This is a genomic window from Enterococcus sp. DIV0660C, from assembly GCF_017316125.1.
Lineage (GTDB): Bacteria > Bacillota > Bacilli > Lactobacillales > Enterococcaceae > Enterococcus_B.
Map to the genome: position 1 here is coordinate 57,672 of NZ_JAFLWA010000019.1, position 57,671 is coordinate 115,342.

At 37.0% G+C, this 57,671-nt stretch carries 60 protein-coding genes, 1 tRNA gene and 1 pseudogene (2 of these 62 cut by a window edge); 53 read left to right on the top strand and 9 right to left on the bottom strand.

The window, feature by feature from the left end; translation table 11 throughout:
- From DOK81_RS05350 to DOK81_RS12280, 4 genes and pseudogenes are all read left to right on the top strand, one after another.
- Nucleotides 1–301, top strand: partial view of an HsmA family protein gene (locus DOK81_RS05350; protein WP_206909121.1) — the 3' portion only. 77 nt of this gene lie to the left of the window's left edge; the window shows 301 of its 378 coding nt (coding positions 78–378); its start codon lies off the left edge, out of view; its stop codon occupies nt 299–301.
- Nucleotides 302–473: 172 nt separating this feature from the next.
- Entirely contained in the window at nt 474–1,016 is a 543-nt protein-coding gene (locus DOK81_RS05355; RefSeq protein WP_206909123.1) for a ClbS/DfsB family four-helix bundle protein, read from the top strand.
- Nucleotides 1,017–1,136: 120 nt separating this feature from the next.
- Nucleotides 1,137–1,698 (top strand): annotated as a pseudogene (locus DOK81_RS12435) (AraC family transcriptional regulator); the annotation flags it as partial.
- A 400-nt stretch (nt 1,699–2,098) separates the two neighbouring features.
- A complete protein-coding gene (locus tag DOK81_RS12280) occupies nt 2,099–2,353 on the top strand; it encodes a flagellar motor switch protein (protein WP_242589911.1) in 255 nt (84 codons plus the stop codon).
- Nucleotides 2,354–2,495: 142 nt separating this feature from the next.
- On the opposite strand, the gene DOK81_RS05370 is transcribed toward DOK81_RS12280, so the two are convergent.
- Both DOK81_RS05370 and DOK81_RS05375 read right to left on the bottom strand, forming a co-directional pair.
- Complete coding sequence (locus DOK81_RS05370) at nt 2,496–2,819, bottom strand: DUF1827 family protein (protein ID WP_206909125.1); 324 nt, start codon at nt 2,817–2,819, stop codon at nt 2,496–2,498.
- Nucleotides 2,820–3,032: 213 nt separating this feature from the next.
- Nucleotides 3,033–5,270, bottom strand: coding sequence for an ATP-dependent Clp protease ATP-binding subunit (locus tag DOK81_RS05375; protein ID WP_206909303.1), 2,238 nt, complete (start codon nt 5,268–5,270; stop codon nt 3,033–3,035).
- 579 nt (nt 5,271–5,849) lie between these two features.
- On the opposite strand from DOK81_RS05375, the gene DOK81_RS05380 reads away from it, so the two are divergent.
- The 6 genes from DOK81_RS05380 (at nt 5,850) to DOK81_RS05405 (ending at nt 11,599) form a co-directional block, all read left to right on the top strand.
- Entirely contained in the window at nt 5,850–6,116 is a 267-nt protein-coding gene (locus tag DOK81_RS05380; protein WP_002287602.1) for a phosphocarrier protein HPr, read from the top strand.
- Nucleotides 6,116–7,843 (top strand): phosphoenolpyruvate--protein phosphotransferase, encoded by a 1,728-nt coding sequence (ptsP, locus tag DOK81_RS05385; protein ID WP_206909127.1) that lies wholly within the window; start codon nt 6,116–6,118, stop codon nt 7,841–7,843. Before DOK81_RS05380 ends, ptsP begins: the two co-directional genes overlap by 1 nt.
- Nucleotides 7,844–8,029: 186 nt before the next feature.
- Nucleotides 8,030–9,079, top strand: a complete 1,050-nt coding sequence (locus DOK81_RS05390) for a glycosyltransferase (RefSeq protein ID WP_206909129.1) — start codon at nt 8,030–8,032, stop codon at nt 9,077–9,079.
- Between the two features lie 17 nt (nt 9,080–9,096).
- A complete protein-coding gene (locus DOK81_RS05395) occupies nt 9,097–10,320 on the top strand; it encodes a glycosyltransferase family 4 protein (protein WP_206909132.1) in 1,224 nt (407 codons plus the stop codon).
- A 75-nt stretch (nt 10,321–10,395) separates the two neighbouring features.
- Complete coding sequence (locus DOK81_RS05400; protein WP_206909134.1) at nt 10,396–11,283, top strand: NAD(P)-dependent oxidoreductase; 888 nt, start codon at nt 10,396–10,398, stop codon at nt 11,281–11,283.
- 85 nt (nt 11,284–11,368) lie between these two features.
- Complete coding sequence (locus DOK81_RS05405; protein ID WP_206899131.1) at nt 11,369–11,599, top strand: YkuJ family protein; 231 nt, start codon at nt 11,369–11,371, stop codon at nt 11,597–11,599.
- Between the two features lie 100 nt (nt 11,600–11,699).
- On the opposite strand, the gene DOK81_RS05410 is transcribed toward DOK81_RS05405, so the two are convergent.
- Entirely contained in the window at nt 11,700–12,635 is a 936-nt protein-coding gene (locus DOK81_RS05410) for a GIY-YIG nuclease family protein (protein ID WP_206909136.1), read from the bottom strand.
- Nucleotides 12,636–12,939: 304 nt separating this feature from the next.
- On the opposite strand from DOK81_RS05410, the gene DOK81_RS05415 reads away from it, so the two are divergent.
- The 24 genes from DOK81_RS05415 to DOK81_RS05530 all read left to right on the top strand — a co-directional run bounded on the left by DOK81_RS05415 (nt 12,940) and on the right by DOK81_RS05530 (nt 31,652).
- Nucleotides 12,940–13,380, top strand: a complete 441-nt coding sequence (locus DOK81_RS05415; protein ID WP_067480856.1) for a MarR family transcriptional regulator — start codon at nt 12,940–12,942, stop codon at nt 13,378–13,380.
- 9 nt (nt 13,381–13,389) lie between these two features.
- The gene (locus tag DOK81_RS05420; RefSeq protein ID WP_206909138.1) at nt 13,390–14,352 is read left to right on the top strand and encodes a beta-ketoacyl-ACP synthase III; all 963 of its coding nucleotides are present in this window, start codon (nt 13,390–13,392) and stop codon (nt 14,350–14,352) included.
- A 60-nt stretch (nt 14,353–14,412) separates the two neighbouring features.
- Complete coding sequence (locus tag DOK81_RS05425) at nt 14,413–14,637, top strand: acyl carrier protein (RefSeq protein ID WP_002287614.1); 225 nt, start codon at nt 14,413–14,415, stop codon at nt 14,635–14,637.
- Nucleotides 14,638–14,741: 104 nt separating this feature from the next.
- Nucleotides 14,742–15,668 carry an ACP S-malonyltransferase gene (gene fabD / locus DOK81_RS05430; RefSeq protein WP_206909140.1) on the top strand — a complete coding sequence of 309 codons (927 nt, stop codon included), beginning with the start codon at nt 14,742–14,744 and terminating at the stop codon, nt 15,666–15,668.
- Between the two features lie 2 nt (nt 15,669–15,670).
- Nucleotides 15,671–16,408, top strand: coding sequence for a 3-oxoacyl-[acyl-carrier-protein] reductase (gene fabG, locus DOK81_RS05435; protein WP_206909142.1), 738 nt, complete (start codon nt 15,671–15,673; stop codon nt 16,406–16,408).
- Between the two features lie 18 nt (nt 16,409–16,426).
- Nucleotides 16,427–17,662 carry a beta-ketoacyl-ACP synthase II gene (gene fabF, locus DOK81_RS05440; RefSeq protein WP_206909144.1) on the top strand — a complete coding sequence of 412 codons (1,236 nt, stop codon included), beginning with the start codon at nt 16,427–16,429 and terminating at the stop codon, nt 17,660–17,662.
- Nucleotides 17,663–17,664: 2 nt separating this feature from the next.
- A complete protein-coding gene (gene accB, locus DOK81_RS05445) occupies nt 17,665–18,150 on the top strand; it encodes an acetyl-CoA carboxylase biotin carboxyl carrier protein (RefSeq protein WP_206909147.1) in 486 nt (161 codons plus the stop codon).
- A 14-nt stretch (nt 18,151–18,164) separates the two neighbouring features.
- The gene (gene fabZ, locus DOK81_RS05450; RefSeq protein ID WP_206899138.1) at nt 18,165–18,584 is read left to right on the top strand and encodes a 3-hydroxyacyl-ACP dehydratase FabZ; all 420 of its coding nucleotides are present in this window, start codon (nt 18,165–18,167) and stop codon (nt 18,582–18,584) included.
- A gap of 7 nt (nt 18,585–18,591) precedes the next feature.
- Complete coding sequence (locus DOK81_RS05455) at nt 18,592–19,971, top strand: acetyl-CoA carboxylase biotin carboxylase subunit (RefSeq protein WP_206909149.1); 1,380 nt, start codon at nt 18,592–18,594, stop codon at nt 19,969–19,971.
- Nucleotides 19,972–20,841 (top strand): acetyl-CoA carboxylase, carboxyltransferase subunit beta, encoded by an 870-nt coding sequence (gene accD, locus DOK81_RS05460; RefSeq protein WP_206909151.1) that lies wholly within the window; start codon nt 19,972–19,974, stop codon nt 20,839–20,841.
- The gene (locus tag DOK81_RS05465) at nt 20,834–21,619 is read left to right on the top strand and encodes an acetyl-CoA carboxylase carboxyl transferase subunit alpha (protein ID WP_206909153.1); all 786 of its coding nucleotides are present in this window, start codon (nt 20,834–20,836) and stop codon (nt 21,617–21,619) included. The genes accD and DOK81_RS05465 overlap by 8 nt, the downstream gene beginning before the upstream one ends.
- Nucleotides 21,620–21,909: 290 nt before the next feature.
- Nucleotides 21,910–22,734, top strand: a complete 825-nt coding sequence (locus DOK81_RS05470) for a transporter substrate-binding domain-containing protein (RefSeq protein WP_206909154.1) — start codon at nt 21,910–21,912, stop codon at nt 22,732–22,734.
- Between the two features lie 14 nt (nt 22,735–22,748).
- Nucleotides 22,749–23,435: an amino acid ABC transporter permease gene (locus tag DOK81_RS05475; RefSeq protein ID WP_206909156.1), complete on the top strand. Its 687-nt coding sequence runs from the start codon at nt 22,749–22,751 to the stop codon at nt 23,433–23,435.
- A 14-nt stretch (nt 23,436–23,449) separates the two neighbouring features.
- Complete coding sequence (locus DOK81_RS05480; RefSeq protein WP_206909157.1) at nt 23,450–24,181, top strand: amino acid ABC transporter ATP-binding protein; 732 nt, start codon at nt 23,450–23,452, stop codon at nt 24,179–24,181.
- Nucleotides 24,182–24,389: 208 nt separating this feature from the next.
- The gene (locus DOK81_RS05485) at nt 24,390–24,917 is read left to right on the top strand and encodes a YqeG family HAD IIIA-type phosphatase (RefSeq protein WP_067480898.1); all 528 of its coding nucleotides are present in this window, start codon (nt 24,390–24,392) and stop codon (nt 24,915–24,917) included.
- Nucleotides 24,914–26,023 (top strand): ribosome biogenesis GTPase YqeH, encoded by a 1,110-nt coding sequence (yqeH, locus tag DOK81_RS05490; protein ID WP_206909159.1) that lies wholly within the window; start codon nt 24,914–24,916, stop codon nt 26,021–26,023. The genes DOK81_RS05485 and yqeH overlap by 4 nt, the downstream gene beginning before the upstream one ends.
- A 15-nt stretch (nt 26,024–26,038) precedes the next feature.
- Complete coding sequence (gene yhbY / locus DOK81_RS05495; protein WP_067480904.1) at nt 26,039–26,350, top strand: ribosome assembly RNA-binding protein YhbY; 312 nt, start codon at nt 26,039–26,041, stop codon at nt 26,348–26,350.
- 13 nt (nt 26,351–26,363) lie between these two features.
- Complete coding sequence (locus DOK81_RS05500; protein ID WP_206909161.1) at nt 26,364–27,011, top strand: nicotinate-nucleotide adenylyltransferase; 648 nt, start codon at nt 26,364–26,366, stop codon at nt 27,009–27,011.
- Nucleotides 27,001–27,588 carry a bis(5'-nucleosyl)-tetraphosphatase (symmetrical) YqeK gene (gene yqeK / locus DOK81_RS05505; RefSeq protein WP_206909163.1) on the top strand — a complete coding sequence of 196 codons (588 nt, stop codon included), beginning with the start codon at nt 27,001–27,003 and terminating at the stop codon, nt 27,586–27,588. The genes DOK81_RS05500 and yqeK overlap by 11 nt, the downstream gene beginning before the upstream one ends.
- 2 nt (nt 27,589–27,590) lie before the next feature.
- Nucleotides 27,591–27,974: a ribosome silencing factor gene (gene rsfS / locus DOK81_RS05510; protein WP_242589912.1), complete on the top strand. Its 384-nt coding sequence runs from the start codon at nt 27,591–27,593 to the stop codon at nt 27,972–27,974.
- Nucleotide 27,975: 1 nt separating this feature from the next.
- A complete protein-coding gene (locus DOK81_RS05515) occupies nt 27,976–28,716 on the top strand; it encodes a class I SAM-dependent methyltransferase (protein WP_206909165.1) in 741 nt (246 codons plus the stop codon).
- A gap of 75 nt (nt 28,717–28,791) precedes the next feature.
- Nucleotides 28,792–29,961: a nucleotidyltransferase gene (locus tag DOK81_RS05520; protein WP_206909166.1), complete on the top strand. Its 1,170-nt coding sequence runs from the start codon at nt 28,792–28,794 to the stop codon at nt 29,959–29,961.
- A gap of 131 nt (nt 29,962–30,092) precedes the next feature.
- Nucleotides 30,093–30,812 carry a YebC/PmpR family DNA-binding transcriptional regulator gene (locus DOK81_RS05525; protein ID WP_206909168.1) on the top strand — a complete coding sequence of 240 codons (720 nt, stop codon included), beginning with the start codon at nt 30,093–30,095 and terminating at the stop codon, nt 30,810–30,812.
- Nucleotides 30,813–31,007: 195 nt separating this feature from the next.
- Entirely contained in the window at nt 31,008–31,652 is a 645-nt protein-coding gene (locus DOK81_RS05530) for a hypothetical protein (RefSeq protein WP_206909170.1), read from the top strand.
- Nucleotides 31,653–31,785: 133 nt separating this feature from the next.
- Here the strand turns inward: DOK81_RS05530 and helD are convergent, their stop codons facing one another.
- A complete protein-coding gene (helD, locus tag DOK81_RS05535; protein ID WP_206909172.1) occupies nt 31,786–34,065 on the bottom strand; it encodes an RNA polymerase recycling motor HelD in 2,280 nt (759 codons plus the stop codon).
- 227 nt (nt 34,066–34,292) lie between these two features.
- Here helD and DOK81_RS05540 point away from each other — a divergent pair, with 227 nt between their 5' ends.
- The 9 genes from DOK81_RS05540 (at nt 34,293) to DOK81_RS05580 (ending at nt 45,603) form a co-directional block, all read left to right on the top strand.
- Nucleotides 34,293–36,071, top strand: coding sequence for a heavy metal translocating P-type ATPase (locus DOK81_RS05540; RefSeq protein WP_206909174.1), 1,779 nt, complete (start codon nt 34,293–34,295; stop codon nt 36,069–36,071).
- Nucleotides 36,072–37,006: 935 nt separating this feature from the next.
- On the top strand, nt 37,007–37,186 hold the full coding sequence (locus DOK81_RS05545) for a 2-hydroxymuconate tautomerase (protein ID WP_067480942.1): 180 nt from the start codon (nt 37,007–37,009) through the stop codon (nt 37,184–37,186).
- A gap of 319 nt (nt 37,187–37,505) precedes the next feature.
- Nucleotides 37,506–39,446 carry a threonine--tRNA ligase gene (thrS, locus tag DOK81_RS05550; RefSeq protein WP_206909176.1) on the top strand — a complete coding sequence of 647 codons (1,941 nt, stop codon included), beginning with the start codon at nt 37,506–37,508 and terminating at the stop codon, nt 39,444–39,446.
- Between the two features lie 154 nt (nt 39,447–39,600).
- Nucleotides 39,601–40,440, top strand: coding sequence for a MurR/RpiR family transcriptional regulator (locus tag DOK81_RS05555; RefSeq protein WP_206909178.1), 840 nt, complete (start codon nt 39,601–39,603; stop codon nt 40,438–40,440).
- Nucleotides 40,441–40,743: 303 nt separating this feature from the next.
- Complete coding sequence (locus tag DOK81_RS05560; protein WP_206909304.1) at nt 40,744–42,897, top strand: penicillin-binding protein 2; 2,154 nt, start codon at nt 40,744–40,746, stop codon at nt 42,895–42,897.
- A 266-nt stretch (nt 42,898–43,163) separates the two neighbouring features.
- Nucleotides 43,164–43,313, top strand: a complete 150-nt coding sequence (rpmG, locus tag DOK81_RS05565; protein ID WP_002296119.1) for a 50S ribosomal protein L33 — start codon at nt 43,164–43,166, stop codon at nt 43,311–43,313.
- A 175-nt stretch (nt 43,314–43,488) separates the two neighbouring features.
- Nucleotides 43,489–43,761: a metalloregulator ArsR/SmtB family transcription factor gene (locus DOK81_RS05570; protein ID WP_206909180.1), complete on the top strand. Its 273-nt coding sequence runs from the start codon at nt 43,489–43,491 to the stop codon at nt 43,759–43,761.
- Between the two features lie 143 nt (nt 43,762–43,904).
- Complete coding sequence (locus tag DOK81_RS05575) at nt 43,905–44,840, top strand: ABC transporter ATP-binding protein (RefSeq protein WP_206909181.1); 936 nt, start codon at nt 43,905–43,907, stop codon at nt 44,838–44,840.
- On the top strand, nt 44,833–45,603 hold the full coding sequence (locus tag DOK81_RS05580; RefSeq protein WP_206909183.1) for an ABC transporter permease: 771 nt from the start codon (nt 44,833–44,835) through the stop codon (nt 45,601–45,603). The genes DOK81_RS05575 and DOK81_RS05580 overlap by 8 nt, the downstream gene beginning before the upstream one ends.
- Before the next feature lie 119 nt (nt 45,604–45,722).
- Here DOK81_RS05580 and DOK81_RS05585 read toward each other — a convergent pair.
- A tRNA-Leu gene (locus tag DOK81_RS05585) sits at nt 45,723–45,805 on the bottom strand.
- A 69-nt stretch (nt 45,806–45,874) separates the two neighbouring features.
- Here DOK81_RS05585 and DOK81_RS05590 point away from each other — a divergent pair.
- The 4 genes from DOK81_RS05590 to nagA all read left to right on the top strand — a co-directional run bounded on the left by DOK81_RS05590 (nt 45,875) and on the right by nagA (nt 49,697).
- Nucleotides 45,875–46,051, top strand: a complete 177-nt coding sequence (locus tag DOK81_RS05590; RefSeq protein ID WP_206909185.1) for a hypothetical protein — start codon at nt 45,875–45,877, stop codon at nt 46,049–46,051.
- Nucleotides 46,052–46,195: 144 nt separating this feature from the next.
- Nucleotides 46,196–47,413, top strand: coding sequence for a pyridoxal phosphate-dependent aminotransferase (locus DOK81_RS05595; RefSeq protein WP_206909187.1), 1,218 nt, complete (start codon nt 46,196–46,198; stop codon nt 47,411–47,413).
- A gap of 223 nt (nt 47,414–47,636) precedes the next feature.
- Nucleotides 47,637–48,473, top strand: coding sequence for a helix-turn-helix domain-containing protein (locus DOK81_RS05600; protein WP_206909189.1), 837 nt, complete (start codon nt 47,637–47,639; stop codon nt 48,471–48,473).
- A 75-nt stretch (nt 48,474–48,548) separates the two neighbouring features.
- Nucleotides 48,549–49,697, top strand: a complete 1,149-nt coding sequence (gene nagA / locus DOK81_RS05605; RefSeq protein ID WP_206909192.1) for an N-acetylglucosamine-6-phosphate deacetylase — start codon at nt 48,549–48,551, stop codon at nt 49,695–49,697.
- A gap of 87 nt (nt 49,698–49,784) precedes the next feature.
- On the opposite strand, the gene DOK81_RS05610 is transcribed toward nagA, so the two are convergent.
- Complete coding sequence (locus DOK81_RS05610) at nt 49,785–50,147, bottom strand: hypothetical protein (protein ID WP_206909194.1); 363 nt, start codon at nt 50,145–50,147, stop codon at nt 49,785–49,787.
- A gap of 8 nt (nt 50,148–50,155) precedes the next feature.
- A complete protein-coding gene (locus DOK81_RS05615) occupies nt 50,156–50,836 on the bottom strand; it encodes a DNA/RNA non-specific endonuclease (RefSeq protein WP_206909195.1) in 681 nt (226 codons plus the stop codon).
- A 182-nt stretch (nt 50,837–51,018) separates the two neighbouring features.
- On the opposite strand from DOK81_RS05615, the gene DOK81_RS05620 reads away from it, so the two are divergent.
- Both DOK81_RS05620 and DOK81_RS05625 read left to right on the top strand, forming a co-directional pair.
- Complete coding sequence (locus DOK81_RS05620) at nt 51,019–51,543, top strand: NfeD family protein (protein WP_206909197.1); 525 nt, start codon at nt 51,019–51,021, stop codon at nt 51,541–51,543.
- 13 nt (nt 51,544–51,556) lie between these two features.
- A complete protein-coding gene (locus DOK81_RS05625; RefSeq protein WP_206909199.1) occupies nt 51,557–53,050 on the top strand; it encodes a flotillin family protein in 1,494 nt (497 codons plus the stop codon).
- 67 nt (nt 53,051–53,117) lie between these two features.
- Here the strand turns inward: DOK81_RS05625 and DOK81_RS05630 are convergent, their stop codons facing one another.
- Nucleotides 53,118–53,708 (bottom strand): aromatic acid exporter family protein, encoded by a 591-nt coding sequence (locus DOK81_RS05630; protein ID WP_206909201.1) that lies wholly within the window; start codon nt 53,706–53,708, stop codon nt 53,118–53,120.
- 108 nt (nt 53,709–53,816) lie between these two features.
- Between DOK81_RS05630 and DOK81_RS05635 the strand changes: the two genes are divergently transcribed.
- Nucleotides 53,817–54,782 carry an aromatic acid exporter family protein gene (locus tag DOK81_RS05635; protein ID WP_206909203.1) on the top strand — a complete coding sequence of 322 codons (966 nt, stop codon included), beginning with the start codon at nt 53,817–53,819 and terminating at the stop codon, nt 54,780–54,782.
- Between the two features lie 48 nt (nt 54,783–54,830).
- On the opposite strand, the gene DOK81_RS05640 is transcribed toward DOK81_RS05635, so the two are convergent.
- Nucleotides 54,831–55,796, bottom strand: coding sequence for a Gfo/Idh/MocA family oxidoreductase (locus tag DOK81_RS05640; protein ID WP_347401438.1), 966 nt, complete (start codon nt 55,794–55,796; stop codon nt 54,831–54,833).
- Between the two features lie 164 nt (nt 55,797–55,960).
- Between DOK81_RS05640 and DOK81_RS05645 the strand changes: the two genes are divergently transcribed.
- The 3 genes in view from DOK81_RS05645 to DOK81_RS05655 are tightly spaced (at most 22 nt apart) and all read left to right on the top strand, a layout consistent with a single transcriptional unit that may run on beyond the window.
- On the top strand, nt 55,961–56,491 hold the full coding sequence (locus DOK81_RS05645; RefSeq protein ID WP_206909207.1) for a hypothetical protein: 531 nt from the start codon (nt 55,961–55,963) through the stop codon (nt 56,489–56,491).
- Nucleotides 56,492–56,513: 22 nt separating this feature from the next.
- On the top strand, nt 56,514–57,350 hold the full coding sequence (locus tag DOK81_RS05650; RefSeq protein ID WP_206909208.1) for a M15 family metallopeptidase: 837 nt from the start codon (nt 56,514–56,516) through the stop codon (nt 57,348–57,350).
- A gap of 8 nt (nt 57,351–57,358) precedes the next feature.
- Nucleotides 57,359–57,671 carry the 5' portion of a glycoside hydrolase family 73 protein gene (locus DOK81_RS05655; protein WP_206909210.1) on the top strand. Its footprint extends 305 nt past the window's final position, so 313 of the gene's 618 nt are visible here — the first part of the coding sequence; the start codon lies at nt 57,359–57,361; its stop codon lies off the right edge, out of view.

Sequence of the window (57,671 nt, forward strand, 5' to 3'; positions counted from 1 at the left end):
AAGAAAAACAGGTATATTGTTGAACTGGCACGCGTTGATTTTCTGGTTTGGTTTTGTTTTTGATACTGCTGGAACAACGATTATGAGTAAAATTTTTGGTCGTGGTTTTACTTTTAACTTACATAGCGTAACAGGATTAATTGCATTATTATTAATGGCTTTCCATGCAATTTGGGCAACAATTATTTTGATCAAAAAAGACGACAAAGCCAAGCAGACATTTCATCGATTTAGTTTATTTGTTTGGATCGCATGGTTAGTTCCCTTTGTTTTAGGTATTTTTATTGGGATGAATCAATAAGGAGTTTTGTCAAAAAAGTATAAGAAATAAAAAACAGTATTAGAGGGGGAGATAAAAAAATCTCCTTCTCTTTTCTATTCTTTAAAGGTTGAATTCATTAGTTAACAAGCGACAAATAGCGCACTTTTTTGTTATGATTTTATCAAGAATAGACTTCAAGGAGTGATTAAGAATGGCGAGGCCGAAAAAGAAGACAGATCTGATGTTCCTTGCGGAGGAACAATTTGTTGCATTGATGGAGTTGGTAAATACGTTGACCGAAGAGGAACAGAAGGCACCATTTACTTTTGACGAAGCATTTTTGTCCAAGAAAAAAGAACAACATTGGCGTCGAGATAAAAATATCCGAGACGTTCTTATTCATTTATGTGAATGGCATCAATTGCTCGTAAATTGGGTGAAAAAAAATCAAGCTGGTCAAGAAGTTTCATTTCTACCATCACCGTATAACTGGCGAACGTATGGCGAAATGAATGAGGCATTTGTTGAAAAGCACCAAACCACTTCTCTGGAGCAAGCAAAAGATTTGTTGAAGCAGAGTCATCATGAAGTGATGACGGTAATCAATTCTTTTACAAATGAAGAATTATTTGTAAAAAATCAGTTAAGCTGGACAGGAAATTCGACATTAGGTAGTTATTGCGTCTCTTCGACTTCTAGTCACTATGAGTGGGCAATAAAAAAAATCAATCAACATATCAAAAATAAGCAATAAATTTGATATTTAAATGTATTAAACTACTTCATTCATGAAAAATCGACTAAAAATGTCTAGCTAAAATCAAGTATAGTCACTGACAAAAGAGTAACCTGTTAATGAAGTTAGGAGGAAAAGATGTTTCAAAACTTAAACAAACTAATTGATTATATCGAAGAAAACTTAACAGGCGAACTTTTGTTGACTGAAATTGCTCAACAGATGAGGTTTCTGACTCTCATTTAAAACGAACTTTTTCATTTGTTGTTGGCATGACTTTAGCGGAATACATCAAAAATCGAAGACTGGCATTAGTAAATCAAGACTTGATTTCAGGGGGGAGAGTTACTGAAGTTGCATTTTGTTATGGGTATCAGACAGTTGAAGGTTTTTCAAGAGCTTTTCGAAAGTGGAGTGGTTATTTGCCTTCAGAGATTAGAAAAATAGAAATCCAAAAATCTTTTCCTAAACTTTCATTTTATATTGAAGTAAGAGGAGGAATTTCGATGGAATTCAAAATTGAAAAGCAACTGGTAGGTGTGTCTAAGCGTGTATCCATCCAGTTTTGAGGGAGAAAAACCAAAGAATTGTTGAATTGGCACAATCAATCACCAAAAAACAGCGGGAAGAGATGCACCAATTAGGTGACCTATATTCTCACCAAGTAGTAAATGCTTCTTATCATTTTGATGAGGGAAGATTAGCAGAAACAAGAAGGTTGGCCCCTATGATTGGCTGGACAAATGATCAAGAGAATTTGGCTAGTGAAATCTGGTTAGTAGTTACCAAAAAATAAGCAATGATTAATAAGTGTGAGATTGATACCAAGGACATTAAAATTTTGTTACACAAGGTTGGGATGAATTTAAATTCCAACCTTTTTATTTTGGTTTAATCGAATAAACCGACGAGATAGAATCAATTACTATAAAATAAATTGGAACTCACACAATCACAATAGTAAAAAATATTTCTTGATTTTTTACTAGGAATAAGAGTATTGATTTTTTTATACGATTTCTCAAAAAAAATTTAAAAAGAAAAAAATTTTTTCTTTTTTGCGTATATAAACTTAAAAAAGGAAAGTGAGGTGGAAAATAATGGAGACAGAGTGGCAAAAACGAGAACGAAAATTGAAGAAAAAAACGGAGATGTTAAGACTGTGCCGACTATTGGATATTGAAAATTGGGATCAAAATCAGGCAATCAGTAGCGAAATCAAAAAAATAGTTAGCGGAGTAACTCGAAAGCCAGAAGTTAACAATCAAAAGGATATGAAAAGTCAAAAAGAACAAAGCTTCAAAGAAACAAAAAAATCAAGAGATAAGCCGAATGTTGTAAAAGAAAATCAGTGAGAAAAGAATCGACTAGCTACCATTATATGTATACATGAATGGTAATATAGAAAAACATGATTATCTCAAATTAAGAAAAACAGAAAAAATAAGCCTGATCAATAAGAATTGATGAACAATTCAAGTAGATCAGGCTTATTTTTTAATTATATGCTAATTCTTGTCCCAATGGTTGTTTTGGAATAGAAATCTCAACCATACCTTCAAGTTCGATAACTGTGATGTCTTCTTTGCGATAGTCTGCGTCATGGAGTTTATTCAAGAAGTATTTTTGTACTTCTTGAATTTCATTTTGGCGGATATTTCGCTTATGATTCACTAGCAAAATTTCATTGTGTCCAGGTGCTTCAGTATAGACAACTGTGGTATTTCCCATGCTATAAACTTTGACCATATGTGCGTCGGTATTTTCTAATTGATTTAATACAAGGCGTGAATGGCTATTCGTCACGTTTACTAATTTCATGGCGCTCACCTCTCTTCTTTACGCATAAGTACATAAGTAACAGAATTATTTACCTAATTATAATTTTTTTCTCATAAAATGAAAAGTAATTTGCATTGTTATTTGAAAATAAATGAAGAAGAAAAGCCGAACTTTCTAAGAAATTTGTAAAACAAATGGAAGAAAGCTCGACTTCTTTTTCGAGTGAATACTGCAAAAATTTTTAGTTGCTGACTATTCGGCAGTTTCAGAGTTTGATTCTTTTGCCAAACGTTCAGGTTTCGATGTAATAACGATTCGGTTTTCTTTATCTAGTTTGGCTTTCAAGTCATGAATGGTTGGATGATCTAGATAAAATTCCGCGATTCCGTCTTCAATTTGTTCTTGGATTGTGCGACGAAGTGGACGTGCGCCCATGGATGGATCATATCCTAGATCAACTAATTTTTCTTTGACATTTTCTGGTACTTCAATATGAAGTTGTTGTACTGCTAACATATCATTCACATCGTTCAGCATTAAAGTAACGATTGACATCAAATCTTCTTTTGATAAAGCACTGAATTCAATGATACCGTCAAAACGGTTCAAGAATTCTGGTGTGAAATAATTGTTTAATTGATTCAAGACAGAACGAGTAACGCCTTCTCTCGCTGCACCAAAACCAACATTTGCTTCCACTTTACCTGTGCCAGCATTACTTGTCATAATGATGATCGTATCTTTGAAGCTGACTGTCCGACCTTGTGCATCTGTCAAACGACCATCATCCAAAATTTGCAAGAACATGTGTAAGACATCTGGATGTGCCTTTTCAACTTCATCAAGCAAGATTAGGCTATATGGATTGCGGCGGACTTTTTCAGTTAATTGACCTGCTTCTTCATAACCAATATAGCCAGGAGGGGAACCAATCAATTTTGATACGCTGTGTTTTTCCATGTATTCAGACATGTCGAAACGAATCATTGAATCCTCAGAACCAAATAACTCGAAAGCTAACTGTTTAGCAAGTTCTGTTTTTCCAACACCAGTAGGTCCAACAAATAAGAATGAACCAATTGGGCGGTCTTTTTTACTTAAGCCGACACGATTACGTCGAATCGCTTTTGCAACGCGTTCAACCGCATTGTCTTGACCGATAACGTGTGCTTTCAAATCCGTTGCAAGATTTTTAAGCTGTGTTTGTTCTTTTTCTTTTAATTCGCCAACGGGAATGCCTGTGCGTTGTTCAACGATTTTTTCCATATCTTTTTCTGTGATGACGGGTGTTTCTTCATCAGTGATTTGTTTTTCTTTCATTTTTTGCAGTTTATTGATTTGATCACGGTAATAAGCTGCTTTTTCAAAGTCCTCTTCATTAGAAGCCTGTGTTTTTTGTTTTTCAGCTTCTTGTAATTTTTTATCAATCGTTTTTGGATCAACGATTTGAATAGTTAAGTTTTTCTTTGAACCAGTTTCATCTAATAAATCAATTGCTTTATCAGGTAAAAAGCGATCTTGCACGTAACGATTAGATAAAACAGCAGCAGCTTTGATTGCTTCATCAGTATATTTTACATGATGATAGTCTTCATAACGTTTTTGTAGACCTTTTAAAATACTGATTGTTTCATCAACAGTTGGTTCATCGACGCGGACAGGTTGCATCCGACGTTCGAGTGCAGCATCTTTTTCAATAATTCGATATTCATTCAAAGTCGTAGCACCCACCATTTGAAGCTCGCCACGAGCCAAAGCAGGTTTTAAAATATTTCCAGCATCCATGTTTCCATCGCCAGCAGCACCTGCACCGACGATCTCATGAACTTCATCAATAAATAAGATGACATTTTCTGCTTGTGTGATCTCTTCAATCAATTTTTGCATGCGTTCTTCAAATTGACCGCGAATGCCAGTTCCTTGAACTAAAGAAACGACATCCAGACGAATGACTTCTTTGTCCATCAGTTTTTGAGGAACATCACCATCAACGATTTTTTGCGCTAATCCCTCAACAACTGCTGTTTTACCAACACCAGGTTCACCAATTAAAACAGGATTATTTTTTGTTCGGCGGTTGAGGATCTCAACCACGCGTTTAATTTCTTCATCACGACCGATGACTGGATCGATGTCACCTTGGCGAGCTTGCTCGGTAATATTAATGCCATATTCTCCAAGTAAACCTTCAGGATTTCCTTGTGGGGGTTGTCCACCGTTGAAATTATTTCCACCACCGAATTGAGTAGGTGGTGTTTGTTCATAACTATTTCCTTGTTGTTGCATTTGATTAGACATTGAACGGAATAGATCGTCAAGACTACCAAATCCAAATGGATCGTTTTGGGCCATGTTTGTCAGACCTCCATTTTTTTGATTTTTGATTTTTTGATAACAGCTCTGGCAATAATCTAATTGCGCACGATGTCCGTTAACTGTTGCGTATAAATGAATCGTTGCTTCATTTTTGCCACAATTTTGACAAAGCATGTGTTGTTCACGTCCTTTCACAAAATGGGTTGCATCTTTATTTTACAACGCATATTTCAAGAGGTAAAAAGAAAACACTTATCTTTTTTCCAATTATTAGTTAGTTGAGAAGGTAAGGAAAGTCTATTGACCATTTCTGACCTTTGAATTTATTATACTAAAAAAAAGAAGAGAATCAACTATTTTTACTCGAATCAATTCTGTATTTAAATTAGCGTAATAAAGGCATGTCTAGTAGAAAGGATGTTTGAAGCTACATAACAAGTTTTGTTCTTTTTATTAAGAAGGTAGGGAGTAAAAAATTTGTGTGATTTGTCAAAAAAAAAGAAGATAAAATACTTGGTAATTGTTGGAAACGCAATCAATGGACGAATGCGAAAGAGTAAATCCAATAACGAAAAGAAAAGAAGTTTAAATAAAATACTTTTCGCTGAATTTGAATGAAAACTGTTGTATCTGTCGACAAAAAATGGTAATCTTTACAAATGAAAGGGTAAAGCTTTATTAGAAATCTTCTGGATTGCTAAAAAAGAAAACCCTCACATAAAAACAACACTCACTTAAAGGAGACCGATCAATATGGAAAAGAAAGAATTTCACGTAGTAGCAGAAACTGGGATCCACGCACGTCCAGCTACATTATTAGTACAAACAGCAAGCAAATTTAACTCTGATGTAAACTTAGAGTATAAAGGTAAATCAGTAAACTTGAAATCTATCATGGGCGTTATGTCTTTAGGTGTAGGTCAAGGTTCTGACGTTACAATTACAGCTGAAGGTGCTGACGAAGCAGACGCTATGGCAGCTATCGTAGAAACAATGAAGAAAGAAGGCTTATCTGAATAATGGTTGAAATGCTAAAAGGGATTGCCGCTAGTGACGGTGTAGCCGTTGCAAAAGCTTACCTGCTAGTTCAACCGGATTTATCATTCAGTAAGACAACAGTAGAAGATACAGATGCTGAAGAAACTCGTTTAGATGCGGCATTATCAAAATCTACTGAAGAATTGCAACAAATTCGTGAAAAAGCAGCGCAAAGCTTAGGTGAAGCAGAAGCGCAAGTATTTGATGCTCATTTGATGGTTCTAGCAGACCCAGAAATGATTGGTCAAATCAAGCAAAATATTAAAGATAACAGTGTGAATGCTGAATCAGCTCTTAAAGAAGTAACTGATATGTATATTGGCATGTTTGAAGCTATGGATGACAACGCTTATATGCAAGAACGTGCTGCTGATATTCGTGACGTTGCAAAACGTATTTTAGCGCATCTATTAGGTGTGAACTTGCCAAATCCTTCAATGATCAATGAAGAAGTTGTCGTTGTTGCCCATGATTTGACACCAAGTGACACAGCTCAATTAGATCGTACATTCGTTAAAGCTTTTGTGACTGATATTGGTGGACGTACTTCTCACTCTGCGATTATGGCTCGTTCTTTAGAAATTCCAGCAATCGTTGGAACAAAAGAAATCACTGCTAAAGTAAAAGAAGGCCAAATGTTGGCTGTTAATGGTATCGAAGGTGACGTCATCATCGAACCAACAGACGAACAAAAGGCTGAATTTACTAAAGCAGGCGAATCTTATGCTGCACAAAAAGCAGAATGGGAAAAATTAAAAAATGCTGAAACAGTTACAGCTGATGGCAAGCATTTTGAATTGGCTGCAAATATCGGAACGCCAAAAGATTTAGTTGGTGTTCATAACAACGGTGGAGAAGCTGTTGGTCTTTATCGTACAGAATTCTTATACATGGATTCTCCAGACTTCCCTACAGAAGATGACCAATATGAAGCTTATAAAGCTGTCTTAGAAGGTATGGAAGGTAAACCTGTTGTTGTTCGTACAATGGACATCGGTGGGGACAAAGAACTGCCTTACTTACAATTACCACACGAAATGAACCCATTCTTAGGGTATCGTGCACTACGTATCAGCTTGTCTGAACAAGGTGACGATATGTTCCGCACACAAATGCGTGCATTATTACGCGCCTCTGTTCATGGTAACTTGCGTATCATGTTCCCAATGGTAGCTACTTTGAAAGAATTCCGTGCAGCAAAAGGAATCTTTGAAGATGAAAAACAAAAATTAATCAATGAAGGCGTGGAAGTATCTGATACGATCCAAGTCGGAATTATGATTGAAATTCCTGCTGCAGCTGTTATTGCTGACAAGTTTGCTAAGGAAGTTGACTTCTTCTCAGTAGGTACAAATGACTTGATCCAATATACTATGGCTGCTGACCGCATGAACGAACGTGTTTCATATCTATATCAACCTTACAATCCATCAATCTTACGTTTAATTAAAAACGTAATTGACGCAGCACATGCTGAAGGCAAATGGGCTGGAATGTGTGGAGAAATGGCTGGAGATCAAACAGCCGTGCCTCTATTAGTTGGTATGGGCTTAGATGAGTTCTCAATGAGTGCAACATCTATCCTCAAAACACGTAGCTTGATGAAACGTTTAGATACAACGAAAATGGCTGAACTTGCTGATCGCGCGTTGAAAGACTGCGATACAATGGAAGAAGTCGTTGAGCTTGTAAATGAATACGTAAAATAAGTTTGATTGTTAAGTGTTAGAAATTTCGCTAATTTAGTGAGATTTCTAACACTTTTTTGTTTTCTCAAAATCGAATTAGTTTTTTCAATTGAATCGCTTACTTTTAAAGTTGTTGAAAAATAGGGCTTAAGTTTGAGTGACAGTTTCATGGCTATGTTATACTATAGAGGAGAAGGGGGACGTAAGGTGAAAGTATTATTATATTTTGAAAGTGAAAAAATACTTGCAAAATCTGGGATTGGACGTGCGCTTGATCATCAAAAGCGTGCTTTGTCAGATGTAGGGATTCCCTATACCTTAGATACCAATGACGACTATGACATTTTGCACATTAATACTTATGGTATCAATAGTCATAATATGGTTAACAAAGCACGAAGAGATGGCAAAAAGGTTGTTTATCATGCACATTCGACAGAAGAAGACTTTCGCAATTCGTTTATTGGATCTAACCAATTATCTCCTGTCGTCAAAAAATATCTAGTGAGTTTGTACCAAAAGGCAGACTATTTGATTACACCTACGCCATATTCTAAAAGGTTATTGGAAAGCTACGGAATTGAAGTTCCCATTCGTGCGATTTCCAATGGGATTGATTTAGATAAATATCAACCGGATCTTACGAAAGAACAAAAATTTAGAGAATATTTCGATTTATCTCCAAATCAAAAAGTAGTGATTTGTGTTGGCTTATTTTTTGAACGAAAGGGAATCATTGACTTCGTTGAAATTGCTAGAGAAATGCCTGAGTACACATTTATTTGGTTTGGTCATGTACCGATGTACTCGATCCCTAAAAATATTCGAAAAATCGTCAAAGAAGATCATCCAAAAAATGTTATATTTCCTGGTTATATTCGTGGAGATGTCATTGAAGGTGCTTATTCTGGTGCAGATTTGTTTTTCTTTCCTTCCTATGAAGAAACGGAAGGAATCGTTGTTTTAGAGGCGTTAGCAAGTCAACAAAATGTTTTAGTTAGAGATATTCCAGTTTATGAAGGCTGGTTACAAGATGGTAAAAACTGTTATATGGGACGAACGAATCAAGAATTTATTGAGAAAATCAGACAAATAACTGAAAAAGAGATTCCAAGTTTAGTGCAAGCTGGCTATAAAACAGCTGAGGAGCGAAGCATCGGGCGAATTGGCCAAGAACTTCAAAAAGTTTATGAAACGGTGTTGGAGGAACAAGGAACACCTTTAGAGGTTAAAAAAAGTAAATCAATGAAAAGGTAGTTTGGAGGCAAAAAAACATGAAAGTTGGCTTTTTTACCGATACCTATTTTCCGCAAGTTAGCGGAGTTTCTACGTCAATCAAGACATTAAAAGATGAGCTTGAAAAAAATGGTCATGAAGTCTATATTTTCACTACAACAGATCCGAATGCGGATAAATTAGAAAAAGATGTTATTAGAATGCCCAGTGTTCCGTTTGTTTCTTTCAAAGATCGGCGAATCGTTGTGAGAGGCATGTGGTATGCTTATTTAGTTGCCAAGGAGTTGGAACTAGATTTGATCCATACGCATACTGAATTTGGAGCGGGAATTTTGGGGAAAATGGTAGCAAAAAGATTGAAAATTCCAGTTATTCATACATACCATACAATGTATGAAGATTATCTTCATTATATTGCAAATGGTAAAGTGATCAGACAGTCACACGTCAAATATTTTTCGCGTATTTTTGCTAACCATACGACAGGCGTTGTTTGTCCAAGCGAACGAGTGATCGATACATTGCGTGGGTATGGTGTAGTTGCACCTTTACGAGTGATTCCAACAGGGATTGATATCGAAAAATTTAAGCGAGCAGATATTACCGCTCAGGAGGTCAGCGCATTACGGTCGTCATTAGGATTAACTGATGACCAATTGATGGTGCTTTCGCTTAGTCGACTCTCTTATGAGAAAAACATTCAAGCAATTATTCAAGGCTTTCCAGAAGTCATTGCGTCTTATCCAAATGCGCGCTTAGTGATTGTGGGAAAAGGTCCTTATATGGAAGAATTACAGGATTTAATAGAAGAATTAGATTTACAAGAAGTCGTTCAGTTTACCGGTGAAGTCGATAACAATGCAGTGGCTCTTTATTATAAAGCAGCAGATTATTTTGTCAGTGCGTCCACCTCGGAAACACAAGGACTCACGTATACAGAAGCTATGGCTGCTGGTACACCGTGTGTGGTCGAAGGTAACGCTTATTTGAACCGCCTGTTCGATCACGCATCACTAGGGAAGACTTTTGAAACAGACGAAGATTTTGCACAAGCACTTATTCAATATATAATAGATGATATTCCTGGTGATGAAGCGGTTTTAGCTGCAAAACTTTATGAAATTTCATCTACGCATTTTGGTGAAGCCATGATTGAATTTTACCAAGACATGATTATTTATCATGAAGAAGAAATGCGTCGAAAAGAAGAAGAAGCTTCCATCGAGCGAATCAAAATTAAATTAAATTCATTTAAACGATAAATAAAGCAATTTATTCTTAACAAACCTTGATTCTAGCGTATACTAGAGTCAAGGTTTTTTTTAGGAGGTTAGAACATGAAACTCGGATTTATTGGAACAGGTGTGATGGGTAGTTCTATTGTTGAACACTTATTACGAGCGGGATATGAAGTGGTCGTTTATAATCGAACGAAAGCAAAAGCAGATCCTTTAGTGGCTAAGGGAGCTGTTTGGGCAGATACACCACAGTTAGTGGCTGAACAAGGTCAAGTGATTTTTACAATGGTTGGTTATCCAACGGATGTTGAGGAAATTTATTACGGACAAAATGGCATTTTTTCAGCAAATGTTTCAGAAAAAATTGTGGTTGATTTAACAACTAGTACACCAACTTTGGCAGAGAAAATTGCTCAGACAGCTTCTGAAAAGGGAGCAGCTGCATTAGATGCTCCCGTCTCAGGTGGCGATTTGGGGGCAAAAAATGCTACGTTAACAATTATGGTTGGTGGACGAGAAGATATTTATGAAAAAGTTTTGCCGATTTTTAGAGAGTTTGGCTCAACTTTCACGTTACATGGTGATGCAGGAAAAGGTCAGCATACAAAAATGGCTAACCAAATCATGATTGCTGGTACAATGACAGGTATGACCGAAATGTTAGCTTACGCAGAGAAAAATCAACTTGATTTGAAAAAAGTGATTGAAACGCTTTCTGGTGGTAGTGCAGCAAACTGGTCTTTGAGCAATTATGCACCACGTATTTTACGTGAAGACTATTCTCCTGGATTTTTTGTTAAACATTTTATCAAAGATTTAAAAATTGCTTTAGATGAAGCAGAAAATCAATCACTTGAATTACCTGCTACTAAACAAGCACTCATTTTGTACGAACAGTTGGCTGGTAAAGGGTTTGAAAACGATGGGACACAAGCGTTGATTAAACTTTGGTGGCCGAATGGAAATGTCCCAGAAAAAAAATCGTAAAAAACTTGTTTTTTTCGCGAAAATCAATGCAAGACAGCCATGACTTTGTTACAATATAACAGAAATAAGAAAAGGAGGACCTCCTATGACACATTCACAATTAGTCGCAATTATTAAACGACTGGAGGCTATGGTCGAATCAGCAGACAACGAGTTGCAAGTTCGTCGCTTTGAAAAAGAAGGCGTTGAAAAATGTACAGTAACTTATGATAAAGCAACTGCTACATTTGAATTAACTGAAACAGATACACATCAACAATACGAGTTTGATAATATTGATATCGTTGCGATGGAAATCTACGACTTAATCCAATAGTTTTGCTAATTTAGCGTAAGCTTGTACACAACATAAAAAGACCGGGATGATTGTTCATCTCGGTCTTTTTATGTTGTGCTTTTGAGTGGCTGCTAGATACTCATTGATTATTTATTTTCGGCTGTTCTTTGCTAATCTTACGCTGGTAGCTGAGCAAAATTTGAACAGGATCAACTTCCGCCTTTGTCAATTGTTGTTTTTTTGCTAAAGTATCACTTCCAGCGGTGAAACGAAAATCTGGCAGGATGTCACTAGCCAGTTTAGATGTCGTTATTAATTGACCGTAGGAAATCAAATAATATTTTGTTAGCTGTGGATTTGCCGCAACGGGTAAAGCCAAAGTAAGACGAGATGTCTGCAAAAATGTTTTTTGGTTTCTGATTTGTCGGATGAAGGAAGTCATTAGTTCAATCTCATTTTGAATATTACTTGCACGTTCGAAATTGAGAAGTTCAATAAAATGTTCTTGTCGTTGTTTAAGATAAGACAAAATTTTTTTATTTTTACCTTGTAGAAGTCCTTGGATTTCTCTTTTCTTTTGTTGAAAGGATAGTTGACTAATTGTTGGTAGCTGTGTTCGCAAAGCGAGCAAACTAATTTCTTTCAGCCAAGGCATTTGGTAAGTTTCTTCTAAAATACGTAAGATAGTAGGTATTTTTTTATAGGAACGAAAAGGACCAAAACTTTGAGAAGTGGGATCATCCGACAAAACAAAACCAGTGTCAGTTAATTGCAGATAATTATAATTAGTAAAATAGTTCATTTGTCGATTATAGATGGGATGATAGTGTTGAATTAGTTCGCATTCTAAGAGTAACGCATCTAGTTCAGTATCTACGACGACAAAATCAAAATCGACAATGGTATGTATCATTCTTAGTACCTTATTTGAATGTTGCTTGTTTTGTTGAAAGTAACTACTTACACGTTTTTTTAACTGTTTAGCTTTACCTACATAAATCACTGAACCGTGTTTATCTTTCATTAAATAAACGCCAGGAAGAAGAGGTAGATTTTTGACTTTTTCTTTAAGCATAATTACTCCTTTTGTCTTTCAATCAAAAAAACTATAACAAATTTGAAAAAAACAAACAAGAAAACTTCTTTTTTGGAAAATGAACAGAAGAAAAAGCTTTGATAATCAAAATATTTTTTTGAAATGTTTTTTTAATCTATCGTTGTTGAATATCTATTTTATCAATATTTGTAAATGAGTTTTTCCTTAAAATAAACTGAGAATCAAAAAAAATCACTGAATACGGTTGATTTTTGAAAAAAGTTAAGATATAGTTTGAACATCAAAAGATTTGATAATCAAACTAATTAGTGGATGGTGGAACATGGAACCAGATTTGAAAACAGTTAATGATTATCTCGTAAGTGTGTTCAATGATATCTTGACGATCGAAGAGTCTGAGTTGAAAAAATCACAATTCAACGATCTATCGATTACTGAGATGCATACAATCGAGGCAATCGGTATGTATAAGAAAAAAACAACTTCAGAAGTAGCAAAGGAGTTATCGATCACTGTTGGGACCTTGACCACTGCCATCAACAAATTAGTGAAAAAAGGGTATGTTGAGCGTATTCGCAGTGAAGATGATCGGCGTGTGGTGAAACTAGGCTTAACGAAAAAGGGTAAGCTATTATATCGCGTGCACCAACATTTTCATCGAGAGATGGTCAAAAATATTCTGGACGGAATGGGTGACCAAGAACAGCATGCTTTGTTAAATGCACTGAAAAACTTGCATGATTTCTTGCGAGAGTATAAGTGAGGAACGCTAATGGAACAATTTGGAACAATTATGGCAACTGCAAGTGCACTTCCTGAAAGAATCGTGACAAACGATGAACTTTCACAAATGATGGAGACATCAGACAAATGGATCAGTTCACGAACTGGGATTAGAGAAAGACGTTGTGTAACAAATCAAACAACATCAGATCTTTGTTTCCTAGTTGCGCAAAAATTACTAGAAAAGCAAAAAACGCAGCCAGAAGAATTAGATTTCATCGTAGTTGCTACGATTTCTCCCGATTATGCAATGCCTTCAGTGGCTGCACAAGTCCAAGGACGATTGGGAGCAACCAAAGCAATTGCTTTTGATTTGAGTGCTGCTTGTACTGGTTTTGTGTATGCGCTAAGTATTGCTGAAAAAATGATTCGCTGTGGCTCAAAAAAAGGGCTTGTGATTGGTGGAGAAACGTTGTCTAAGTTACTTGACTGGACAGACCGCTCGACAGCTGTATTATTCGGTGATGGAGCAGGTGGTGTGTTATTAGAAGCTGGCGCCACAAAAAAATTATTAGTGGAGCATCTAGCAACAGATGGCACAAGAGGTTCTTCATTAACAGCAGGATATCATAAAAATCAAAGTCCATTTTATTCTGAAAAGTCAGAAGGTTCTTACTACTTACAGATGGTTGGACGTGATATTTTTGACTTTGCAGTTCGTGATGTCGCGAAGAATCTAAAAGAAATAACGCAAGAAAATTCAGTTGATTATCTACTTTTGCATCAAGCAAATCAACGAATCATTGAGAAAATCGCTCGGAAAGTCAAAATTCCACAAGAGCAGTTTCTAGCAAATATGGACAAGTATGGTAATACTTCTGCTGCAAGTATTCCTATTTTATTAGATGAGGCAGTTTCCGCTGGGACGCTTCAATTAGGCAGTAATCAGAAAGTGGTATTTACAGGTTATGGCGGAGGTTTAACATGGGGAAGTATCCTCATGGAGCTATAAACTGATAAATGATAAAAATAAAACTATAAAATTGTAAACAATATCGGAGGAATATATCGTATGGTATTCGAAAAAATTCAAGAAATTATTGCAGAAGAATTAGGGAAAGAAACAGAAGAAATTAAATTAACGACAGATATTCAAGAAGATTTAGAAGCTGATAGCTTGGACTTATTCCAAATCATCAACGAAATCGAAGATGAATTTGATGTGAAAATTGAAACAGAAGATGGCATTAAAACTGTACAAGATTTAGTTACTTACGTTGAAAAACAAACTGCATAATCATGTAATAAGGTTGGGGGCTGGGACATTTCCGATATGAAATGTCTTGGCCTTTTTGAATAAATGGATACTTAATCGTCTATCCTAAATTATTGGAGAATATAATGAAGACAGCATTTTTATTTAGTGGGCAAGGCGCTCAATATCAAGGCATGGGTCAAGATTTATATCATGAACCTGTAGTAAAGCAAACATTTGATGAAGCAAGTCAAATTCTTGGTTATGACATGGCAGATTTGTGTTTTACTGAGAATCAGCAGCTAAATCAAACAACTTACACACAGCCGGCGATTTTAACGGTAAGTGTTGCCTATCATCGTTTATTACAAGAACAAGGAATCACTCCAGATGCGGCATTAGGGCTTAGCTTAGGAGAGTATTCCGCATTGGTTGCGAGTGAAGCGCTATCGTTTGAGGAAGCCGTGGCATTAGTGGCTAAACGCGGTGCTTATATGACGGAGGCGGCGCCAACCGGCAGCGGCAAAATGGTCGCTGTGATGAATACACCGATTGAAGTAATTGAAGATTGTTGCCAAGAAGCAAGTCAGTATGGGATTGTTTCACCTGCAAATTATAATACACCACAACAAATCGTTATTGGTGGAGAAGTAGTGGCTGTTGATGCGGCGACGGATTTGTTACAAGAACAAGGCGCTAAACGAATGATTCCGTTAAATGTTAGTGGACCCTTTCATACAGGCATTCTAGCGCCAGCAGCGCAAAAACTAGCGAAGGAATTAAAAACGATCTCGGTTAACGAACCAAAGATCCCAGTGATTAGTAATACCACCACTGAGATCATGACAAAAGAGACAATTCCAAACTTGTTAGAGCGTCAAGTGATGTCTCCTGTTCGCTTTTATGAAAGTATTGAAAAATTAAAATCATTGGGAATTGACCAAATGATTGAAGTCGGACCAGGGAAAGTCTTGAGTGGTTTTATGAAAAAAATCGATAAAACGATTCCTGTTTACCGTGTTGAGAATCAACAAACATTTGAAGAAACTTATCAACGATTATCAGGGAGGTAATTATGAACGTTAGAGGAAAAAACGTTTTTGTCACAGGAAGTACAAGAGGTATCGGGGAAGCAATCGCAATTGCGTTTGCTAAAGCGGGTGCCAATGTTGTCTTAAATGGTCGCAGCGCGATTTCTTCAGAGAAATTGGCTGAAATTTCAGCTTTAGGTGTTACCTGTATTGGGGTATCTGGTGATATCTCTGATTTTACTAAAGCAGGTGAGATGATCAAGGAAGCACAAGAGAAGCTGGGTTCTGTTGACATTTTGGTCAATAACGCCGGAATCACGAATGACAAATTATTACTTCGTATGGACGCTGAAGATTTCAAAAAATGTTTGGATATCAATTTGACTGGTACATTCAACATGACCCAACATGTTTTAAAACAAATGATGAAGAAACGTGAAGGTGCAATCATCAATTTGGCAAGTGTTTCTGGTTTAATCGGAAATGTCGGACAAGCAAACTATGCAGCTAGTAAAGCTGGAGTTGTTGGCTTAACAAAATCAGTTGCAAGAGAAGTAGCGACGCGTGGAATCACATGCAACGCCATTGCGCCGGGCTTTATTGCAACGGACATGACGGATGTTCTATCAGAAAAGGTGAAAGAACAAGTCACAAAACAAATTCCACTGCAACGCTTTGGTCATGTGGAAGATATTGCCAAAGCTGCAGTTTTCTTAGCAGAAAATGCGTACATCACAGGTCAAGTGATCAATGTTGATGGCGGTTTGGTCATGCACGGATAATAGAAAGGAAGATGATTGATGAATCGAGTAGTAATTACAGGCTATGGTGTTACTTCGCCAATCGGAAACGATGCCGATAGCTTTTTAGATAGTTTAAAAAACGGAACGAATGGAATTGCACCAATTACAAAATTTGATGCAACTGAAACAGGAATTACGTTAGCTGGTGAAGTAAAAGATTTCCCTTATGATAAATACTTTATTAAAAAAGACAGCAAACGTATGGACATGTTTTCGATTTATGGAATCTATGCCGCTCTTGAAGCGATTGAAATGAGTGGATTAGAAAAAGAAAAAATCAATCAAGACCGTTTCGGCGTTATCGTTGGCTCTGGAATTGGTGGTTTACCAACAATTGAAAATCAAGTAATTCGTTTGCATGAAAAAGGTGCTAAGCGCGTATCCCCAATGTTTGTTCCTATGTCGATCGCTAACATGGCTGCTGGAAATATTGCCTTACGAGTAGGCGCTAAGGGAATTTGTACATCAATCGTTACAGCTTGTGCTAGTGGAACAAACTCAATTGGTGAGGCTTACCGTAACATCAAACATGGATACTCAGACGTTATCTTAGCTGGCGGAACAGAAGCGACAATCTGTGAAATGGGAATCGCAGGTTTTGCTGCGTTGACTGCTTTATCAACTGCTACGGATCCAACACGTGGTTCCATTCCATTTGATGAAGAGCGTAATGGTTTTGTTATGGGAGAAGGCGCTGGAATCTTAGTGATCGAGTCCTTGGAACATGCAAAAGCACGTGGTGCAAAAATCTATGGTGAAATCGTTGGTTACGGTTCAAATTGTGATGCCTATCATATGACAGCACCAACACCAGACGGATCAGGCGCTTCAAAAGCAATGAAATTGGCAATGGACGAAGCAGGAATCCAGCCAGAAGAAGTGGGCTATATCAACGCCCACGGAACAAGTACACCCGCAAATGACCAAGCAGAAGCAAAAGCAATTCAGCTAGCACTTGGTGAAAACTTCCGAGAAACCTATGTTAGCAGCACGAAATCAATGACAGGTCATTTACTAGGCGCTGCAGGGGGAATCGAAGCATTAGCAACGTTGTTAGCGTTAGAGCACCAATTTATACCACCAACTATCAACGTAGTGAATCAAGATCCAGAGATTGATTTAACAGTCGTAAAAAATGACAGTAAACCTGCTGAAATTACTTATGCAATGAGTAACTCACTAGGTTTCGGTGGGCATAATGCGGTCCTTTGTATGAAACGCTGGGAGGAATAAGTTTGAATATCAGTGAAATTAAAGAATTAGTAACGCAATTTGATCAATCTTCTTTGACTGAATTTGATTTGCGCGAAGGTCAATTTGAACTTTATATGAATAAAAACAATACGAGTCGTGGAGCAGCAACAGCGCCTCAAACAATGGAAGCACCTGCAGTCCAATCTGTATCAGCTAAACCAGAAATCAAACCAGATGAACCGTTCAAGGAACAGTCTGTCGTAGCGGACACGAAGCAAGAAATTGAAGGTATCGAAGTAAAATCACCCATTGTTGGTGTTGTATATTTACAACCTTCACCGGACAAACCAGCTTACAAAAAAGTTGGTGACCAAGTAGTAAAAGGTGAAATCATCTGTATTATTGAAGCAATGAAACTAATGAATGAGATTACCAGTGAATTTGACGGAGAAATTGTTGAAATTCTGGTTGAAAATGAAGAAGTTGTTGAATTTGGTCAACCACTCGTTAAAATTCAGCCAAAATAAGAAAGAGGTAGAAGATGAATATTCAAGAAATCAAAGAAATCATTCCACATCGTTACCCAATGTTGCTGATTGATCGAGTGGAAGAAATGGTTGCAGGCGAAAGAGTTATCGCTAAGAAAAATGTCACAATCAATGAACCTTTTTTTCAAGGGCATTTTCCGGAAGAACCAGTTATGCCAGGTGTGCTGATTGTTGAAGCAATGGCACAAGCTGGAGCGGTTGCCTTATTGTCTTTAGAACAATTTAAAGGAAAGACAGCTTATTTTGGCGGATTGGATAAAGCAAAATTCCGTCGCAAAGTGACACCAGGAGATACTTTATATTTGGAAGTTGAAATTATCAAAGTAAAATCTTCCGCAGGAATCGGGAAGGGTGTCGCAAAAGTGGATGGCAAAAAAGTTGCCGAAGCTGAATTAACCTTTATGATTGGATAGGTGAAATATGTTTTCAAAAGTTTTGATAGCTAACCGCGGTGAAATTGCCGTGCGGATTATTCGTGCCTGTCGTGAATTAGGTATTCAAACCGTTGCTGTATATTCAGAAGCAGATGCTGACGCATTGCATACCCAATTAGCAGATGAAGCGATTTGCATTGGACCAGCGAAAGCTGTTGATTCTTATTTGAATGTTCAACAGGTTTTGAGTGCGGCAATCGTTACTAAGGCCGAAGCGATTCACCCAGGTTTTGGTTTTTTATCTGAAAATAGTCGTTTTGCATCAATGTGTGAAGAGTGCAATATTGTTTTTATTGGGCCTAAAAGTGAAACAATTGATGCAATGGGGAATAAGATTAATGCCCGTCGCTTGATGCAAGAAGCGAAAGTCCCGGTGATCCCGGGAAGCGAAGGTGTACTTTCTACTGTGGAAGAAGCTTTGTCTGTTGCGGATAAGATTGGTTACCCAGTTATGCTAAAGGCCGCTGCTGGTGGCGGTGGTAAAGGAATTCGGAAGGTAATGACCAAAGAAGACCTACCACAACACTTTGCTTCTGCGCAACAAGAAGCTGCTGCTGCGTTTGGAAATGACGAAATGTATTTGGAAAAAATTATTTATCCAGCAAGACACATTGAAGTTCAAATATTGGGTGATCATTATGGAAATGTCATTCATTTGGGTGAGCGTGATTGTTCGTTACAAAGAAATAATCAAAAAGTTCTTGAAGAATCACCATCTGTTGTGATTTCTGCTGCAAAACGTGCAGATTTAGGCGCTGCGGCTGTTCGTGCAGCGAAAGCTGTAAATTACGAAAATGCTGGAACCATTGAATTTCTGATGGATGAATCTGGTGCCTTTTACTTTATGGAAATGAATACGCGAATTCAAGTAGAACATCCAGTGACAGAAATGGTAACGAATGTTGACTTAGTGAAAAAGCAAATTGAAATCGCAGCAGGCGAACCATTGGGGTTAGAACAAAGCGACATCAAGTTTCAAGGTCATGCGATTGAATGTCGAATCAATGCAGAAAATCCAGCTTTTCATTTTGCCCCTTCACCTGGAACCATTGAAAACTTATTACTTCCTGCTGGAGGAATGGGTTTACGTGTCGATAGTGCAGTTTATTCAGGCTATAAAATACCTCCATACTATGATTCAATGATTGCTAAAGTCATTGTTCATGGCGATACACGCTTTGAGGCGTTGATGAAAATGCAACGTGCGTTAAGTGAAATCGTGACAGATGGTGTTGTGACAAATGCCGAATTTCAAATGGACTTGATTAGTCATCCAGCAGTGATTGCTGGTGATTACACGACGGCATTTTTACAAGAAGAATTTTTACCAAATTGGACACCTGAAACGGAGATTGGAGGCGAGTAGATGGCTCTGTTTAAGAAGAAAAAATATATTCGCATTAACCCAAATCGTGGAGCTCAGCCTACAAGTCCACCAACTGTTCCTGACAACATGTGGGCAAAGTGTCCGAATTGTAAACACATCATTTACACAAAAGATATTGGTGAAGAACGTGTTTGTCCGAACTGTGGTTACACGTTTCGTATCAGTGCTTGGCAACGATTAGCGTTAACGATTGATGAAAAAAGCTTTGAAGAATGGGATACTGAATTAGCAACAGAAGATCCTTTGAATTTTCCTGGGTACCAGGACAAAATCGAAGTGATGCAAGAAAAAACTGGATTGCATGAAGCCATTTTGACTGGTAAAGCAACGATCAATGACATTCCTTTGGCAATTGGCGTGATGGATTCAAACTTTATCATGGGAAGCATGGGAACGATTGTTGGCGAAAAAATAACTAGATTATTTGAACGGGCGTTAACAGCAAATTTACCTGTGGTCTTGTTTACTGCCTCTGGCGGTGCCAGAATGCAAGAAGGTATTTTTTCTTTAATGCAAATGGCAAAAATTTCCGCAGCGGTGAAACGTCACAGTAATGCAGGGCTTTTTTATCTAACGATTTTGACTGATCCAACAACTGGTGGTGTAACCGCTAGTTTTGCGATGGAGGGTGATGTGATTTTAGCTGAGCCGCAAAGCTTGATTGGTTTTGCTGGTCGTCGGGTAATTGAACAAACGATTAAACAGGAATTACCGGAAGATTTTCAAAAGGCAGAATTTTTGTTAGCCCATGGTTTTGTTGATCAGATCGTTCCACGAACAGAATTGAAGCAAACCATTCATCAGTTGCTTGAGTTGCATACACAGAAAGGTTGGTTGGATCATGAATAAAACAGCTCATGAGGTTGTTCAACTAGCTAGAGCAAAAGAACGTTGGACGAGTTTAGATTTTTTTGAAGAAATTTTTGATGGATTTCAGGAGTTTCATGGTGATCGTTTGTTTGGTGATGATGAAGCAATCGTTGGGGGGATTGCTCGTTTAGCTGGCAAACCAATCACAGTGATTGGCATCCAAAAGGGGCGAGATCTACAAGAAAATATCCAACGAAACTTCGGTTCACCACATCCAGAAGGGTACCGCAAAGCGTTGAGATTGATGAAACAGGCAGAAAAATTTAAACGTCCAGTCATCACGCTGATTAATACTGCTGGAGCTTATTGTGGGGTAGGAGCGGAAGAACGTGGCGAAGGTGAAGCAATCGCCAAAAATCTTTTAGAAATGTCTGATTTGAAAGTACCAGTTCTAGCAATCATCATTGGTGAAGGCGGCAGTGGTGGAGCGCTTGCTCTTGGTGTTGCTGATGAAGTTTGGATGCTTGAGCAAACGATTTATGCGATTCTTTCACCAGAAGGATTTGCATCTATTTTGTGGAAAGATGGAAGCCGAGCGGCTGAAGCGGCTGAGCTGATGAAAATCACTGCGCCTGAATTACATGAATTAGGAATTGTGGACAAGGTGATTCCAGAAACTTTTAATGGGGAACCACTTCCTTGGCCTAAAGTAGCACACATAATGAAAAAAGCAATAATTGAAAAGTTAACTGAATTATCGCAAACGGATGTAACTACTTTACTTGAAAACCGTTATGAAAGATTCCGTAAGTACTAAACGACTGATGATAAGAGGTTGGGATTTCTCCCAGCCTCTTTTTGTTGTATTGAAAAAAACAAAGCAATTTGTTTTTCTTTGCTTCGATCTGATTTTGAATTTGCTTGGAATCATTTGGAATGAAGTTAGAGGCGAATGATTTTTAGTCAAAAACAAGGAAAAACTCATGATAAATGAAATTTTCGCATATTTTTTCAAAAATTACTCTTGAAATGAATAAAAAATCTGATATTATGTATAATAACTCATTAACTGAATGTTGTGTGTATAAATATTAGAGGAGAGTATAGATGAAAAAAATAATTTGGTTTGCGATGGTTTCAATGGTGGTCCTTTTAGGTGCATGTAGCTCAGAAGGAAAAGAAACAAGTAATGATTCAAAAAAAGAAGTGATTCAAAGCATCCAAGACTCTGGAAAATTAGTGGTGGGAACTTCTGCAGATTTTGCTCCATTTGAATTTCATACGATGATTGATGGAAAAGATAAAATCGTCGGTGTGGATATTGATTTGGCGAATGAAATCGCGAAAGAATTGGGTGTCAAAGTCGAGGTGATGGATATGGAATTCAATGCGGTATTAGCAGCCTTACAACAAGGAAAAGTCAATTTAGCGATTTCTGGTATTTCGGCAACAGAAGAACGTCAACAAACATTTGACTTCTCAGATAATTATTTTGCTCCACCTCAAAAAATGGTGATTAATAAAGAAAACGTAAATGAATTAACTAGTCTAAAAAGTTTTGCAAAGAAAAAAGTGGGCGCGCAAAAAGGATCAGTTCAAGAAGATGTTGTGAAAGAACAAGTGGCAGACGCACAACTAGTTTCTGTAGCTAAAGTGCCTAATCTAATCATTGAATTAAAACAAGGATCAATTGATGGATTGGTGTTAGAGGAAACCGTTGCAAATTCTTATATTGAAAACAATCCAGAATTGATGTTAGCAGATGTTGATTTAGTTTCGAGCGATGAAGAAGCCTACGCAATTGCATTACCAAAAGGTGAAGAAGAATTACAAAAGAAAGTTAATCAAGTTATCAAAGAATTACAAAGCTCAGGAAAAATGGATGAATTTATTAAAAAAAATACAGAGTTAGCTAAAAAAGCGGAAAAATAAAGGAGTTTGATTACGTGAATTTTTCATTTCTATCGATATACTATCCCTATTTCCTGTCAGGTGCATTAATTACATTAATTATCTCCGTTATTACGATTGTTTTTGGAACAGTAATTGGTGTTGTCATGGCATTATTTAAGCTTTCAAAGATTCGTCCTTTACGATGGTTTGCCAATGCTTATATCGAAGTATTACGTGGGACACCAATGCTGATCCAAATTTTAATTGGTTTCGGATTGTTACAAGGTGTGGTTCATGCACCAACATTGACTCTAGGTGTGCTAGATGTTGACTTTAGTCGGTTAATACCGGGAATGATTGTCTTATCAATGAATTCGGGTGCTTATGTCGCTGAAATTGTTCGTGGTGGAATCATGGCTGTCAATTTTGGGCAAGACGAGGCCGCTAGCTCGTTGGGACTTAGACCAATGCAAACAATGCAATATGTGATTTTACCACAAGCATTAAGAAATATCTTGCCTCCAATGGGTAATGAATTTATCACGTTGATCAAAGATTCTTCCCTACTTTCGACAATTGGAATCTACGAGTTATTAAATAGTGCTCAAATTGTTATCTCGAATTCGTATCTTCCTTTAGAACCTCTCTACGTAGCCGCAATTATTTATTTTGTTCTAACCTTTTTGATGTCGAGATTGCTGCATGTTTGGGAAATCAAATTAGGTAAAGGATACCGATGAAAGGAAGGACGTCAATGGAAGCACTTATTCAAGTGAATCACTTAACCAAAACATTTGGACAAAAAGAAATTTTAAAAGGCATCACATTAGAAATCACTCAAGGAGAGGTCGTGGTAGTGATTGGCCCGTCTGGCTCTGGAAAAAGTACGTTTTTACGCTGCTTAAATCTGTTAGAAGAGCCGACCAGTGGAATAATCTTGTTTGATGGTCAAGAAATCACCAACAAAAAAACAGATATTTACCAAATGAGGGAACAGATGGGAATGGTTTTTCAACAATTCAATTTATTTCCAAATTTAACAGTGTTAGAAAATATTTTGCTGGCACCGACGAAAGTAAAAAAAATCAGTCGCGCAGAGGCAGAAGAAAAAGCGTTAGTCCTTCTTGACAAAGTTGGTTTGGTAGCAAAAGCACATGAATATCCGCAAGCATTATCAGGCGGACAACAACAAAGAATCGCAATCGCCAGAGCTCTTGCGATGGAACCTAAAGTAATGTTGTTTGATGAACCAACGTCTGCATTAGATCCAGAAATGGTTGGAGAAGTTCTATCAGTTATGCAGGAATTAGCAAAGGAAGGTATGACCATGGTAATCGTGACCCATGAAATGGGCTTTGCGCGAGAAGTTGGCGATCGTGTTTTATTCATGGATGATGGAAGGATGATTGAAGAAGGGACGCCAAAAGAACTTTTCGAGGAAACGAAGAAAGAGAGAACACGGCAGTTTCTTGAAAAAGTTTTATAAAAGAAAAACGATTGCCGTGTGGTGATCGTTTTTCTTTTTGCAAAAGAGTAAAACACAAAAGAAAATAAAACAAGCAGTTGAGAACGGATACAAAAATGTGCGGAGTGGATTGGATGGTAAAGGTAGTTTTTTTTTAGATTATGCAGTATAATTAGGGGCTGAGGAGTACCTGGTGTGCTCCTTCATTTTTTGCAAATGAGGAGACAAGATGTTTTCAAACTATAAACCAACATGGATGGTAGAAGCCATCTATCAAATTACCCCTGCACAGTTGAAAAATTTAGGTATCAAAGCCGTGTTAACTGATTTGGATAACACATTGATTGCTTGGAATAATCCAGATGGAACAGAAGAATTGTTAAATTGGATTTTAGAGATGAAGAATGCTGGCATTCCTGTGGTAGTTGTTTCAAATAATAACTCGAAGCGAATTGAACGAGCTATCGAAAAGTTTGATTTGCTTTATATTGCTCGTGCAATGAAACCATTTGCTGTAGGAATCAATCAAGCAAAGAAAAAGTTGAACCTTGCTGATGAAGAACTCGTGATGATTGGCGATCAAATCATGACGGATATCCGTGGTGCAAATCGCGCCGGGATTCGTAGTATTTTGGTCAAACCAATTATCGAGACGGATAGCTGGAAAACACAAATCAATCGTTTTTTTGAAAAAAGAATCATGGCTCATTTATTAGTAAATAATCCTGATATGGGCTGGCGAGGTGGAATTGAATGAGTGAAGAATTACACTGTATCGGGTGCGGCTCGATTATTCAAACAGATAGACCAGGAGAACTAGGATATACACCGCAATCTGCCTTAGAAAAAGGGTTGGAATCAGGCGAAGTTTATTGCCAACGTTGTTTCAGATTACGACACTACAATGAAATCCAAGATGTTTCTTTAACAGATGATGATTTTTTACGTTTGTTAAATGAATTAGGTCAAAAGGATGCATTGATCGTTAACGTTGTCGATATTTTTGATTTCAATGGTTCATTGATTCCGGGATTACATCGTTTTGTTGGTGATAACCCAGTGTTATTAGTAGGTAATAAAGTCGATATCTTACCAAAATCACTGAAGAAACCTAAAATGATTCAATGGATGACGGAACGTGCGCACGAAGTAGGGCTCAGACCTGCCGAAGTACTGCTAACGAGTGCAAAAAAAGCACATGAAATGGAAGATTTACTGGCCAAAATCGAAGAATATCGTGAAGGTAGAGATGTCTATGTCGTTGGTGTAACGAATGTCGGTAAATCAACACTGATCAATCAAATCATCAAGAATACGGTGGGTGTTCAAGACGTGATTACTACTTCACAATTTCCCGGGACGACTTTAGATAAAATTGAAATTCCTTTAGATGACGGTCAAGCGCTAATTGACACGCCGGGAATTATTCATCGTCATCAAATGGCGCATTATTTAGGTAAAAAAGATTTACGCATCATTGCACCAACAAAAGAAATCAAACCGAAAGTTTATCAATTGAATGATGGTCAAACGCTCTTTTTAGGTGGTTTGGCACGTTTTGATTTTGTAAATGGTGATCGTGGCTCATTTATTGCGTATGTTTCAAATGATGTGAATATCCATCGAACAAAACTCGAAAAAGCAGATGAATTTTACGCAAAACATGTGGGTGGACTTTTACAGCCTCCACGTCCTGACGAGGTAGAAGAATTTCCTGAACTCGTTCGTTTTGAATTTTCAGTGAAAGAAAAAACAGATATCGTTTTTGCTGGACTTGGATGGATCACTGTGTCACAGCCAGCTGTTGTTGCTGGATGGGCGCCTAAAGGTGTCGATGTAATCAAGCGTAAAGCTTTAATTTAAGGAAGAAGGAAAAAAATGGAATTAAGAGGAAAACAAAAACGTTTTTTACGTAGTCAAGCACATCACCTACAGCCTATTTTTCAAATTGGAAAAGGTGGAATCAACTCAGCAATGCTTGTTCAAATCAATGAAGCATTAGAAAAACGTGAACTAATCAAAGTTACTTTGTTACAAAACACGGATGAAATCGCTGAAGATGTTGCGCGAATTTTAGAAGAAGAAGTTCAATGTGAGATTGTTCAAATCATTGGACGCGTATTGGTACTGTACAAACCATCAAGTAAAGAAAAATATCAACGCATTTCACGAGAAGTAAAAGCAATCTAAGGAGTGGTCGTTAATGAGTACGCAGGCTAATCTATTTGTTCGTTCACAAGTTTTTCCAAAAGAAATGCCACAAGTCTTTGAGAAAAAACGGCAAGTTGGAATCTTGGGTGGAACATTTAACCCTGTCCATCTGGCACATCTAGTTATGGCTGAACAAGTTGGACAGAATTTAGGACTGGATCGCGTATTTTTAATGCCTTCCTATCAACCACCACATATTGATGAGAAAAAAACGATTTCGGCAACACATCGATTGAACATGCTTGAGCTAGCAATCGAAGACAATCCGTTTTTGGCAATTGAAACCGTTGAATTAAGTCGTGGTGGTAAAAGTTATACTTATGACACAATGAAAGCCTTGACGCAGAATAATCCAGATACAGATTATTATTTCATCATTGGCGGAGACATGGTTGAGTATCTACCAAAATGGTACAAAATCGATGAATTAGTTCAGCTCGTCCACTTTGTGGGGATCAAGCGTGCTGGTTATGGAGTCGAAACGCCGTATCCTGTGATTTGGGTCGACGTGCCTGAAATTGACATTAGTTCGACCAAGATTCGTCAAAAAGTTCGTCAAGGTTGCTCGATTCGCTACTTAGTTCCTGACAAAGTAGTTGATTACATTCAGAAAGAAGGCTTGTATCAATATGGATTATAGTAGTCATTATACTGCGGATACTCGCGAAACATTGATGCAAAAAGTCCAAATGCGAATGAGTGAACGTCGTTTTCAACATGTTTTGGGTGTAGAGAAAATGGCAATAGCATTGGCTGAAAAGTATGGTTGTTCGCCAGAAAAAGCCAGTATTGCAGCATTGACCCATGATTATGCAAAAGAACGTCCAGATGATGAGTTTGTACTAGTTATCAAACGTGATGGATTTGATCCTGATTTGTTAAATTATGGCAATGCGATTTGGCATGGACTTGTGGGTGCTTCATTTGTTGAACGTGAATTGGGCATTACAGATCCCGAGATTCTAAATGCTATTCGAGTGCATACAACTGGGGCAGCAAAAATGACCTTACTGGATAAAATCATTTACGTCGCTGATTACATCGAACCAGGTAGAAAATTCCCTGGGGTAGAAGACGCGCGAGAAATCGCATTAGTTGACTTAGATGAAGCAGTTGCTTTTGAAACCAAGCACACATTAGCTCATTTAATTGAACAAGAACAACAAATTTATCCAAAAACAATCGAAACATACAATCATTGGGTGGCGAAAAAATAAATTTGTCATCAAATGTTAAGGAGGAAATTATCATAGATAGCAAAGAACAATTACAAATTGCGGTAAAAGCAGCAGATTCAAAACGTGCAGAAGATATTCTAGCACTTGATGTGAGAGAAGTTTCTTTATTGGCAGATTATTTCATGATTTGCTCAGCAAATAGTGAACGTCAAATGAACGCAATCACAGAAGAAATTATTGATAAAGAAGAAGAAAATAACTACGAAGTGAAACGCATTGAAGGAAAAGAAGGCGGAAAATGGATTCTGATTGACCTAGGTGATTTGATTGTCCATGTCTTCCACGCACCTGAAAGAGAATTTTATAATTTAGAAAAATTATGGTCAGATGCCCCACTTGTAAACATTTCTGAATGGTTGGATTAATATGGCTTATGAAACATTCGCTTTTATTTATGATGAAGTAATGGATGAAACGCTCTATCAACAATGGCTGGCATTTTCAAAGAGACACTTACCTGAGCAAACAAAGAATATTTTAGAGCTTGCTTGTGGTACGGGTGCATTAGCTGTTGAATTTGCTAAAGCTGGTTACAATGTGACTGGACTGGATCTGTCAGAAGATATGTTGATGATGGCAAGTCAACGCGCTTTTGAGCAAGAAACAGCAATCCAATTTGTTGAAGGAAACATGTTAGATCTTTCAGAAGTAGGACAATACGAAGCGATTACTTGTTATTCAGATTCATTATGTTATATGGAAAATGGGCAAGAAGTTCAACAAGTTTTTGATGAAGTCTATCAAGCTTTGGAAGAAAACGGACGCTTTTTATTTGATGTACATTCTGTTTATCAAGTAGATACGGTTTTTCCAGAATATAGCTACCACTATCAAAGTGAAAAATTTGCTTTTTTATGGGACAGTTATCCAGGAAAAGAACCACATAGTATTGAACATTTCTTAACCTTTTTTGTAGAGGATTTGGATCAGCCTGAAAAATTTATCCGCGAAGACGAGCTTCATCAAGAACGCACGTATTCAATGGAAAGCTATTTACGGATGTTAGAAAATAGTGGTTTTTCAAAAGTTGAGGCCTATGGTGATTTTACAGATGAAACACCAAACGAAGAAACAAAACGCTGGTTCTTTGTAGCCTATAAAGAATGAACTGAAAAGGAGCCGTGACAAATTGTCGCTGCTCTTTTTTCTCATTTTTCTACTAAAAGAAGAAGGAGGAATCTAATGAAAAGTTGTGGCTTGATCGTAGAGTATAATCCATTTCACAACGGTCATCGCTATCATGCAGAAATGGCAAGAAAACAGACAGGTGCAGAGGTCGTCATTGCGGTGATGAGTGGCAATTTTTTGCAGCGAGGCGAACCAGCTATTCTTGACAAATGGCAGCGTGCAAATGAAGCATTACAAAATGGTGTTGATCTAGTTATTGAATTACCTGTTGAATGGGCAGTTCAATCAGCCGATTATTTTGCAAAAGGTGCAGTGAGGTTGTTACAAGATGTAGGCTGTGACTCCTTATGTTTTGGAACAGAAAACACGACGCAGTTTGACTACGAGTCATTTGGAAAATTTGTTTGGAACAACCAACATGAAATTGATCAGGCATTTCAAAATTTAGCCGATCAAAAAATCAGCTATCCGCAAAAAATGACAGAGGTTTTTCGCACCCTACTGCAAGATGCGCAACTTGATTTTTCTTCGCCCAACCATATTTTAGGTTTGAGCTATGCCAAGGAAAATGCAAGGTATGAACGACCGATGGCACTTCATCCAATCAAAAGAAAAAGTGCTGAGTATCACGAAAAAGAAATTTCTGATGAGACGATTGCAAGTGCAACTGCCATTCGGGAAGCTGTTGCTAAGAAAGCTGAAATTCAACATGTTGTCCCAGAAGTAACAGCTCAAGATTTACTAACGAAATCAACGCAAACTTGGGATGAACTTTGGCCGTATCTACGTTATAAATTATTATCGACGAATGCAACAAAACTGAAGGAAATTTATCAAATGACGGAAGGGTTAGAGATTCGATTACAAGAAGTCGCAAAGCAGGCGACGAATTTTCATTCTTTTGTGTCTTTGGTTAAAACAAAGCGTTATACTTGGACAAGAATCCAACGATTGGCTTGCTACGTGTTATTAAACATAACAGAGTCTGAAATTTTAGCGCAGCAAGAAAAAAATTATCTTCACGTATTGGGATTTACTGAAGTGGGAAGACAGTTTCTGAAAGAAACAAAACAAGAAACGACTCCTATATATTCACGAATAGGCAGAAAAGAAGCGACAGAAGCAAAACTATTAATTCGTAGCGATCAAATTTATTGCTTAGCGAACAGTCAGTTGACTGAACAAAATTTTGGGCGAATGCCAATTCAGACGAAGAAGAAGTGAAAACAATTTGTTGATCGTTTGATAAATTGGGAATAATGAAAAAAAGCTTCACAGAACTTGGATTCACAAGTATAATGAAACAGGACGTTTTTGCGTTACGGAACTAGAAAAAGAGAAAGCGAAGTGAAAATATGGGTCGTAAATGGGCTAATATTGTGGCAAAGAAAACTGCTAAAGATGCAAACAACAGTCGAATTTATGCAAAATTCGGGATTGAAATTTATGCGGCAGCGAAATCAGGTGAACCTGACCCACACGCTAACCAAAAGTTACATTTCGTTATTGATCGTGCGAAAACCTATAATGTGCCTAAACATATTATTGACCGCGCCATTGAAAAAGCAAAAGGTTCAGGAGATGAAACATATTCTGAATTGCGCTATGAAGGATTTGGGCCAAATGGCTCAATGGTGATTGTTGATACATTGACAAACAATGTAAACCGAACTGCTGCAGATGTTCGTGCAGCTTTTGGTAAGAACGGTGGAAACATGGGTGTCTCTGGTGCCGTTTCTTATATGTTTGATAACACAGCTATTTTTGGTTTTGCTGGCGAGGATGCGGATGAAATTCTTGAATATTTAATGGAAAAAGATATCGATGTTCGTGATGTCATCGAAGAAGAAGGACAAATTATCGTTTATGGTGAAGTGCCTGATTTCCACGCTATCCAAGAAGCATTGAAAGAAAAAGGCATTACAGAGTTTTCTATTGCAGAAATTCAAATGTTACCACAAACTGAAATTACTTTAACGGGTGATGATTTAGTACAATTTGAAAAAATGATCGATGCGTTAGATGAACTTGAAGATGTTCAAAATATTTTCCATAATGTGGAGTTGGACGACTAGGAGTTTTTCTAGTTTGTTGAAACTTCTTCAAATCAAAGAAGTATGGCGAGTTGATGCCATGCTTCTTTTTTGATAAAAGAAAGATTTTACTAGTTTATTTTTGTTTTTTATTCCATTTCACCTGTGGTATCATAGGGTTACAGGTATTATTTTGGAATGATACAGAGTATATTGGAACTTGGGCGAGGAATAATGATGGAAGCAAAAATAATTTTGGAACCTTTCGATAGAATATTAAGCGGTTACGAAAAAGTAGAAGAATTAGCGGTAAATATTGCTGATTGTTCAGCTATTGCACATAAGTATGCACGATTTGGTGTAGAAGGCTATCGTTTAGGAAACTATACTGGGATAGGTTATTTGAATCGTTATTTGGAATGTTCGATTGATCGAGTACCTATGCTCATTTATCAAAAGAATTATTTGATTCCACTATTGTTTAAAAATACTGAAACATCTTTCCAGCTGTTTAACGATGCGTACCGCATGGAAGCTTTCTTTTTGTTGTTAGAATGGAGTTTGAAACATCAACCAGAAAAAATTTTGATTGAACAAGATCCGACTGTTACTTCATCTAAAAAGAAAATCATCGACAGTGCCTATCTCGTGTTTCGTTTGACCGAAATTTTGGACAGCGGAGGATATCCAATCAGTCATTTTCAAACAATCGAACAATTTATTGACTGGAATCGGATTTATCGTTTGATTGATAATGGTGGAGTGGGGCGTCATAGTAAAGTATTTGATCCTGAATTTCCAGAAAACATTGAAGAATTACGAATGATCGTGTCTTTAGTTAGTTTAAAGTATCCGGAAACAGATTTGCAGATACCTGAATAAATACAAAAATTTTCGTTGCAGAATACTATGTGTAGAGGTAATCTGTACAGCATAAAAGCGGTTATGGTGCAAAACATTTAGTGACAAAAAAAAGGTGTGACCAATTGGTCACACCTCTTTTTTATAAAATAAATTATATCACTTCATTGCTATAAGTCAGCGGCTCAATCGCATTCAATAATGGACTCTTATTGAATGAAGTAACCAGTGTCAATTCATGCATTGCGCGTGTACACATCGTATATAAGATGAGTTTGTCTTGTTCTGTGTGGAATTGTTCTTCGTTGATATTCCATAAGAAGACGCGATCAAATTCAAGTCCTTTTGCCAAGAAGGCAGGTAGCAAAATAATTGAACGTTTCATGAAGTCTTCCTCATCAAGAATCAATTGAACTTGTTGCTTCAAGTTTTCAGGGAATTGCTCATATAACTGTTGGCATTCCTCTTGTGTTTTAGCAATGATTGCCGTCCGCCAATGTTTCGCTTTGACTTGAGTTTGTTCAAGTGTTTCCTCAAACCAATGAAGTTGTTTTTCAGCAGTTGACGCTTCAATGATGACGGGCTTATCACCTTTTCGAGCAGTTGTTTCGACACGGTCTTCTTTTGATAAGAAATGGTTCGCAAAATCAGTGATTTCTTTAGTCGAACGGTAACTAGTTGTTAATTGGAAGCGTGTGACCTCTTGATTTTCAAAAAGTTGTGGGAGAGAACCGACAATAGTCTCGTTACCAAAGACATTTTGATTGAGATCGCCACAAAAAGTTAAGTTTGCTTTTGGATAAAGTGCTTGAAGTAGAGCAACCTGAGATGGTGCAAAATCTTGCATTTCATCAATAAAAACATAGCGTGCTTTTTGAGTGATTGTAACTGGGAATGTGCGACGCATAAGCAAGAAGAATAAAACAGCATCTTCTTGTTTCATTTGTTTTTGACGGAAATTCAGACGAATCCCTGCAATTTGTTGTGTCCATTGTTCGTTAGAAATACCATGAGAAACAAGTGTGTTTTCCGGAACACTTTGTAAAAAATGCAGGTATTGTTTAGGCATATTCACAAATTGATAGTTTGTGATACCGCGATGAACACGACGAAATTTTTTACGTACGATTTGGTTCGCCAGTTTTTTGCGTAAGGATTTCTCTTTTTGTTCTGTGTACTCAAGGTTGGGATCAGTCGCGTATAATTCTTGTAATTGTTCCTCAGCTAAATCTTTGACCCATTGCTGACGTGTTTCGTCCTTTTGCAAACCACCTAATTTTTTAAGTAGTTTTGTTTGAAGTAAAGAAAGACGTTGGTGTAATGGTAACAAATTATTCGTTTCTTGGTACCATTTTCGAATAGCATCTTTTGCAAGAATCGTTCGTCCATTGATTTTCATATCACGGAATAAAGGTCCATAATTTGTGATTGCTTTTACATAGGTGTGGATGTGTTCAACTAGTGTCAAACCGTTCTTTAAGTCATGGATTGGATCGTTCTTTCCATATAAAAATCCATGTTCTTGTTGGTCTTCTTCAACTAGTGAATAGTCTTGTAGCAGTTCTTGCATATAGTTTCTAAATGTTTTGGTTGGAACGCCGCTTTCACCAAGAGAAGGTAAGACAGTTGAAATATAGTCAGAGAATAAATGATTGGGTGAAAATAGCAATACGTGTTCCGCATCTAACCACTTCCGATTATGGTAAAGTAAAAACGCAATTCGTTGAAGTAACGCAGAGGTTTTTCCACTTCCTGCGATTCCTTCAATCAGCATTACCTTGCTAGTAGTATCACGAATGATTGCATTTTGTGCTTTTTGGATTGTTGAAACGATGTTCTTCATATGAGTACTTGATGCTTCATCTAAAATTTCAAGTAAGAAGTCATCATTGATTACTTCAGAAGTGTCTACCATTGAGAGAAGTTCGCCGTCTTGGATTTTAAATTGTCGTTTAAGTAATAACTCAACGGTCATGCGTTCGACATCCGTTTCGTAGTAGGCAGGTCCGATTTCGCCTTCATAATAAAGATTGGCGATTGGTGCACGCCAATCGATGACAATTGTTTCTTCGGTCAAATCACGTAAAGAAGCAATCCCTAAATAAAGAGTTTCTGCTTCATTTTCTTCTTTAAAATCAATACGGGCAAAATAAGGATTTCCTTGCATGACATCTAGCGTTTGCAAACGATGTTGTTGTGCATCGAGAGTATGATATTTTAATAGTAATTCTTGTTCATGTTGGCGGTATTCAACAGCAGACTCGTAAAATGCCTCGTTAGAACCAGCTCGGATGCGATGATTCGCTGTTTCTTTTGTCGAGGTATTCATTTCTTGGGTCAATTCGTGTTGCTTACTGTTTAATAATTTTTGTTCAAGCTGGATCAATTGAACGGTTTCGTCCACATGTGCTTGTTCCATTTGTCTTTCATTCATGGCTTATTTGCTCCTTCCGCCTTAAATAACGAACTAAAAGTATAGCACAATTATGGGAAAAAAGGTATTTTTTAAAAGTTAGTAAAAAGTTTGACGATAGGTTAGTCAAAATAACTTAAAAAAAGTGAAAGGATAAACAAGAATGATAGTTGTTTTCATTTAGCACGTATCAGTTTAAAAAGGAGAAAAGAACGCCTATGCTTGAAAGTGAAAGAAGGTTGGAAAAAATGACACATTTAAAAAAATTTCTTTTCACATTATTGATTGGTGGAGTAGCGTTGATCAGCGAGTTTGTTTTTCATCAGTCTCAACTAGCATTCTTTTTGATCGCAATTACTGGTGGTATTCTAGCCTTTTTGATGTTTCTTGAAATGATCAAAACGTTACGCTCTGGGAAATATGGTGTGGATGTTCTAGCAATTACAGCGATTGTAGCAACACTGATAGTGAGAGAATACTGGGCGAGCTTGATGATTTTAATCATGTTAACTGGTGGGGATAGTCTAGAGGATTACGCCAATCAAAAGGCAAGTAAAGAGCTACAAGCACTGCTTGACAATACACCTCAAATAGCACATAAGTGGATCAATGGAAACTGGCAAGAATTCCCAGTTGATCAAATTGAAATCAACGACAAATTAGTTGTTAAGCCAGGAGAAACAGTCCCTGTGGATGGCCGAGTGATCAAAGGAAGTTCAGAAATAGACGAATCTTCATTAACAGGTGAATCACAACCAATCACTAAAACGATTGGCGATACGTTATTGTCTGGTTCAATCAATGGTGATCGTTCGCTAGAAATGAGAGTCGAAAAACGTGCAGCAGATAGCCAATATCAATTGATCCTTAATCTGGTTCAAGAATCAAAAGAAAAACCAGCAAAATTTGTCCGAATGGCAGATCGCTATGCAGTCCCATTTACATTGGTAGCTTATCTCATTGGCGGAATTGCTTGGTGGCTCTCAGGTGATCCGCATCGATTTGTAGAAGTCTTAGTTGTTGCTTCGCCTTGTCCGTTGATTTTGGCTGCTCCAGTCGCACTTGTTGCCGGAATGAGTCGTTCGAGTAAAAATGGGATCGTTGTTAAAAATGGTACTACGCTTGAAAAGCTAGCAGTGACTAAAACGATTGCTTTTGATAAAACTGGCACGATAACCAAAGGACAACTGGAAGTGACAGCAGTTCGACCAACTGGGAAATGGACAAAAGAAGAACTATTAGTGTATGCAGCTAGTGCAGAACAAGAATCAAGCCACATTTTAGCCCGTTCATTAGTTAGTTACGCAAAAAATCAAAAACTGTTGCCAACTTCAGAATTAAAAGAAATTGTTGGCCAAGGAATTGAAGCAATGATTGATAATCACTTTATCCAAGTGGGCAGAGCAAAATGGTTGGGTGTAACAGAAATTGCTTCTGCAGAAACCATTATTTATGTTGCTTTTGATCGAGAATTTGTTGGTACGATCCACTTTGCAGATGTGATTCGTCCCGAGGCAACGAACGCCATTAATCAATTGAAAGATTTTCATTTGGAACAGGTGATGATGCTAACCGGCGATAACCAAACGGTGGCGCAAACAATTGCCGAAAAAGTCGGAATCACGACAGTCCATGCGCAATGTTTACCTCAAGACAAATGGCAAATTTTAGCGGATGTTCCTGAGAAACAAAGACCAGTGACGATGGTTGGCGACGGTGTTAATGATGCACCTGCGCTAAGTGCAGCAGATGTTGGTATTGCAATGGGGGCACATGGAGCAACTGCAGCTAGTGAAAGTGCAGATGTGGTCATTTTAAAAGATGATTTGACGCGGGTTCCTGAAGCTGTCCTGATTGCCAAAGAAACGATGCGCATTGCACGTCAATCAGTCTTGATTGGTATTTTTATTTGTATTGCACTAATGCTGATTGCAAGCTTTGGCGTAATTCCTGCACTATTAGGAGCTATGTTACAAGAAGTGGTTGATACCGTTTCGATTTTAAGTGCGCTACGTGCTAAAAAGTAGTTGAATACGATAGAAGACAACAAATCGATTTTTGAGAAACCTTTACAAAGGATTCAGAATTTTTTTAGTAAGTAATGGCTTTATTTTATTATTTAATTGTTTCAAAAAATAAAGTGAAACTAGAAATGATCGTAGGATATATCAAACGATAAGAAAATCAAAACTTTTTATTTTAGCAGGGGCTAGTATTCATGCTTTGGAGAAAACAGTTGACCTGATTGAAGAGCAACTGGAATTTCTATCTGAGGATGGTGGAAATGTAGAATAGTTGCTGCAAGTGTTTTGATTGATGAAGAATAAATGAGGATTGGTTAGTTTGTAGCTAACTAATCCTTTTGTTATAATCGAGAAACTATAATCAAGAAACGACAAAACTATGTCAACGAATGGATCAAAACCAATGTTTCTAAACTGAAATACAAAAGGAGGAAAGATATAAAAATTAATGAGAAAAGCGATGTATTCAATAGTAGCTAAAAGTAAGGTAAAGAAAAAGCTTTATCTTAACTCATTTTTGTTTTACTGATGTTGCTTTGTTTGTATACAACTCATTATTTTTTTGCTTTCAATTTTGGTATGATAGCTAGTCTATTTTACTTTTTTCAAAAGATCAGTAAAAATGGATGACCATCAAGTACGGCTGTATTTTTAGTTTTCAACATATGTTTATTCCGAAAAGTGAAACTGAAATTCAATGTACCTTGCTTGTTTTTTTATATTTAGAAAGTTTTATCTGTTACGTAGAAATGTATCGAAACAATTAAAATCTATCTTGTTTTTGTGCTAATATAAAGTACGAAAAGAACAACGTCAGCTAGTTAAAAAATTGATATTTACATTGAAAATCAAATGTAGAAGGTTCATAAGCTGTATGATGTCTATTTTTGTTTTTATCTTAAGAAAGAAATGAACTATTGTGAAGGGGGGTGAAGGAGATGCCGTTTGTTCATGTTGAATTAGTCGAAGGTCGTAGCCCAGAACAACTAGAAAATATGATGAAAGATATTACTGAAGCAGTTCATAAAAATACAGATGCACCAAAAGAGCATATCCATGTCATTATCAATGAAATGAAAAAAGGTACTTATGGTGTAAATGGAGAATGGAAAAAATAAGTCTGATTTCACACTTGCTTTTTCTAAATATTAGTGGTTAAATAAACACATAATTGATTGATGAGAAAGACAACTGAATTTGAGAGTCTTCTATTAGAGAGGAAAAGCTAGGCTGAAACTTTTCCAGAAGAAAACCAAAGGATGACCACTTTCGAAACCTTTGTTGAAACAAAGGCGGTCGAACCGTTAACACGCTCGAGGAACACATTTTTGTGTTCAAAATTAGGTGGAACCACGAAATTTTCGTCCTAGTATCTGTTTAGATACTAGGACTTTTTTTGTCGAATCGAGTCAATCAAAATTCAAAGGAGGAATTTCTATGTTAAAAATTACTTTTCCAGATGGCGCAGTCAAAGAGTTCGAGGCTGGAATTACAACCTTGGCAATTGCTGAAAGCATCTCAAAAAGTTTAGCTAAAAAAGCATTAGCAGGTAAAGTGAACGGTCAATTAGTTGACTTAGACCGTCCAATCGAAGAAGATGCAACAATTGAAATTGTGACCCCTGATCACGAAGACGCACTTGGATTAGTTCGTCATTCTGCTGCTCATTTGATGGCTCAAGCAATGCGCCGTTTATATCCTACTATCCATTTTGGTGTGGGACCAGCGATCGAATCAGGATTTTATTACGATACTGACAATGGTGAAAACCCGGTTACAGCGGAAGATTTACCAGCAATTGAAGCTGAAATGATGAAAATCGTTAAAGAAAACTTGCCAATCGAACGCCGTGTGCTATCCAAACAAGAAGCACTAGAAATTTTTGCAAGTGATCCTTATAAAGTAGAATTGATCACTGAATTGCCAGATGATGAAGTGATTACTGCTTATCAACAAGGAGAATTCATTGATTTATGCCGTGGCCCACACGTTCCGTCAACAGGACGTATCCAAGTATTCAAGTTATTATCAGTAGCAGGTGCTTACTGGCGCGGAAATTCAGATAATCATATGATGCAACGTGTCTATGGAACTGCATTCTTTGACAAAAAAGAATTGAAAGAATTTATTCGCTTGCGTGAAGAAGCAAAAGAAAGAGATCATCGTAAATTAGGGAAAGAACTTGGTTTATTTATGGTTTCACCTGAAGTTGGTTCAGGGTTACCATTCTGGTTACCAAAAGGTGCAACAATCAGACGTACGATTGAACGTTATATTGTAGACAAAGAAATTAGTTTAGGTTACCAACATGTGTACACACCGATTATGGGTGATGTAGAACTTTATAAAACATCTGGACACTGGGATCACTATCAAGAAGACATGTTCCCACCAATGGATATGGGCGATGGCGAAATGCTAGTATTACGTCCGATGAACTGTCCTCACCACATGATGGTTTATAAAAACAATATCCATTCTTATCGCGAATTACCAATTCGTATTGCTGAATTAGGGATGATGCACCGCTATGAAAAATCTGGGGCACTTTCAGGATTACAACGTGTACGTGAAATGACATTGAATGATGGTCATACTTTTGTACGTCCAGATCAAATCAAAGATGAATTCAAACGCACGCTTGAATTGATGGTAGCTGTCTATGCGGACTTTAACATCACGGACTATCGTTTCCGTCTAAGTTATCGCGATCCAAACAATACAGATAAATATTTTGATGACGATGCAATGTGGGAAAAGGCACAAGAAATGTTGAAAGCTGCAATGGATGAATTAGAACTTGAATATTTTGAAGCAGAAGGCGAAGCAGCATTCTACGGACCAAAACTAGATGTTCAAGTAAAAACAGCTTTGGGAACAGAAGAAACATTGTCAACTATTCAATTAGATTTCTTGTTGCCAGAACGTTTTGATTTAACTTATGTAGGTGAAGATGGTGAAAATACACATCGTCCCGTAGTTATTCACCGTGGAATCGTTTCAACGATGGAACGTTTTGTTGCTTATCTAACAGAAGTTTACAAAGGTGCATTTCCAACTTGGCTAGCACCAATTCAAGCAACAATTATCCCTGTTTCTGTCGAAGCACATGGGGATTATGCGTATGAAATCAAAGAACGTCTTCAAATGAAAGGCTTACGCGTGGAAGTTGATGATCGTAATGAAAAAATGGGTTACAAGATTCGTGCTTCACAAACACAAAAAATTCCTTATCAATTAGTTGTTGGAGACAAAGAAATGGATGACGCAACTGTTAACGTTCGTCGTTATGGAAGTAAAGAAACTTCTGTCGAAGACTTAAATATCTTTATTGATGCAATGGCTGCTGAAGTAAAAAACTACAGTCGCGAAGGCTAAATATTTTGCAAAGGTAGGCTAGGATGCGTAAGTGTCCTAGCTTTTTTATTTTGAATTTTACGAATAAATTAACTAATTTTTTATTGATAGAATCAAATGAAAAAAATTTTCGTATGTTATACTAAAGTGACTCTAATTAAATGGATGGTGACTTATGAGTGTAATTAGTCGTATCGAAAGTATGATGGAAGAATATTCCTCTGCGGAAAGGAAACTGGCAAATTATATTATCGATCATGTAGAAAAAGTTCCAACAATGACTGCAAATGATTTAGCAGAAGCAGCTGGATCAAGTGCACCGACAGTTGTCCGTTTTTCGAAAAAAATTGGCTTTCAAAGTCTAACAGATTTCAAAATCACTGTTTCGACAGAATTACAAACAGGACTAGTTGAAGGCTTTAGTGACATTGAACCAAATGAATCTTTTTATTCGATCAAAAATAAACTGGGAAACAATGCACAAGTGGCGATCAAAGAAACAGTCGACATTTTGGAAGAAGAGACTATTCGAACAGTTGTCCAGAGCTTAGAAGAAGCAGAAACCGTTTTTCTTTATGGTGTGGGCGCTTCTTCTTTGGTTGTCGAAGACATTTTACAAAAGTGGTCGCGAGTGGGTAAACCAATTATCTTTGAAAAAGATATCCATGTGTTACTGCCTCAATTAGTCAGCAACGAACAAAAAAAAGTCCTTTGGCTCGTTTCAAATTCGGGAAAAAGTGCGGATGTTGTCGCTCTGGGGGAATTAGCCAAATCATTGAACATCGAAGTAATCGTATTAACTCAATTTGGAAGCAATCCATTAAGTAAATTAGCAGATGTGACTGTTCAAACTTCTCGACCTAAAGAAATCACGAATCGAAGTGCGGCTACAAACTCGCTGTTGGCACAGTTTGCGACAGTTGATATCATTTTTTATTTTTACATGGCAAAAAATGAATATTTAAGCGAAAAAGTGGCTCAAACACGTGAAGCTATTCAGCAGTATTTTAAATAGGTGATGTAAAAAAAATTGATTTTTTTTTGTGAAGAAGGAAATTTGTGTGGAGAAAGTTTTCCACAGTGTTGATTTTTTTGAAGATGTTTCACAAGGATAGGAAACGTTGTTTTCAAAAAAACACTTAAAATTATGAGTTTTTAGTCAAGGTTTCTTGACTATGTTTCGCCTGTTGTGAAACAAAAGAATTCTGGTATCTTGAATTTCGTTAAAGAATTTCATCAACTGATGATTTTTTCTTTGTTATTCATACTTTTTTGGTTATAATTTTTCGTGAATGTAAGTATGCGGGAAGGATAGGAAATAATGAAAGATTTTATGAAAAAAATAAAAAATAATTCTTGGTTTGACAAGTTAAAAAAGGGAACACAAGAACCGAGGAATAAACCTTATCGGCGTTCCCATGTCCCTTTTCGTTTAAATGTTCTTTTCTTTATTATATTTACGTTATTCGTAGCATTGATTGCTAGATTGGGTTATTTACAAATCGTTGATGGTGAAACGATGGAAGCTAAAGTTAAATCTTCTTCAACAATTACCGTTCAAGAAAGTTCACCTCGTGGCATGATTTATGATGCTACTGGCAAAGCCTTAGTCAAAAATCAAGCAAATCAGGCAATTACCTTTACTCGAGGTTCACAGATGACGTCCACGGACTTATTGAAATTAACGAAAAAATTGAATGAACTAATTGATGTTCCAGTTGATGACTCCCTGACGGCTCGTGACAAAAAAGACTTTTGGTTAGCAGACGCTGATCATTTAGCGGAAGCAACGAAGCGTCTTTCTTCTGCTGAAAAGCAACTAGATAATAGCAAACAATATGCAGCAACAGTGGAGAAAGTAACCGATGAAGAAATCAATTTCGATGAAGAACAATTGAAGATGGCAACCATCTTTAAGCGGATGAACAGCGCGTACGAGTTAAATACAGTGTATATCAAAAATTCTGGTGTAACAGATCGTGAATTAGCGGTAGTTGCCGAAAATGCTTCAGAATTGCCTGGAGTTTCAACGGGTGTCGATTGGACGCGTGAATACTTAGCTGCCGATTCAATGAAAAGTATCTTGGGTAGTGTAACAACAGAGAAACAAGGACTCCCTGCCGACGAAATCGATGCTTATTTAGCAAAAGGCTATTCACGAAATGATCGTGTTGGTCAAAGTTATTTAGAAAAACAATATGAAGATGTGCTACAAGGAACAAAAACACAATATGAAGTAAAATTAGATAACGAAGGAAATGTTTCAAGTCAAAAAGAAATTTTTGCAGGCGAAAAAGGCTCCAATTTAAAATTATCGATTGATGCAGAATTTCAGAATAAAGTCGATGAAATTTTAAAACGAAACTTCCAAGCTTTAGTTGATAATGGCAAAGCCAAATATTCTCCAGGTGCATATGCCGTTGCAATGAATCCACAAACTGGGGAAGTATTAGCATTGGCTGGCTTTAGCCATGAAGAAAATTCAGGAGAAATCACTGAGAATGCACTGGGAACGATCACCAACGCGTTTACTCCAGGATCTGTAGTCAAAGCAGGAACATTGGCAGCTGGCTGGAAGACAGGTGTAATTAGTGGAAACCAAGTCTTAATCGACGAACCAATTCAATTACAAGGTTCGGCTGAAAAAAGTTCTGTCTTTAATAGAAGTGGTCAAGTTGCACTAAATGCAGTAAAAGCACTAGAGTTGTCATCAAATACGTATATGATCAAAGTAGCTTTAAAAATGTTAGGATTGGAATACACACCAAATATGGGGCTTCCTGGTCTTGACGAAGAAGCAAAAGCTTACGATGAATTACGAACTTCATTTAAAGAATTCGGATTGGGAACAACGACAGGGATTGATTTGCCAAATGAATCAGCTGGGATTTCTCGTTCAGTTGACTTCATGAAAAAATTCAACAAAGATAATGATGGTGAGTGGTACACATCTGGTAACTTTACCGATTTAGCATTTGGTCAGTTTGATACGTATACACCAATCCAATTAGCACAATATGCTTCAACTGTTGCCAACGGTGGGAAAAGAATCCAACCGCATATCGTTTCTGGGATTTACGGAAATGATGAGAATGGGAACTTAGGTGAACAAAAGAAAAAAATCGAAACAACTGTTAAAAATGAAGTCACTATTTCACCAGAAAATATGGCAATTCTTCGCGAAGGTTTCCATCAAGTAGTTCATGGAACAGATGGTTACACCACTGCAAAACCATTAGCTGGTGCAAAAATGGATCTATCAGCAAAGACTGGTACGGCAGAGACGATTGCAGAAGGGCATCCTGACATCACTACCGTCAATAGTAATATCGTAGCTTATGGCCCAACGGATAATCCGGAAATCGCAATCAGCGTGGTTTTACCAAACTTAACAGATGAAAAGGACCACATGAATTTAACAATAGCTAAAGAAATCACAGACGCATATTATGATATGTATCTAGCAAAATAACTTATTTTGGAAACAGTCAAATCAGTTTTAAACTGGTTTGGCTGTTTCTTTTGAAATAGTTTTTTCAAGTGAAACTACTTGTCAAAATAAAAAAATGACTAAAATAAACTGGATTTAATCAATAAATAATAGTTGAAATGAAAAAACGTCAAGTAAAACTACTTAACAAATTGACATAAAAGGGTAGATTTCTCATAACAATCATGGTAAAATTATCAAGTCTGAGAGTCATCTTAGAGGATTCTAGTAGTATGGGAGGGAAAATCATGCGCGTAAACATCACATTAGAATGTACTTCTTGTAAAGAACGTAACTACCTAACAAGCAAAAACAAACGTAACAATCCAGATCGTTTGGAAAAACAAAAATATTGCCCACGCGAACGCAAAGTTACTTTGCACCGCGAAACAAAATAAGTTTGATTAAAAAGTTACAAGAAACATTTCGATGTTTCTTGTAACTTTTTTAGTTCTTTTTGAATCAATGAGATTGACGTAAAAGAAAAAAACAGAGATAATACATAGATGGTTATCAATGTATATGATTTAGCGATGTTTGGTTAAAGTAGTTGTTAGCAAAGGAGAAAAGGAAATGAATCATGAGCAAATGTCAAAAATGTTTAAAGCATTAGCCGAACCTAATCGAATTAAAATTATTGAACTACTTTCAATGGGGCCAATGTGCGCATGTGAAGTTCTAGATCATTTTGATTTTACACAACCAACTCTTTCACACCACATGAAAGTTTTAGAGTCTGTAGGAATCGTTTCAGTTGAGAAGGATCGTAAGTGGCATTATTATTTTTTGAAAAAAGAAGAGACTTCAGAGTTATTAAAAGCAATGCAGGACCTCTTTTCTAACTAACGCATAAATAGATGCGTAATCATAGCAAGCTAAAATTATTTTGTTCGTTGATTGTACTCGTTTGATCCAACTAAACGAAACGATCACTGAATCACATGCACTTCTTTTGAGAGAAGAAAATTCAATTTACAGGGAGAAAATTCATGACTTATGCGTTAGAAATAAACAAATTAAAAAAAGTATATGCAACAGGTGTTGAAGCCTTAAGAGGTATTGACCTAGCTGTAGAAGAAGGAGATTTTTATGCCCTACTAGGGCCAAATGGTGCCGGTAAGTCTACGACGATTGGTATTATTACTTCATTAGTCAATAAAACTTCTGGAAAAGTAAGTGTTTTTGGTTATGACCTTGATACTGACTTAGTGCGCGCCAAACAACAAATAGGATTAGTCCCTCAAGAGTTTAATTTCAATCCGTTTGAAACGGTGCAACAAATCGTTGTCAATCAAGCGGGATACTATGGTGTTTCGAGGCAAGAAGCCTTGAAACGAAGTGAAAAATATTTAAAACAATCAAACTTATGGGAAAAACGAAATGTTCGTGCGCGGATGCTTTCTGGAGGAATGAAACGACGATTAATGATTGCGCGCGCGTTGATGCATGAACCTCGTTTACTTATTCTTGATGAGCCAACAGCCGGAGTTGACATTGAACTAAGACGAGAAATGTGGACATTTTTGCGAGAATTAAATGAACATGGAACGACAATTATCTTGACGACCCACTATCTGGAAGAAGCAGAAATGCTTTGCCGAAATATTGGAATCATTCAAGCAGGAGAATTGATTGAAAATACTAGTATGAAAAATTTGTTATCAAAATTACAATATGAAACTTTTATTTTTGATTTAGAACCACATACCAATTCATTTGAATTGTTAGGCTACAAGCATTTTTGGGAAGATGATCAAACACTTGCAGTTGAGGTCGAGCGTAATCAAGGGGTGAATGGAATCTTTGAACAATTGACAAAAAATGGTATCAAGGTACTCTCAATGCGGAATAAATCCAATCGTCTAGAAGAATTGTTCTTGAAAATTACAGAAGAAAATGGTCATGTGGAGGAAAAAAATGTTTAATTTATATTTAACTGCGCTTAAAAGTTTAGCAGTCAAAGAGACAAATCGCTATTTGCGTATCTGGGTTCAGACGTTGGTACCACCAGTTATCACGACTTCTTTATATTTTATTATTTTTGGGAAAATGATTGGTGGACGAATTGGTGAGATGGGTGGATTTTCTTACATGGAATTCATTGTGCCAGGTCTGATCATGATGTCTGCAATCACTAGTTCTTATGCGAATGTTTCTTCTTCTTTCTTTTCGCAAAAGTTCCAAAAAAATATTGAGGAATTATTAGTAGCGCCTGTGCCTACACATGTGATTATATGGGGATTTGTCATTGGTGGTTTGGGTCGTAGTGTCTTAGTTGGGACATTGGTAACAATTATTTCGCTCTTTTTTGTTCCACTACATGTTTATTCATGGACCATGGTCGTACTCACGTTACTGATGACAGCTATTTTATTTTCATTGGCAGGTTTACTTAATGGTATTTTTGCTAAGTCTTATGATGATGTTTCAATCGTGCCGACGTTTGTGCTGCAACCCTTGACTTATCTCGGTGGTGTCTTTTATTCAATTTCGATGTTACCACCTGTTTGGCAAGCTGTTTCAAAAATCAATCCGATTGTGTATATGATATCAGGGTTTCGTTACGGATTCCTTGGAACGATTGACGTGCCGATCATCTTTTCAATTTTCATTTTGATTGTGTTTATTGCTGTCCTTTATAGTGTCTGCTGGTATTTAATCGAAAAGGGTCGAGGATTACGAAGCTAAAGAAAATAGTTGAAAAAAGCAACAAGAAAAGAACGCACCAATATGCTGGCGCGACCTTTTCTTGTTGCTTTTGCTATATAATAAAAAAGATGGATCCACGAAGATCCATCTCTCAGTGATGCAGACGATGGGATTTGAACCCACACGAGCAAATGCTCACAAGACCCTCAATCTTGCATGTCTGCCGTTCCATCACGTCTGCAAAATAAATAACAAAATAATCATAGCGATGATTGCATCAGATGTCAAGATAGAAAGTAGTGGAAAGCAAATGAAAAAATATGATGGTGAGTTTTCTGGACTAGGAATGATAGCCGGACTTTTAATTGGGCTAGCAAAAGGAAATCTTTTATTTGGCTTAATGCTTGGAGTTATTTGCGGTGTGGCAATGGATTGGGGCGCTAATTTGTGGAATGATTATCAACAAAATAAAAAGAAGAATGACTAAAAAAATCAAAGTTTATAAAGTGGATTTCTTGAAATTTGCTGGTATATTTATACGTGATAGAGTATGATATTGGATAACTTGGTAAATAACTATCGATGATATAGTCAGAAGTTTCTAACTTTTTGAAATGAGGGATCGAAGAAGATGAGAGAATTTGAAAAGTCCAACAAATTAGAAGGTGTCAGCTATGATGTACGTGGCCCAGTTCTTGAAGAAGCAGACCGCATGCAAGAAGAAGGAATCAGCATCTTGAAATTGAACACAGGAAATCCTGCACCATTTGGTTTTGAAGCACCCAATGAAGTAATTCGTGACTTGATTATGAATGTGCGTGAGTCAGAGGGGTATTCTGATTCAAAAGGAATTTTTTCTGCAAGAAAAGCGATTCAACAATATTGTCAATTAAAAAAATTTCCTAATGTCACGATTAATGACATTTATACAGGTAATGGTGTCAGTGAATTGATTTCTATGTGTATGCAAGGATTGTTAGATAATGGTGATGAAGTGTTAGTACCAATGCCAGATTATCCTTTATGGACAGCATCCATTGCACTTGCAGGAGGAAATCCAGTGCACTATATTTGTGATGAAGAAGCGGAATGGTATCCGGATATTGCAGACATCAAAGCCAAAATCACTAGCCGCACGAAAGCAATCGTGATTATCAATCCAAATAACCCAACTGGCGCTCTTTATCCCAAAGAGCTGTTAGAAGAGATTGTCGAGATTGCTCGTCAAAATGATTTAATCATTTATTCAGATGAAATTTACGATCGTTTAGTGATGGATGGATTAGAACATATCCCCATTGCGACTTTAGCGCCAGATTTATTTGTTGTGACGTTAAATGGTCTTTCAAAATCCCATCGAGTAGCAGGTTTTCGCGTAGGATGGATGGTACTTAGTGGAGACAAATCGCGAGTTCAAGGGTATATTGAAGGCTTAAATATGCTATCTTCAATGCGCTTGTGTTCCAATGTCTTGTCTCAGCAAATCGTTCAAACTGCTTTGGGTGGTTATCAAAGCGTAGATGAATTATTGCTACCTGGTGGTCGGATTTACGAACAAAGAGAATATGTCTACAATGCAATCAATGATATTCCGGGTTTATCAGCAGTGAAGCCTAAAGCAGCATTTTATATTTTTCCAAAAATTGATACAAAACGTTTTAATATTTTTGATGATGAAAAGTTTGTACTTGATTTCTTGCATGAACACCATATTTTGCTTGTTCACGGTGGCGGATTCAATTGGCATCAACCAGACCATTTCCGAATCGTTTATTTACCAAAATTAGATGATTTGAAGGTCATGGCTGGGAAAATGCGAGAATTTTTGACGACTTATCAACAAAAATAATGACAATTCTTAGTAAATTGTTTTGCTAGCCAAACAGTATAGAAAAGTCTGTGGCATTGAAAATGTCGCAGCTTTTTCTTTGTTGTGAAAAAAGTTAGCAAAAGATGGGTGAGTAATTTTCTTTCCCAAGAAAAGATGAAACAGCCCTTTTCTTGAAGTTTACTCATTCGTAAAGTAAAATACTGATATCATGCGAACGCGCATATTTTTGGGAGGATACATAATGGAAACGTTTGTCGATTCCTTTGGGACAATTATCAAGACAATAAGAAAAGAACGAAACATGACACAAAAAATGCTTTCTCAAGGTATTTGTTCTCAAAGTGTTTTAAGCAGAATTGAAAATAATGAAGAATTGCCAAATGTTCTGGTAATGGCACAAATTTGTCAACGGCTGGGTGTGACCATTGATCATGTGATGACATTGTCCCATGGAGATATTCGTAAAAATTTACAACAGTTAGACTTATTAGATTTTTACTTTCAAAGGCGTGACTATCGCAAATTAGCACAGCTTTTGAAAAATGATGAAGTCAAAAGCAACCTTTATTCAGATGCTGATTACCAACGTTACTATTACTATTTAGGTGTATGTGAATTTTATTTAGCAAAAAATATTTCCCAAGCAGTCTGCTACTTAAAAGAAGCATTGACTTATTCAAGTCATAGTGACCGTGTGTATGTTTCTGATACGGAAGTTCAGTTGATTAGTGCAATTGGTAAAATCTATGGAGTTGCAGGAAGGCCAACGGAAGCACGCTATTATTTGAGTAAAAGTATCCAACTTTTTCAACAATCAATTGAGACACGTGTCAAAAGTGAACTGTCACAAATCTTTTATAACTATGGCACATTTTTATTTCAGCAAGGAGAAATTGATGCGGCACTTGAGCATGTTAATCGAGGCATTCGTTGGACCCAAGAAAAAAACAGTTATTACTTTTTAAATGATTTGTTTGCACTAAAAAGTTTGATTTATAAAAAGAAAAATGAACCACAAAAAGCAGCTTTTTATGAAGAATTGGCGCAAGCTGTCCGGAAGATTTCAAAAAACTCATAAATGGTGTAGACCATTATTGACTTTTGATAGAAATAAGAGTACCTTAAGGGTAGAAAATCAAAGGAGCGAGTTAGAATGAGAACTTTTATTTATGCTGACAAATTCTTTTTATCGTCAGGTGTAAAAAATGCCGGTTACCTAGAAATTACGGATGGACTATTTGGTGTATATTCACAAGAATTGCCAGATGGAGAAGCAAAAGTAATTGATCAAAGTGGTAAATGGATTGCACCTGGTTTGGTTGATACACACATTCATGGTTACATGAATCACGACGTAATGGATAATGATGCTGAAGGTATCAAAGTTATGTCTGAGGGATTATTATCTTGTGGAGTAACTTCTTTCTTACCAACAACCTTGACTTCAAGTAAAGAACGCTTGAAAGATGTAGCAGAAACAATCGGAAAAATGTACCAAGAAGCGCCAGGAGCCAAAATCAAAGGAATTTATTTTGAAGGTCCTTTCTTCACAGAAGAACATAAAGGTGCCCAAAACCCTAGCTACTTTGGTGATCCAGACTTGAATACTTTCCATGAATGGCAAGAAGCTTCAGGTGGATTAATTAAAAAAATCGCTTTAGCACCTGAACGCCATGGTGTAGAAGATTTTGTTAAACAAGTAACAGATGAAGGGGTTGTTGTTTCGTTAGGCCATAGTAACGCAACAATTGATGAGGCTCAAAAAGCAGTAGAAGCAGGCGCTAGTGTTTTCGTTCATGCTTACAACGGAATGCGCGGATTGAATCACCGTGAACCGGGTATGGTGGGTGCATTGTTATCCTTAGAACATGTCTTCTCAGAACTAATTTGTGATGGACATCATGTTCATCCAAATGCTGCTGAAATTTTGATGGAAAAAGCAGGTCACGACCACGTTGCGTTGATTACTGACTGTATGATGGCAGGCGGAATGCCAGATGGAAATTACAATCTAGGAGAATTCCCCGTAGTTGTAGCAGAAGGGACAGCTCGTTTAGAATCAGGCAACTTAGCTGGTAGTATTTTACAGCTAAAAGAAGCAATCAAAAACGTTGTTGACTGGGGAATCGCAACACCAGAACAAGCAGTTATGATGGCTAGTTTAGTGCCAGCAATCAGCTGTAAGATTGATGATTCTTGTGGGAAAATCGCTCAAGGACGCGATGCAGACTTTATCGTATTGAATCCTGATATGTCACTTGAAGCAACTTATTTAGATGGTGTGGAACGTTACCACGTATAAAAAATCTTTTAAGAAAAATCAAAAGGTGAAACAAAGCGTATTTACGTTTTGCTTCACCTTTTTTTGTGTAGTTTTCATTTGGAACATTTATTTTTTGAAAAAAGTTTCGATCGAATTTTTAGAATGCGCATACTTTATTATGAGAGAAGAAAATGTATTGTAGTAATACGAAATATCTTCTTTGATATGAGAATGTGGAATCATGATTACTTCTTGCTCACTTGCTAAGAGATAATCACCATCAATTGTGCGAGCAACTAATTCGTAATGGTCGAGCATCTGCTGATATTCAGTGGGAGTTATCGTTAAAGCAGATGGTGTTGCAGCTAGACTTTTTTTCAGATAGTCCGTCGATGGGAAAAGCACTAATTCACCAATCGTTTCGACTTTTTCTTCTTGAAGCCATGCGATCGTTTTAGTTAACGTTTGATCGTGCAGAATTTCAAACATAGAATCACCTACTTCTGATTTGGAATTTCAACTTTGAAGTTGATCGTTGTATTTGGACTTAGTCCTTGGGCTTCAAGTGTTATACTTTCTGGAATCAATTCATTTTTTGTGTAGTTTGGTGTGACACGATAGCGAACGGTTTCTCCTTTGTTAAGTGCTTGTCGAATTTCTAATTCATAATAATTCATGTACGGATCATTAACGGGAAATTGATAAAGGGTGACTAAGTTCTTTTTTTCATCACCACTTCCACCAAATTGTTTAGCAATCAAGTGTCCTCTCGAATGATCATATTTTGGACCAGAAACAAAACCCGGTGGACGAATTTCTCGATTGGCACTAGTACCAGTATTGATCATTTTTTTCTTGATTAGTGCGTCCGCACCTGTAGGACGATTAAGATGATCAAGAGAATGGTAGGTGATCCAACCATTCTGGTTGTCTTTTAACTCATCTGCTGAAAAAGTCGCATGACCGAATTCTTTTGGACCAGAATTATTTCCAGTAGGGGCTAGATCTTCTTTAGTTGGTAATCCGTTTTGTGTATGCTGTTGGGTTACCTGTTCTTGCGTAGTAGAAGAAGGTGCTGATGGATCATTGGCAGAAGTTAAATCCAATCCCAGCCAGCTAGCAACTCCTACGATCAATAAGGTAAGTAGTGTACCTAAAAGTTTGTTCATATTTTTCATTTTTTCACCTCGCTTTTCAGTATAGGTGAAATAGATTGTTTAGAACAGTAAAATTTATTACTAGTGACAGTAAAAAATGTAAAGGGCTGTCTTGAAGTCATAAAGTACCGCTTTTCAGTCATAAAATATGGTGTACACAGTTATTGATAATTGGTATGATAGGAGATAAAAGGAGGCGCTTTATGTTTGGGGGGATTGCATTAGAAACGATTTATTGGTATACGCTACTTATTTGTGCCGGGATCGCAGTTCTTTTAGTTGTTTTTGGCGATATTTTTGATTTTGATGGCCCACTAGATCCAATGCTGTTAGTACCTTGGTTAGCATTTACCAGCCTATTCGGCTATTTAGGCGAAAGCTTAACTGAATGGTCATCAGTTTTGATCTTTGTGATTAGTGCTGCCATTTCAAGCGTGTTGGTATTTTTACTCAATTTTTATATTTTGATGCCAATGAAGAATGCAGAAGCAACACTATCTTCGTCCGAAAAAACATTAGAGGGACAAATTGCACAAGTGGTTACACCGATTCCAATCACAGGAATGGGCGAAATCCAACTTCAAAGTGTAACAGGGTCAATCAATCGGCCAGCTTGTTTTTATACAGAACAAGAAACAATGGCTCAAAGAGGAACAAAAGTGTTGATTATCGAAGTGAAAGACAGAGTATGTTACGTCATACCTTATGACGGAATGCTAAAATCTTAAGGGAGTGTGTTGAATGGTTATATCAGGAGCTTTTTTATCAGTTGCAATTGTTATCTTTATTCTATTGATGCTTTTAATCGTTTTCGTATCAAAGTATCAAACAGCAAAACCCGATGAAGCGTTAATTATCAGTGGTAGTTATTTAGGCAAGAAAAATGTCCATACTGACGAAAGTAATAATAAAATCAAAATAGTCCGGGGTGGTGGGGCATTTGTTCTACCCGTTTTTCAACGTTCTAACCGGATTAGTTTACTTTCTAGTAAGTTGGATGTCTCTACACCAGAAGTTTACACAGAACAAGGTGTACCCGTTATGTGTGATGGGACATCGATCATAAAAATCGGTTCATCCGTGGAGGAAATTGCCACGGCAGCAGAACAATTTTTAGGAAAAACAACCGATGAACTAGAAAATGAAGCGAGAGAAGTTCTTGAAGGTCATTTACGTTCAATCTTGGGTTCGATGACAGTGGAAGAAATTTATCAAAATCGGGATAAATTCAGTCAAAGTGTTCAAGAAGTTGCTTCTGTTGATTTAGCAAAAATGGGTCTGATCATTGTGTCGTTTACGATCAAAGAAGTTCGCGACAAGAACGGGTATCTTGATTCATTAGGGAAACCAAGAATTGCTCAAGTGAAGCGAGATGCAGAGATCGCTGAAGCCGAAGCGTTGAAAGAAACACGAATCAAAAAAGCGCAAGCTGAAAAAGAATCACAAGCTGCAGAATTACAACGACAAACAGAAATCGCTGAATCAGTAAAAGAAAAAGAATTAAAATTAGCAACCTACAAACAAGAACAAGATGTTGCTAAAGCGAAAGCAGACCAAGCATATAACTTAGAAAGTGCCCGTGCACAACAACAAGTTATTGAGCAAGAAATGCAAATGAAAGTCGTTGAAAGACAAAAACAAATTGAATTAGAAGAAAAAGAAATCATACGTCGAGAAAAACAATACGATTCTGAAGTGAAGAAAAAAGCAGATGCAGATCGTTATGCGAAAGAACAAGAAGCACAAGCACAGAAAGTCAAAGAAGTAACGGAAGCAGAGGCGGAACGCTTTAGAGTGGAAGCTTTAGCAGAGGCGCAAGCGAGTCAAACACGTTTGGCTGGGCAAGCCGAAGCTGAAGCAATCTTAGCAAAAGGGAAAGCTGAAGCCGAAGCAAAACAAAAAATTGCTGATGCCTTTAAAGAATACGGTGAGGCTGCTGTGTTAAGCATGGTGATCGAAATGTTACCACAATTGATGCGTGAAGCAGCACAACCACTAGGAAATATTGAAAAAATTTCTGTTGTTGATACAGGAAGTGGATCTGGTGAAAATGGTGGAGCAAATCGAGTAACAGGATATGCAACAAATCTATTAGCATCCACGCAAGAAACATTGAAAGCAACAACGGGTTTGGATTTAAAAGAAATTATTGAAAACCTTTCAACAAAAGGGACTTCAAGTCAAGTAAATTTGTATGAAGCCGACTCAAAACCGACAAATAATGACGAAGTATAGTTAATTAATCAAAAGACCACTGTAAAATGATTGAACATTTTGCAGTGGTCTTTTTGTGGGTAATTACTTATTTTTTTTGTTTCTCGATTTGTTTTTCAATTTCTGCTAAATTTTTGCGTAAAGTGCGCTCTTTTTTTTGTAACTCGACTAAGTCCTCAGCTAATTCCTGTTTCTTCTCATCTTCTGGTGGCCGTAGAATAAAATTGATTCCTAGAGCGATGAAGGTTCCAATAAAGGTATCGAATACTCGTTGTAATGCGTAGAGCGTGGATTCGCCTTGTGGAATACTTAAAGAAATCATTAGCAAAGTAGAAATAGCCGAAATGATTCCAGAATTGTTGTCAATACCATCTGAAACCACGATGGTTACGATAACCAATACAGGTAGTAAAAATAATTCAACTAAAAAATCATTGTGAAAGTAGTGTTTAATGAAGAAGAAGATGATGGCTAAAACGCCGCCAATAGAATTTCCGATGACTCGAGAGCGACCAAATGAAACCGTAGATGTTAAATCTTGGCGTAAAGAAAAAACGGCTGACAGCGCAGCAATCAAAGGATTACCTCGCTGAAAGAAGTGGAAAACTAACATACAGATGAAAACAGCTAGTGCACTTTTTATAGTCCGCATACCGAGGCGGAAACGACCGACTTGCATAACTTTTTCTCCTTTAATCCCTTTTTTTAATCATAACGAATCTTTAGTGTGTTTGCTAGTTTTTAGCGTAGAGGTTTAGTATAATTGGATGAAAAAAGGAGGAAATGTATGCGAATTGGTATGCGAACAATAAAAACGGTAATTAGTGCAACACTCGCCATGCTGATTGCAAGCAGCTTGCCTTTACTTTATTGGCCTTCAGCTGGGATTATTGCTGTTTTGAGTGTTGGCAATACGAGAAGGTCGACGATAATGACGGGTGTCGATCGTTTTATTGCTTTTATTTTAGCGACGGTCGTTGCTTTTTTTAGCTTTACGTTCCTTGGGTTTTCTCCAATTGGCTTCGGTTTATTTTTGCTTCTTTTTATTCCACTAGCGGTTCAATTCAAGTTAACTGAGGGAATCGTAGTGAACTCTGTTTTAGTTACACAGTATTTAGTTGAGCAAAGCATGGCGATATCGCTGATTTTAAATGCATTAGGATTGATGGTAATAGGTGTAGGCTTAGCTTTAATAGCAAATATTTACATGCCTAATACCGAAAAGCGGCTCCAAGAAAATCAATTAGTGATTGAGGTTGAGTTTCGCCAGTTGTTACAAGAAATGGCTGATTCATTATTAAAAGAAAAGAAAGAGCGGCATATCGAAGAAGATTGCCAACAATTATTAACATTTATTCGAACAAGTCAGTTAGAGGCTCGAAATCATCATGAAAACGATTGGGTTAGACAAGAAGGGTATTATGAAACGTATTTTTCGATGAGACGAGCACAATTAAATGTACTAAATAATATGATCCAAAATTTAGAGCGAATTGAGTCACCTAATCCATATAGTGAGCAAATTTATGGCCTACTTATTTACACAGCTGAAACATTCGCTGAAGAAAACGATGGTACGCTCATTATGAAAAGAATCCACGAAGTCTATGCTGAATATCGGCAAATGCCTTTACCACAAAAACGATCTGAGTTTGAGAACCGTGCAGAATTGTTTCAGTTTTTGCAATCATTTAAAAGTTTTATTGAAATCAAAGCAGAATTTGCCCAGCAAAAACAACAAAGTAACATATAAAAAAGGTCGAGACAATTTTGTCTCGACCTTTTTTATAAATTGTTAAGGTTAAGCTTTTTGCCAATGCACTTGCATTTGATCCAAAATGTCAATGACATCTTTGGTTAAATAAAGTGAGCGATTAGGTAATTCACCTTCAATCATCTGTATCATGTTCGCAATTTCATAATTTAAAGCTTGTGAAGTACTCCCACTTTCGATCAATTCTTTTGTACCATCGACATAAGTGATTTCGGCACGATCTGCACGTGGATAATCAGTAATGGTAATATAGCCATTTTCATAAGCAACGATACCGACTTTAGGCATTTTTGCTCTGAACGTTAAGCTAACAGTTGCTAATTCGTCCTGATCATTTTGTAAAATCGTAACGGATTGTTCATCAACGCCTGTTTCAAACGGAATCATCGTCGAAGCAATTACTTCTGGTTGAGCGGTTAAAAAGAAGCGTGCAAACGAAACCGCGTAAGTGCCAATATCAAGCAAAGCGCCTCCGGCTAGATCTGGATTGAAAAAACGATTAGTAGGATCTGGTTCTTTTGCACTACCAAAAGGAGCCTGGATCATTTTTAACTTACCTAATTTTTTGCTATCTACTAGCGAACGAAGACGTTGATAAAGAGGCATGTTAAAAATGGTCATTGCTTCGGCAAGAATCAACCCTTTTTCCTCTGCTAGCTTCATTGCTTCAACTAACTCTGCAGTATTCATTGTAATTGCTTTTTCGCATAAAACATGTTTTCCTGCTTCTAATGCTGCTAAAATATGTGAAATGTGTTGACGATTTGGCACCGCTATATAAATGATATCAATCTCGTCATCTGCCAGAAGATCTTGATAACTTCCATAAGCTTTTTCAATCCCATAATCTGTTGCAAACGCTTGAGCTTTGGTTAGTGAACGAGAAGCAACTGCAGTTAATTTGCTTGAATTTTGATTGAAATTTTCAGCGAATTCCTTCGCAATCGTTCCTAAGCCGATAATTCCCCATTGATATTTTTTCATGAGAGATATCTCCTTTTTTGAAATTTAAATAGGTACAGCCTACTTATCAAGTATAGCAAAGTTTGCTTTGATGTTAAAAAAAAGTGTCTAATCGATAAAAAAAGTTGAAGGTGCAGTGAAAAAGATGATTTTTTTTCTGAATTTAAGTAAAATAAAAAGAGGAGGGGATTCGGATGCATCAAGTATATATTGACCTTATTATAAGTGTATTATTAGAACAATTTGAATCAGAGCAATTTTTCTTAGACGAGTACCTACTAATCGATAAAAAAGAATGGGACGCATGGAAAAATGGAGAAAAGAATTTACCATCTGAAGCGATGCAAAAAGTAAAAAATCTTTTTACGGATTATGAATGGATGTTAACGCAAAAAATTCTAAGACAAACAATTATCTTTCCAGAAAAAAGAACGATTGCTGTTGCAGAGTACAAACAAATCAAGACACGAATTGCCCAGAAGTGGTTACACAGTGGTGTTGCTGACGTTGAATTGATCCCGTTAAAAAATGAACAACATCCTAGCAGATACCTTGACTTGAAAGTGAGTATTCACTATGATGAATGGGGCTATGACGATATTTTGAATTTCCGATTGCCAGCGGATGTTCAACAACAAATCGAAGGCGAGAAAGTGGAACTTTTAGACTGGGTGAATGAAAATCTGGAAGAAACCTACGTCCACGAAGGGAACGCTGAGTATTAAGGGGAATGAAAGGATTTTTTAAGTGAAGAAAATTTTAGGTTTTGCTTCAGTCATTATTATGATTGGCGCGATGGGCTACATTTTTATGTCAGACCATAATGCTGGCGAAGTTGAGGCGACAAGACAAACAGAAGTAAAAAAAGCTGCTAAAAGTCCTAAAAAAGGGCTTGCCAGTATTACCGATACGACTGAAAGTTCATCAACAACAAAAAAAAGTAAACAAAAAACAAAAACGACAGCAGAACTACCTGATGTTAGTCCAGATGACTGGAAGTTAGTATTGGTTGGACCAGAAAATAAGTTGGAAACCGAAGTCGATGAATCAAGTCAATTGACAGCATTATCAAATGGTTATTTGATTGATAAGAGAATTGAATCTGATTATCAAGAATTTGCCCAAGCAGCTCAAGATGCTGGTTATCCACTTGTTATGGTTTCAGCATTTCGTTCAGTAACATCACAAGAGCAAGTATTCGCACAACATGTCCAAGAAGTAATGGCACAACAAGGAATTACCGAAGAAGCAGCAACAAAAATCACGAAAGAAACGATTACTGAGCCAGGCTATAGTGAACACCACACAGGTTTAGCTGTCGATGTAGTGGATGAGGACTGGTACAATAATTATCCTTCGACCGTTTTGGAAGCAAGTTATGGTGATCAACCAGGAGCAAAATGGATTGCAGAAAATTGTGCTAAATATGGCTTTATTGTACGATACCCAAAAAATCGTGAGGATATTACAAAAATCACTTATGAACCTTGGCACCTTCGTTATGTAGGGAAAGAAAGTGCTGAATATATCACGAAAAATCAGTTGACGTTAGAAGAGTATTTGAACGAATTAAATGAAAAGTAGGAACATAGATGGCAATTAAAAAATTCAAAAGTCGTCGACGGAAAAAAGTACGCTTCATCGTTTTATTGGCTGGCAGTTTTCTCATCTTATTTGCCTTTTTTGCTTCTTTAAGAGGATTGATGACACCACTTGCTGATCATTCAGCAGAGCAAGAAGCACAATCTCATCAAGAGTTTATCCAACAACTTGTTCCGCATGCACAAGAATTACAAAATGCTTATGGTATCTTGCCAAGTATTATTTTGGGACAAGCAATTCTTGAATCAAACTGGGGAAAAAGTACGTTAGCAAGTGAATATAAAAATTTGTTTGGAATCAAAG

What these genes read in the sequence shown, in the direction of transcription:
- DOK81_RS05590 (WP_206909185.1), top strand. Translation starts at nt 45,875, where the DNA reads ATGAAAAAATATGATGGTGAGTTTTCTGGACTAGGAATGATAGCCGGA.
- yqeH (WP_206909159.1), top strand. Translation starts at nt 24,914, where the DNA reads ATGAGTGAAGAATTACACTGTATCGGGTGCGGCTCGATTATTCAAACA.
- DOK81_RS05595 (WP_206909187.1), top strand. Translation starts at nt 46,196, where the DNA reads ATGAGAGAATTTGAAAAGTCCAACAAATTAGAAGGTGTCAGCTATGAT.
- DOK81_RS05600 (WP_206909189.1), top strand. Translation starts at nt 47,637, where the DNA reads ATGGAAACGTTTGTCGATTCCTTTGGGACAATTATCAAGACAATAAGA.
- nagA (WP_206909192.1), top strand. Translation starts at nt 48,549, where the DNA reads ATGAGAACTTTTATTTATGCTGACAAATTCTTTTTATCGTCAGGTGTA.
- DOK81_RS05375 (WP_206909303.1), bottom strand. Translation starts at nt 5,270, where the DNA reads ATGCTTTGTCAAAATTGTGGCAAAAATGAAGCAACGATTCATTTATAC.
- DOK81_RS05570 (WP_206909180.1), top strand. Translation starts at nt 43,489, where the DNA reads ATGAATCATGAGCAAATGTCAAAAATGTTTAAAGCATTAGCCGAACCT.
- DOK81_RS05485 (WP_067480898.1), top strand. Translation starts at nt 24,390, where the DNA reads ATGTTTTCAAACTATAAACCAACATGGATGGTAGAAGCCATCTATCAA.
- fabZ (WP_206899138.1), top strand. Translation starts at nt 18,165, where the DNA reads ATGAATATTCAAGAAATCAAAGAAATCATTCCACATCGTTACCCAATG.
- yqeK (WP_206909163.1), top strand. Translation starts at nt 27,001, where the DNA reads ATGGATTATAGTAGTCATTATACTGCGGATACTCGCGAAACATTGATG.
- DOK81_RS05465 (WP_206909153.1), top strand. Translation starts at nt 20,834, where the DNA reads ATGAATAAAACAGCTCATGAGGTTGTTCAACTAGCTAGAGCAAAAGAA.
- thrS (WP_206909176.1), top strand. Translation starts at nt 37,506, where the DNA reads ATGTTAAAAATTACTTTTCCAGATGGCGCAGTCAAAGAGTTCGAGGCT.
- DOK81_RS05370 (WP_206909125.1), bottom strand. Translation starts at nt 2,819, where the DNA reads ATGAAATTAGTAAACGTGACGAATAGCCATTCACGCCTTGTATTAAAT.
- DOK81_RS05470 (WP_206909154.1), top strand. Translation starts at nt 21,910, where the DNA reads ATGAAAAAAATAATTTGGTTTGCGATGGTTTCAATGGTGGTCCTTTTA.
- DOK81_RS05395 (WP_206909132.1), top strand. Translation starts at nt 9,097, where the DNA reads ATGAAAGTTGGCTTTTTTACCGATACCTATTTTCCGCAAGTTAGCGGA.
- DOK81_RS05575 (WP_206909181.1), top strand. Translation starts at nt 43,905, where the DNA reads ATGACTTATGCGTTAGAAATAAACAAATTAAAAAAAGTATATGCAACA.
- DOK81_RS05635 (WP_206909203.1), top strand. Translation starts at nt 53,817, where the DNA reads ATGCGAATTGGTATGCGAACAATAAAAACGGTAATTAGTGCAACACTC.
- fabG (WP_206909142.1), top strand. Translation starts at nt 15,671, where the DNA reads ATGAACGTTAGAGGAAAAAACGTTTTTGTCACAGGAAGTACAAGAGGT.
- DOK81_RS05580 (WP_206909183.1), top strand. Translation starts at nt 44,833, where the DNA reads ATGTTTAATTTATATTTAACTGCGCTTAAAAGTTTAGCAGTCAAAGAG.
- accD (WP_206909151.1), top strand. Translation starts at nt 19,972, where the DNA reads ATGGCTCTGTTTAAGAAGAAAAAATATATTCGCATTAACCCAAATCGT.
- rpmG (WP_002296119.1), top strand. Translation starts at nt 43,164, where the DNA reads ATGCGCGTAAACATCACATTAGAATGTACTTCTTGTAAAGAACGTAAC.
- ptsP (WP_206909127.1), top strand. Translation starts at nt 6,116, where the DNA reads ATGGTTGAAATGCTAAAAGGGATTGCCGCTAGTGACGGTGTAGCCGTT.
- DOK81_RS05530 (WP_206909170.1), top strand. Translation starts at nt 31,008, where the DNA reads ATGGAAGCAAAAATAATTTTGGAACCTTTCGATAGAATATTAAGCGGT.
- DOK81_RS12280 (WP_242589911.1), top strand. Translation starts at nt 2,099, where the DNA reads ATGGAGACAGAGTGGCAAAAACGAGAACGAAAATTGAAGAAAAAAACG.
- DOK81_RS05410 (WP_206909136.1), bottom strand. Translation starts at nt 12,635, where the DNA reads ATGCTTAAAGAAAAAGTCAAAAATCTACCTCTTCTTCCTGGCGTTTAT.
- DOK81_RS05480 (WP_206909157.1), top strand. Translation starts at nt 23,450, where the DNA reads ATGGAAGCACTTATTCAAGTGAATCACTTAACCAAAACATTTGGACAA.
- DOK81_RS05630 (WP_206909201.1), bottom strand. Translation starts at nt 53,708, where the DNA reads ATGCAAGTCGGTCGTTTCCGCCTCGGTATGCGGACTATAAAAAGTGCA.
- DOK81_RS05645 (WP_206909207.1), top strand. Translation starts at nt 55,961, where the DNA reads ATGCATCAAGTATATATTGACCTTATTATAAGTGTATTATTAGAACAA.
- DOK81_RS05415 (WP_067480856.1), top strand. Translation starts at nt 12,940, where the DNA reads ATGGAACCAGATTTGAAAACAGTTAATGATTATCTCGTAAGTGTGTTC.
- DOK81_RS05500 (WP_206909161.1), top strand. Translation starts at nt 26,364, where the DNA reads ATGAGTACGCAGGCTAATCTATTTGTTCGTTCACAAGTTTTTCCAAAA.
- helD (WP_206909172.1), bottom strand. Translation starts at nt 34,065, where the DNA reads ATGAATGAAAGACAAATGGAACAAGCACATGTGGACGAAACCGTTCAA.
- fabD (WP_206909140.1), top strand. Translation starts at nt 14,742, where the DNA reads ATGAAGACAGCATTTTTATTTAGTGGGCAAGGCGCTCAATATCAAGGC.
- DOK81_RS05420 (WP_206909138.1), top strand. Translation starts at nt 13,390, where the DNA reads ATGGAACAATTTGGAACAATTATGGCAACTGCAAGTGCACTTCCTGAA.
- DOK81_RS05455 (WP_206909149.1), top strand. Translation starts at nt 18,592, where the DNA reads ATGTTTTCAAAAGTTTTGATAGCTAACCGCGGTGAAATTGCCGTGCGG.
- yhbY (WP_067480904.1), top strand. Translation starts at nt 26,039, where the DNA reads ATGGAATTAAGAGGAAAACAAAAACGTTTTTTACGTAGTCAAGCACAT.
- DOK81_RS05425 (WP_002287614.1), top strand. Translation starts at nt 14,413, where the DNA reads ATGGTATTCGAAAAAATTCAAGAAATTATTGCAGAAGAATTAGGGAAA.
- DOK81_RS05520 (WP_206909166.1), top strand. Translation starts at nt 28,792, where the DNA reads ATGAAAAGTTGTGGCTTGATCGTAGAGTATAATCCATTTCACAACGGT.
- DOK81_RS05380 (WP_002287602.1), top strand. Translation starts at nt 5,850, where the DNA reads ATGGAAAAGAAAGAATTTCACGTAGTAGCAGAAACTGGGATCCACGCA.
- DOK81_RS05615 (WP_206909195.1), bottom strand. Translation starts at nt 50,836, where the DNA reads ATGAAAAATATGAACAAACTTTTAGGTACACTACTTACCTTATTGATC.
- DOK81_RS05555 (WP_206909178.1), top strand. Translation starts at nt 39,601, where the DNA reads ATGAGTGTAATTAGTCGTATCGAAAGTATGATGGAAGAATATTCCTCT.
- DOK81_RS05540 (WP_206909174.1), top strand. Translation starts at nt 34,293, where the DNA reads ATGACACATTTAAAAAAATTTCTTTTCACATTATTGATTGGTGGAGTA.
- DOK81_RS05545 (WP_067480942.1), top strand. Translation starts at nt 37,007, where the DNA reads ATGCCGTTTGTTCATGTTGAATTAGTCGAAGGTCGTAGCCCAGAACAA.
- fabF (WP_206909144.1), top strand. Translation starts at nt 16,427, where the DNA reads ATGAATCGAGTAGTAATTACAGGCTATGGTGTTACTTCGCCAATCGGA.
- DOK81_RS05525 (WP_206909168.1), top strand. Translation starts at nt 30,093, where the DNA reads ATGGGTCGTAAATGGGCTAATATTGTGGCAAAGAAAACTGCTAAAGAT.
- DOK81_RS05620 (WP_206909197.1), top strand. Translation starts at nt 51,019, where the DNA reads ATGTTTGGGGGGATTGCATTAGAAACGATTTATTGGTATACGCTACTT.
- DOK81_RS05400 (WP_206909134.1), top strand. Translation starts at nt 10,396, where the DNA reads ATGAAACTCGGATTTATTGGAACAGGTGTGATGGGTAGTTCTATTGTT.
- DOK81_RS05515 (WP_206909165.1), top strand. Translation starts at nt 27,976, where the DNA reads ATGGCTTATGAAACATTCGCTTTTATTTATGATGAAGTAATGGATGAA.
- DOK81_RS05625 (WP_206909199.1), top strand. Translation starts at nt 51,557, where the DNA reads ATGGTTATATCAGGAGCTTTTTTATCAGTTGCAATTGTTATCTTTATT.
- DOK81_RS05610 (WP_206909194.1), bottom strand. Translation starts at nt 50,147, where the DNA reads ATGTTTGAAATTCTGCACGATCAAACGTTAACTAAAACGATCGCATGG.
- DOK81_RS05355 (WP_206909123.1), top strand. Translation starts at nt 474, where the DNA reads ATGGCGAGGCCGAAAAAGAAGACAGATCTGATGTTCCTTGCGGAGGAA.
- DOK81_RS05405 (WP_206899131.1), top strand. Translation starts at nt 11,369, where the DNA reads ATGACACATTCACAATTAGTCGCAATTATTAAACGACTGGAGGCTATG.